The sequence below is a fragment of the Actinospineispora acaciae DSM 45401 genome, from assembly GCF_000620785.1.
Lineage (GTDB): Bacteria > Actinomycetota > Actinomycetes > Mycobacteriales > Pseudonocardiaceae > Pseudonocardia > Pseudonocardia acaciae.
Map to the genome: position 1 here is coordinate 1 of NZ_JIAI01000002.1, position 57,671 is coordinate 57,671.

The following is a 57,671-nucleotide window of genomic DNA, read 5'->3' on the forward strand; positions in this document are numbered from 1 at the left end:
TCGACTGGAAGGACACCGCGCTGCTGCGCACCTTCATCTCGGACCGGGGCAAGATCCGCTCCCGCCGCGTCACCGGCCTGAGCCCGCGCCAGCAGCGCCAGGTCGCGGCCGCGATCCGCACCGCCCGCGAGATGGCCCTGCTGCCCTACCCGAACGCCGCCCGGAACTAGGGCGTGTCCCGTGGATCATTCAGCCGGCTGCGCGGCGCCCAGATCGCGCCTCGCGGCGTTCTCGTCGCCGCCGATACAACAGCGGTATCGGCGGCTCCTCGGCCTTGCGAGCCACAATCTGGATCACCGCTCGCTCGGCATAGATCCACGGAAAACGCCCTAGGCCTGAGCGATGGCCAAGCGAAGCAAGATCGTGCGCAACGAACGGCGCCGCCGCACGGTCGCCAGGTACGCGGCCCGGCGCGAGCGGCTCACCGCGATCATCGCCAGCCCGAGGACCACGCCCGAGGAGCGGGACGCGGCGCGGCGGGAGCTGAGCCGCCAGCCGCGCGATGCCAGCGCCACCCGGGTGCGCAACCGGGACGCGGTGGACGGGCGGCCGAGGGGGTACCTGCGCGCGTTCGGGGTCTCCCGGGTGCGGATGCGCGAGCTGGCGCACGGCGGCCACCTGCCCGGGGTGCGCAAGGCGAGCTGGTAGATGACCGGCCAGGAGACCAGCGGCGCGATGTTCTACCAGCGCGTCGCGCCGTACGTCGCCGCGTTGCTGCCCGCCGCGTGGCACGCGCTCGCGCCGGCGGTGGCCGAGGCCCTCCGGGAGGTGCCGGCCGGCCCGGACGCGCCGGTGGTGGACATCGGGGCCGGCACCGGGATCGGCACCGAGCTGATCGCCCGCACCCTGCCCGGCGCGGACGTGCTGGCCATCGAGCCCGACCCGGCCATGCGCACCGCGCTGCTGGCCAGGGTGGCCGCCGACCCGGACCTGCGCCGGCGCACCACGGTCGAGGGCGAGCCGATCGAGACCGCGCGGTTGCCCGACCGCATCGCGGCGGTGCTCGCCGCGAACGTGCTCGGCCACCTCGACGCGCCGCGCCGGGCACGGCTCTGGGCGGTGTTGGCCGAGCGGCTGGTGCCCGGCGGGGTCGCGGTGGTCACCGTGGTCCCGCCGGACAGCCCGCGCGAGGTGCCCGAGATGCCGATGAGCGAGCTACGGATCGGGCGGGACCTGCTGGTCGGCAGCGCCGGCGCACAACCCGCCGGGCCCGACTCGGTGCGCTGGACCATGACCTACCGCGGCTACCGGGACGGGCGGTTGGTCGACGAGGTCAGCCACCAGAGCCAGTGGTGGGTGCTCGGCCCGGACGAGCTCGCCGCCGAGGTCGCCGCGCACGGGCTCGCCGGTCGGCCGGGCGCGGCCGGCACCGGGCTGTTCCTGATCCGCCCCTGAAACGTCTCCGGGCCAGTTCGCCGCCCGACACAACCTGAACGGTGCCTCGGCTGTCGTCATGGCTGTCGAAGGCTGGTCCCCTCGTCGACGCCACGGCGAGGGGGGCGTTGAGGGGGCGAGGGCACTGATCGGCGAGCTTCGGGCGTCCGACCCGGTTTCGTTGGGCCCGTTCCGGTTGCTCGGGCGGCTGGGCGACGGCGGGATGGGGCAGGTGTTCCTGGGCCGCGACGAGCCGGGGCGGTGGGTCGCGGTGAAGGTGATCCACGACGCGCACCTGGGGGTCGCGGAGTTCCGGCGGCGGTTCGCCAGGGAGATCCGGATCGCCGGCCAGGTCCGGGCGCCGTGGACTGTCGCGCTGGTCGCGGCCGACGCGGATGCGCGGCGGCCGTGGCTGGCCACCGAGTACGTGCCGGGGCCGTCGCTGCATCGGGCGGTGGCCAAGGCGGGGTCGTTGGCGGAGGCGGCGGCGGGGGTGCTGGCGAGCCGGCTGGCCGACGCGATGGCGGCGCTGCACTCCACCGGGTTGGTGCACCGCGACCTGAAGCCGTCGAACGTGATGCTGGCGCCGGACGGGCCCCGGTTGCTGGACTTCGGCATCGCCCGCGCGCTGGACGCGACCCGGATCACCCGCACCGGGCTGGCGGTCGGGACGCCGGCGTTCATGTCGCCCGAGCAGGCTCGCGGTGCGGACGGCGGTCCGGCCTCGGACGTGTTCTCGCTGGCCGCCGTGCTCGTGTTCGCCGCGACCGGGTGCGGGCCGTTCGGGCAGGCGACCAACCCGGTGGCGATGCTGATGCGGGTCAGCGAGGACGCACCGGACCTGGCCGGGGTGCCCGACCGGTTGCGCGCGGAGCTGGCGCCGTGCCTGGCCAAGGAACCCGCCGAACGGCCCACCGCGCGCCAGCTGGCGGACACGCTCGCGCACTGGGCGGAGCCGCCGTCCGGAGCGCCCGGGGCCTGGCCGCCGCCGGTGGTGTCCGAGCTGACCCAGCCGCCGACCTGGCCGCGGCGCCCGACACTGCCCGTGCCGCACGCCGGCGCCCGTACCCCACTCCCGGCCCGGTCCTGGCCGGCGGCGTTCGGCATGCCCGCCGGCCTGACCCCGTCCAACACCGCGCTGCGCACCCCGAGCGGGCTGTTCCGCCGCGGCCGCCGCCCCGGGCGGGCCTTGCTCGCGCTACTGGCGCTGCCCGTGGTGGCGCTGCTGGCGCTCGCGGCGGTGTTCCTGGTTCCGTGGCCGGGCGCGGGCGGCCCGGCCGCCGCCGCGCACCAACCGGCTCCGGCGGTCCCGCTGCGCCCGGTCCAGCTCGGCGCGCCGATCGCGATCGGGAACGGCGGCAGCGCGTACCGGCCGGCGATCTCGCCCGACGGCGGCCGGCTGTTCGTCAACGGCAAGGACGGCATCGCGGTGGTCGACGTGCGCGCCCGGACGGCGGTGCGGACGATCAGGCCGGCCACCGGGCTGGTGGGCGGGCAGCTGTTCTGTTCGCCGGACGGCAGGTGGCTCTACCTGGTGGAGTTCGACCAGATCGAGGTCATCGACCTCACCGTGAGGAGGCCGACCGCGAGCATCCCGCTGCCGCGCGGCCTGCACTCGCATGCCGACCTCAGCAGGGACGGGCGGCGGCTGGTCCTGCTGCACAAGCAGGGGGACGACACCACGGAGACGATCATCGTGGTGGACACCGAGACCCGGTCCGTGCGCACCGTCCCGACGCGGGGGTTGACCTTCGGCGGGGGAGTCGTGCTCACCGCGGATGGCCGCCGCGCCTACGCCCACCAGCTGCTCGGGCCGATGGTGCAGGTGGACCTGGACACCGGCCGAAGCGTCCAGAACCCGTTCCTGCCACAGGTCGAGAACGCCGCGCTGTCCGGCGACGGGCGGGAGCTCTACGCGGTGTCGTTCGGCGGGCTGATCACCGCGCTGGACGCCGCCACCGGGGACCTGATCCGGCGGGTGACGATGCCGAGCAGCTGCTGCCAGTTCGTCGCCGCCCCCGGGGGACAGGTGCTCACGACCGTCGAGACGAGGCTCCAGGTGGTCGACCCCGGTACCGGGAAGGTGCTGGCCACGGCCGAGACCGGCCGGTCGGTCAACGAGCTGGTGGTCTCGCCGGACGGCCGCCGGGTCTACCTGAACGACGTGAACACCATGGTCGAGATCGCCATGTCGGAGCGATGAGGCGGGAGGGGCGACATGCGGACGCTGTGGGAGGACGACCCGGCCGAGCTGGGCGGCTACCGGATAGTGGGCCGGCTGGGCACCGGCGGCATGGGGCAGGTGTACCTGGGGCGGGACCGGGGTGGCCGGTGCGCGGCGGTGAAGGTGGTGCACCCCGGCCTGGCCGACGATCCCGCGTTCCGGGCGCGGTTCGCGCGCGAGGTGGCCACCGCCCGGGCCATCGACGCCCCGTGGACGGCGGCCGTGCTCGGGGCCGACCCGGGCGCCGCGCGGCCGTGGCTGGCCACCGAGTACGTGCCGGGGCCGTCGCTGGAGCAGGCGGTGGCCGGCTCCGGTCCGCTGCCGGCGCCGGCGGTGCGGGTGCTGGCCGCCCGGATGGCCGAGGCGCTGGCCGGCCTGCACGCCGCCGGGGTGGTGCACCGTGACGTCAAGCCGTCGAACGTGATCCTGGCCGAGGACGGCCCACGCCTGATCGACTTCGGCATCTCGACCGCGACGGACGCGACCGACGCGACCCGGATCACCCACACCGGGGCGATGTTGGGCACCCCCGCCTACATGTCGCCCGAGCAGGCCAGCGATGAGCCGGTCGGGGCCGCGTCCGACCTGTTCTCGCTGGCGAGCGTGCTCGTCTTCGCCGCGACCGGGCGGGGTCCGTTCGGCGAGGCGAGCAACCCGGTGGCGCTGCTGCTGCGCATCGCCCGGGACGAGCCGAGGCTGGCCGGCGTCCCCGACGAGCTGCGGCCGGCGCTGCAACGGTGCCTGGCCAAGGACCCGGCGGCGCGCCCGGCCGCGGCCGACCTCGCCGCCGGGCTCGCACCGGAGCCCGGGCGGAGTGCCGCCTGGTTCCCGCCCGGCGTGGTGACCCCGACCGCCCGCATCGACCCGGCCGCCGACTCGACCTGGGTCGTCCCGACCCTGGTGGTCGCGCGTCGGACGGCGGGCGGCAACCGGAAGCTGTGGCTCGGGCTCGCCGGCGCCCTCACACTGGTCACCGCGCTGGCCGTCACGATGGGGGTCACCGGCCCGACCGGCCCCACCGGCCCGGCCGGCACCCCGGCGCGCTACACCACGGCCGCCGAGATCAGCAACGCGGTGGACGCCCAGCTCGAGCGCGACCGCACGGTCAAGGCCAGCTCGACCCGCGAGATCCACCCGACGCGCGGCGAGATGCGCTGGACCAGCGAGGCGCACATCCGCGTCGACTCCGGCACCACGTCCCTTCACCGCACCATGCACCTGCGCCAGGTCACCCACCCCGAGGGCGGTGGGAACGACGTCGTGTCGGACTGGGACTCGGCCATGATCGTGCTGCCCGGCCGTGCCTGGCTCACCAAGTCGACCAGGGCGCCCCAGCAGCCGACCGCCGTGAGCTGGGACGCGCTGGACCTCACCGGCAACGACCCCGCCAGGTCGGTCGAGCTGGCCGTGGTGCGAGCGGCGGCCGACGAGGGCAACCCGCTGCGGCCCAACGTCGCGGCGGCGACGCTGGTCGACTCCGCCGACGAGCAGCTCGACGGCGTGCCCACCAGGCGCTACACGCTGCGGCTGGACCGGGACGCCACGCTACAGCTCAAGGCCGACCCGAACTGGCGGCCGTCCGGCCCGCTGCCACCGCCCGACCCGGCGAGCACCATCACCAACATCGTCTGGCTGGACGCCGCGAACCGCCTGGTGAGGTTCCGGGCCGAGCACCCGTCGCCCGCCCCGCGACAGGAGCCCAACACGCACGAGACCCGATACCGCGAATGGGGCCAGCCGGTCCGGATCGAACCGCCGCCGCCGAACCAGATCACGACGGGCTGAACACCGCGGCGCTCATCCGTCGGCCCCGGAGAGGAAGCCCAGCAGGGCGCTCACGGTGGCGTCCGGGGCGTCCTCGGGGAGGAAGTGACCGGCGTCCGGGATCATGCGGTGCCGGGCGGTGGGGATCGCGGCGGCCAACCGGACGGCGGTGTCCGGGGGCAGCCAACCGTCCCGCTCGCCCCACAGCACCAGGGTCGGGGCGGTCACCTCGCCGAGCCTGGCCGCGATGTCGCGGGTGTCGCCGGGGTCGACGGCGCGGGCCTGGTCGACCCAGCGACGCTGCCCGGCGGCGCCGGTCCACGGGGCGAGGTAGGCATCCGCGTCGGCCGTGGCCATCGGGCGGCGGGTGGCGGTGCGCAGCCGAGGCGCGATGATGTCGGCGAACACGTGCTCCGGCATCGTGCGGTACGCCTCGGGCCACTCGCGCAGGTGCGAGGTGAACGGCGTGAGCCAGGGATCCAGGACGGCGGCGTCCAGCAGCGCGAGCCGGTCGACCGGTACCCCGTGCACCAGGTGGGCGCGCAGCACGACGGCGCCACCGATGTCGTGCCCGACCAGGACCGGAGGGCGCGCGCCGGGAGCGTCCAGGCCCCAGTGCTCGACCAGCTCGGCCAGGGTGCGGGCCTGCCTGTCGATCGAGGGGGCCACACCGGGGCCGGGGCGGGAGCCGCCGTACCCGAGCAGGTCCCAGACGTGCACCGTGTACTGGCCGGCCAGCGCGGGGGCCACCGCCCGCCACAGGTATGACCAGGCCGGAGAACCGTGCACCAGCACCACCGGCGGCCCGTCGCCGAGTACCCCGGCCGCCACCTCGCCGCCGGACACCCGAACCCGGTCGGACAGCCGCCACCCCTCGGTACCGATCCGCGCGTTCACCGTCCCCGACCTCCAAACGTAATGGCTACAAGCATAGTTTTCACCTTACCTGAGCGGCAGTGGCAACCCCGGAGGTTGACCTCAACATTTGTTGAGCTTCTAGGGTTCGGGCATGACGATTCGGCTCGGTGCTCAGCTTCCGGTGAACGCCTCGAGGGGCGACGGCGTGATCCCCGACATCGCGGTGGCGGCCCGGCATGCCGAGGACGTCGGGCTCGACGCGGTGTGGGCCGGTGACCATCTGACCACCGGCACGCCCATGCTGGACAGCACGGTGGCGCTGTCCGTGGCCGCCTCGGCCACCGAGCGGATCAACATCGGGTACGCCGTGATGCTGCTCGCCCTGCGACAACCGGCCTGGGCCGCCAAGCAGATCGGGTCACTGCAGTACGTCTCGGGCAACGCCCAGTACGACCTGATTGCCCAGGCCCGCGCGCTCCTGGTGGGCTGAGCTTCAGGGCTTGCGGCCCACCGCGCCCATGCTGACCACGTCGATGTTCTGGCCGTTGCCCACCTTCGCGGGGTTCGGGCGCCACTGGTTGAGCCGCACCACCCCGGGGTCGACCAGTTCCAGGCCGTCGAAGAGCTGCCCGATCTGCTCGGGGGTGCGCGCGTAGTAGCCCCATGCGGCACCGGCTTCGGCGTTGAAGTCGTCGAGCGCCTGCCGGTAGACCGGATCGGTGTTGATGGCCTCGTAGTGGGCCAGGTAGCTGCCGGACGGGACCGCGTCCATGTACGACCTCACGATCGCGAGCGCCTCGTCGTAGTCCTCGACGTGCCCGAGCGAGCCCATGAACATCACGCCGATCGGCTCGTCGAAGTTCAGGGCACCTCGGGCCATGCCGATGACCCGGTCGATGTCGCGGAAGTCGGAATCGACATAAGTGGTGACACCCACGTTGGTGGTGTTGGTCAGCAGTGCCCGGGCATGCGCCAGAACGACCGGGTCGTTGTCGACGTAGACGATCCTCGCTTCCGGGGTGACCTCCTGGGCGACCTCGTGCGTGTTCTGGTCGGTCGGGAAACCGGTGCCGATGTCGAGGAACTGCCGAACGCCGGACTCGGCCATGTAGCGAACCGACCGGATGATGAACTGCCGGGCGTGCCTGGCCCAGGTCGTGATGCCCGGGAACACCGCAATGACCGCGTCACCCGCCGCCTGGTCGGCCGGGTAGTTGTCCTTTCCGCCCATCCAGTAGTTCCAGATTCGCGCCGAGTTTGGCCTGTCGAAATCGATGTCCGCGGGCCGGCCCTGCGATTCCACGTCGCCCATCAAACGGTCCTTTCCGGAAGATGAGGGATTAGTCTGGCTGCGGGGCAAATGCTACTGTGCGGGCGGCTCGCTGTTGACAGAGTCAACACATCAGCGTTCGGCTCGCTCCAGCGCCCTGGCCAGGGTGGCGAGCTTGTCCAGCGCGGTGTCGAGCACCTCGCGCTCGTGCTCGGTCAGGCAGACCAGGAACGCCTCGTTGCGCTCGTTCGCGGCCTCGATCAGTCGTTTGTACAGCGCCTGGCCCCGGCGGGTGAGGGTGAGCTCGGTGGTGCGGCCGGCGCCGAACTCGCGCAGGATCAGCCCGCGCACGGTCAGCTTGGCCACCACCCTGCTCATCTGCGCCTTGTCCAGCGCGGCCAGCCTGGCCAGCTTGTTCAGCGTCTGCGGGGAGTTGGCGCCCAGCAGCGCGATGGTCCGCCACTCGCCGAGGCTGACGTCGAACTCCCGCCGGTAGCGCAGCGCGGCGCTGCGCGACATGGCGTTCGAGACCCGGCTCAGCCGGTAGGAGAGCAGGCCCTGGATCGTGGTGCGCGGCCCGGTCCCGGCGCCGTCGCTGCGAGCCCCGTCCCCTCGGGCACCACCGGTTGGTGCAGCTGGCTCGGTCATGTCGCCCCGCCTCATCCCGCCGACTCTATGGGGTCGCCGCAGGTCGGATTACGCAACGCGGGTCCCCTTCCGTCTCGACGACTGTTCGTCCTGGTCACTCGCGGATCCGCCGGCTCGGGCGGGCAGGTGGCCCGTCCTCGCCGCCGGGGTGTGCACAACCCTCGGGTGTGCTGCCGACCGCCCCCAACCTCGGCGGCAACGCGGCGCATCGACAAACTTAGACCAAGGTGTTGACAATGCAACACTCGAAGGTTGAGTCTGTCCACGCCCGCCCCCCGGGTGGCGCAAGCGGGTGCCGCCCGCCTGGGTCAGCCACTACGACGAGCCGCGAAACGAAGGTGTTCGATGTCCTCTGATCCGTCCGCGACCCTGCTGATCGACGGCGAGTGGCGAACCGGTGCCTCGACGTTCGAGGTTGCCGATCCGGCAACCACCGAGCTGATCGGTCACGCCGCGGACGCGACGACCGCCGACGCCCGTGCCGCGCTGGACGCCGCGTGCGCCGCCTTCCCGGCCTGGCGCGGCACCGACGCCGAGACCCGGGGCGGCTACCTGCGCGCCGCCGCGACCGCGATCCGGGCCGAGCGCGAGACCCTGGCCGCGCTGCTCACCAGCGAGAACGGCAAGCCGCTCGCGGAGTCGCGGGGCGAGGTGCTCGGCGCGGCCCGGATGCTGGAGTGGAGCGCGGAGGAGGGCCGCCGGGCCTACGGCAAGGTGACCCCGCCGGCCGCGAACGGCCCCGGCCTGACGCTGATGACCCCGGTCGGCCCGACGCTGGCGATCACGCCGTGGAACTTCCCGGCCAGCATGCTGGTGCGCAAGATCGGGCTCGCGCTGGCCGCCGGCACCACGCTGATCGTCAAGCCCGCCGAGCAGACCCCGCTCATCGCCGCCGCCCTGGTCCGGCTGATCAACGACGCGGGCCTGCCGGCCGGCGTGCTGCAGAACCTGACCTCCTCGCGCCCGGCCGAGCTGGTCGGCGAGCTGCTCGCGGACCCCCGCCTCCGCAAGATCAGCTTCACCGGCTCCACCGAGGTGGGCCTTGGCCTGCTGCGCTCCACCGGCGAGCGGCTGCGCCGGGTGTCGCTGGAGATGGGCGGGCACTCGCCGGCCATCGTGTTCGCCGACGCCGACCTTGACGCGGCCGCCGCCGCCATCACCGCCGCGAAGTTCACCAACGCCGGCCAGAGCTGCACCGCGATCAACCGGCTGTTCGTGCACCGCGACGTGCGCGAGGACCTGGTGGCGCGCCTGGAGGAGAAGGCGGCGGCGCTCCGCGTGGGCCACGGCGCCGAGGACGGCACGAACATCGGCCCGCTGATCGACCAGGCCGGGCTGGAGAAGGTGGAGCGCCACGTCAAGGACGCGGTGGCCAAGGGCGCTCGGGTGCTGTGCGGCGGCAAGCGGTGGACGCCGGAGCGCGCGGAGCTGAAGGGCGCGTTCTACGAGCCCACGATCCTGGCCGACGTCGACCACGGCATGGCGATCAGCCAGGAGGAGACCTTCGGCCCGGTGCTGCCGGTCTTCACCTTCGAGGACGACGACGCCGTGGTGGACCAGGCCAACGCGACCGCGTACGGGCTGGCGGCCTACGTGTTCGGCTCGGACTTCCGGCGGCTGTGGCGCACCCTGGACCGGCTGGAGTTCGGCGTGATCGGGGTGAACGAGCCGGCGCCGGTGCGGCCGGAGCTGCCGTTCGGCGGCATGAAGAACAGCGGACAGGAACGCGAGGGCGGCAGCGAGGGCATCGAGGGCTACCTCGAGCACAAGGCCGTCGCTTTCAAGCTGTAGAGCCCGCGCAGAGCAGGGAGTGAGTACGTGAGCAACGTGGCCGCGAAGGAGCTCGCCGAGCTCGACCTCGCGCACCTGATCCATCCGCACACCACCATCGGCAAGCCGATGCAGCCGATGGTCATCGACCGCGCGCAGGGCGCGCACCTGTGGGACGTCGAGGGCAGGCGGTACATCGACGGCACCTGCGGGCTGTGGCAGTGCGCGGTGGGGCACGGCCGCGCCGAGCTGGCCGAGGTGGCCGCCAGGCAGATCGGCACGCTGGAGTTCTACTCCTCGTTCGGCGACTACTCGAACGAGCCGGCGATCCGGCTGGGGCGGCGCCTCATCCAGCTGGCCCCGGACGGGATCCGGCGGGTGTTCTTCACCAACGGCGGCTCGGAGGGCACCGAGACGGCGATCAAGCTGGCCCGGCTGGCCCAGCACCACGCCGGCCACCCGGACCGCCGCGTCATCCTGGCCCGCGCCGGCGGCTACCACGGCATGGGCGGCGCCTCGCTGGCGGTGACCGGCATCGAGAAGCTGCGCGCCAACTTCGGGCCGCTGCTGCCCGGGGTGGAGTTCCTCGGCAAGCCGCACGGCATCGTGCACGGCGAGGGCGCCACCGACCAGTTGGTGGCGGAGCTGGAGCGGCGGATCGAGGAGATCGGCGCGGACCGGATCGCGGCGTTCGTCGGTGAGCCGGTGCTCGGCGTGGGCGGCATGGTCCCGCCGCCGCAGGGCTACTGGCCTCGCGTGCGGGAGGTGCTCCGTCGCCACGGCATCCTGCTGATCGTCGACGAGACGGTCACCGCGTTCGGCCGCACCGGCCACTGGTTCGCCTCGGACCACTACGGCATCGACCCGGACCTGATCGTGACCGCCAAGGGCATCTCCAGCGGCTACATCCCGATGGGCGCGGTGCTGGTCGGCGAGCGGGTCCTGCAACTGGCCGACGGTGCGGAGTTCCTGCACGGCTTCACCTACAACGGCCACCCGGTGGGAGCCGCCGTCGCGCTGGCCAATCTGGACATCCTGGAGCGCGAGAACCTGCTCGAACGCGCCACCGAGGCCGGCGAACGGCTGCTGGCCGCGCTCAAGCCGCTGGAGGACCTGCCGCACGTGCTCGAAGTGCGCGGGATCGGGCTGATGCTCGGCGTGGAGCTGACCGGCGTGGAGGCGATGCCCGTCCAGGACGGGGCGCGGGCCGACGGCGTGATCGTGCGCGCGTCCGGCAGCAACATCGTGCTCTCGCCACCGCTCGTGATCACCGACGAGGACATCGACGTCCTGGCCGACGTGCTCGCTAAGCACGTCACGGCCGTCGGGTCGAAGTAGAGGAGAACGACCAATGCGCAAGAGGCGGCTCATTGCGGCGGTGGCGGTCGCGGCGGCGGCGTCGCTGCTCGCGGCGTGCGGCGGCGGCTCCGGGAGCCCGGACGGCCCGATCACGTTCGTGTCCACCGGCGGCGACTTCCAGGACGCCCAGATCAAGGCCTGGCAGCAGCCGTTCACCGCGGCCAACGGCACCCAGTTCGTCAACACCGGCCCGCCCGACCAGGCCAAGCTCAAGACCATGGTCGAGTCCGGCACCTCGGACTGGGACGTGCTCGACCAGGACCCCAGCTTCGCCAACCTGTACGGCCCCAAGTACCTGGAGAAGATCGACTTCAACATCGTCGACAAGAGCGTCTACCCGCCGAACACGGTCAGCGAGTACGGCGTCCCGGCGTACTTCTACGGCACGTTCATGCTCTACAACACCAACGCGTACGCGAACAACCCGCCGACCTCGGTGAAGGACTTCTTCGACCTGCAACGCTTCCCCGGCAAGCGCATCGTGCCGGCGATCCGGAACATGAACGTGACGAACGTGCTGGAGTTCGCGCTGCTGGCCGACGGGGTGCCGCCGGACAAGCTCTACCCGATCGACGTGGACCGCGCGCTGAAGAAGCTGGACACCATCAAGCCGCAGCTCACCTTCGCCACCAACTACGGGCAGATCCAGCAGGCCATGGACGGCCAGCAGGCGAGCATGGTGCTGTCCCTGACCGCCCGCGCCGCGCTGGCCATCAAGAACCGCGCGCCGTACAAGGTGATCTGGGAGCACGCCTTCGTCAACTGGGACGATCTGGTGGTGGTCAAGGGCACGCCGCGCAAGGAGGCGGCGATGAAGTTCATCCAGTTCGTGTCCCAGCCCGCCCAACAGCAGGCGTTCAGCACCTCGGCCACCATGTTCCCGGGCAATCCGAAGGTGTCGGTGAAGTATCCGGACCCGTCCCAGGAGGCGGTGAACGTCTTCGCGCCCGAGCACAAGGCCGGGCTGATCTACACCAACGTGGACTGGTGGGCGAAGAACCTCGATGACGTGGTGGCCAAGACCACCGCGTGGTCCATCGGATGACCGCCGTCACGGACGCCCCTCCTCCGGCGCGCGCGGACGCGCCGGCGGAGGGCGTGCCGGCCAGGCGCCGGCTCGGCGGCGCCGGGTACCTGCTGCTGCCGGCCGCCGCGTTCCTGCTGGTCATCTTCTTCGTGCCGCTGGTGCAGATCGCCTGGCGGAGCTTCTCCGACCCGAGCGTGGGGCTGCAGAACTATCACGCCCTGCTGGTCGACGGCGTGTCGATGACGGTGCTGGGCCGGACCCTGGTGACCGCCGCCGTGGTGGCCGCGGTGACCCTGGTGCTGGTCTACCCGTACGCCTACGCGATGACCAGGGTGTCGCCGAGGGTCCGGGGGCTGCTGGTGCTGCTGGCGCTGCTGCCGTTCTGGACCAGCCTGATGGCGCGCAACTTCGCCTGGTACGTGCTGGAGCAGCGGGGCGGGCTGATCGAGCAGATCCTGCACGCGGTCGGCATCCGCGACGCCGTGCTGCTCGGCTCCACGACCGGCGTCACGGTGGCGATGGTGCAGGTGATGATGCCGTTCATGGCGCTGCCGCTGTACACCTCGCTGTCCGGGATCGACCGGAGGCTGATGGACGCGGCGGTGAGCTGCGGCGCGCCCTGGTGGACGGCATTCCGGAGCGTGTACCTGCCGCTGTCGCTGCCGGGCGTGGTGTCCGGCTTCTCGCTGGTGTTCATCATGTCGCTCGGGTTCTACGTGACCCCGGCGCTGCTCGGCTCGCCCCGGCAGGCGCTGGCCTCCCAGCTCATCGAGACCAAGGTGACCACGCTGCTCGACTTCGGCGGCGGCGGCGCGCTGGGCATCGTGCTGCTGGCCGTCACGCTGATTATCCTCGCGGCGGTCTGGCGGCTGGGCCGGGGCACGTCCACGCTCGAACAGGCGGGTGCGCGGTGAGTCGGGCCAAGGAACACGCCTTGAGCTGGCCGCTGCGGGCCTGGGTGGCGGTGGTCGCGCTGCTGCTGCTGGCGCCCACGGTGATCGTCATCCCGATGAGCTTCAGCGACTCGGCGACGTTCAAGTTTCCGCCCGAGGGGTTCTCGTTGCGGTGGTACGAGCGGTTCTTCAGCTCGCCGGCCTGGCTGGCGAGCGTGGGCAACTCGTTGAAGGTCGCGGTGCTGGTGGCCGTGGTGGCCACCGCGCTCGGCACGGCGGCCGCGCTCGGCCTGGACCGCACCAGGTTCCGGGGCCGGGGCGCGATGCGCGGCGCGCTGCTCTCGCCGATGATCGTGCCCATCATCGTGGTGGCCATCGCCGTCTACGCGGCGTTCCTGCGCTGGCACCTGGTCGGCTCGCTGGCCGGGTTCGTGCTCGCGCACACCGCGCTGGCCGTCCCGTTCGTGGTGGTCACGGTCACCACGAACCTGGCCGGCTACGACCGGACCGTGGAGACCGCGTCGGCCAGCCTGGGCGCTGGGCCGCTGACCACGCTGCGCAGCGTCACGTTGCCGCTGCTCCTGCCGGGGATCCTGTCCGGCTTCGTGTTCGCCTTCGTCACCTCCTTCGACGAGGTGGTGATCGCGTTGTTCCTGCAGTCACCCACGTTCCGGACGCTTCCGGTGCAGATGTACGAGAGCGTCAGCCTGCAGACCGACCCGACGATCTCGGCGGCCGCGAGCCTGGTGGTCGTCGTGACGACGGGCGTGCTGCTGCTGATCCAGTTGCGAGGCAGTCGATCACCACACGGGGAACGCCGATGACAGCATTCATGAGCGCCGAGGCCCGCGACGCCGCGCGGCCCGCCTCGGCGGACGACGCCGCCGGCACCGGCCGGATCGAGATCAGCGGCGTGACCAAGACCTACCCGCGCGCCGGGCGCGACGCGGTGCGCGACGTCTCGCTGAGCATCGGCGCCGGCGAGTTCATGACGTTCCTGGGCCCCAGCGGCTCGGGCAAGACCACGATGCTGTCCATCATCGCCGGGTTCATCACGCCGACGGCGGGCTCGATCGCCATCGACGGCGCCGACGTCGGGCGGGTCAAGCCGCACCGGCGGAACCTGGGCGTGGTGTTCCAGCAGTACGCCCTGTTCCCGCACATGACGGTGCGGGAGAACGTGGCGTACCCGCTGCGGCAGCGCAAGCTGGCCAAGGCCGAGATCGACCGCCGGGTGAACGAGGTGCTGGAGCTGGTGCGGCTGCCCGCGCTGGCCGAGCGCAAGCCGGCGCAGCTCTCCGGCGGCGAGCAGCAGCGGGTGGCGCTGGCCAGGGCCGTGGTGTACACGCCGCGCGCGCTGCTGCTGGACGAGCCGCTCGGGGCGCTGGACAAGAAGCTGCGCGACTCGCTGCAGCGCGAGATCGCCCGGATGCACCGCGAGCTGGCGATGACGTTCATCTTCGTCACGCACGACCAGGAGGAGGCGCTCGCGCTGTCCGACCGCGTCGCGGTGTTCAACGAGGGCGGCCTGGAGCAGGTCGGCACGCCCACCGAGCTGTACGACCACCCGTGCAGCCGGTTCGTCGCGGAGTTCCTGGGGGAGTCGAACATCTTCTCCGGCACCGTCGACGGTGGCCGGCTGAGCTGCGACGACGGGGTGACGATCAGGCTCACCGACGAGCAGGCCCGCGAGCCGGGGCAGGCCAGCGTGGTGATCCGGCCGGAGCGGGTGGAGCTGCTCGCCTCGGACGACGACCCGGCGCCGGACGGGCGCTGCCGGGCGCGGGCGACGATCACCGACATCCTCTATGTCGGCAACCGTTACCGGATCGGGCTGCGGTTCGCGGACGGGACCGTCGGCAGCGCGATGCGGGTGGTCGGGTCGGCGTTGCCGGCGATGCCGGGGGAGACGGTCGACGTGGCCTGGAGCCCGGAGCATCAGGCTCTCGTAACGAGATGACGAGCTGACGAGCTAGGGAGGCCCATTCAGTGGTCCGGCCAGCGACGGACTATCGGCGCATCACCGAGGGTCCGCCTTCGGTGGATGCCGACCAGGCGCGGGAGATCGCGCGGCGGGTTCATGGCATCGAGGCGGTGACGCTCTCCCGGCTTCCCGGGGAGACGGACGCGAACTACCGGATCTCGGGTCCGGACGGGGCGCAGTACGTCCTGAAGGTCGCCTCGGCGGCGGAGCGCGGCCGCATCGAGGTGCAGGACGAGGTGCTGCGGCACGTCGAGCGCACCGACCCGGAGCTGCCGGTGCCCCGGGTGGTGGGCACGGCGGACTGGGACCTCGGCGGTGAGCCGGTGGTGGTCCGGCTGCTGACCTGGGTGCCGGGCGAACCGCTCATCTCCGTGTCCGAGCGCTCCGACGAGCTGTACACCGACATCGGTGCCGTCGCGGGCCGGCTGGCCGCCGCGATGGCCACCGCTCCGTCCGTAGGCGTGCCGGAGTCGCACTACTGGGACCTGCGGCGCACGGACGCCGCGTTGGAGCAGTGCGAGCCGTTCGTGACCGACCCGGAGCTGATCGGCCGGGCCCGCGAGCTGCTGGCCGCCCACCCGGTGCGGTGGGAGGCGCTGCCGGAGGCGCTGGTCCACCACGACGTGAACACGCTCAACGTCGTCGTGGGCGAGCGCGGCAGGCCCCGCCGGACCACCGGCATCCTCGACTTCGGCGACATGCTGCACACCGCCCGGGTCGCCGACCTGGCCATCCTGCTGGCCGCGCTCACCCGTACCACCGACCGCCCGCTGCGGGTCGCGGCCCTGCTGACCGCCGCGTACCACGGCTCGGTGGGGTTGACCGAGGACGAGGTGGACGCCCTGTACCCGCTGCTGGTCGGCCGGGTCGCGGTGGTGGCCGCGACCACCGCCCGGCTCGCACAGGAAGGCAGCCACGGCGACCCCCGCCACCGCACCCCGGACACCACCCGCCAGCTCGCCCGGCTGCTGGACCTGCCGGCCGAGCTCGCCACCGCGACGCTGCGCGAGGCCTGCGGCTTCGAGCCGTATCCGCCTGGCGACCGGGTGCTGTCCTGGCTGGACGCGAACCGCGCGGCGATCCAGCCGGTGATCAGGGCGGACCTGGCCTTGATCCAGCTCGACGCGGCCAGCGAGGTGTACGACGAGGCCGACCCGCGCGACGAGGCGGAGCTGCTCGCGGCGGTGCGGACGGCCGTCGAGGCGCGGCGGCCGGACGTCGCGGTCGCGCGCTACGCCGAGCCCCGGTTCCTCGGCCCGGCCCGCCGTTCAACCGGCGCCGACGAGGCGGCCTCGGTCTCCCTGGGCGTCACGCTGTTCGCGGCGCCCGGCACGGCGGTGTGCGCGCCGCTGGACGGCGTCGTCGAGCCCTCCGGCGGAGATGGTCGGGTCGTACTGGCGCACGAGACCGCGGACGGCACCAGGTTCTGGACCTCCCTGCGCGGCGTGGCGGCCACCGTGCCGCCGGACAGCCGGGTCGCCGCCGGCCAGCAGGTCGGACATGTGGTCGGCCGCGAGCTCGTGGCGCAGCTCGCCGCCGTGTCCCCGACCGCCATCCCCACGCACGCCCGGCGCTCGGAGTTCGACGTCTGGAGCCGGCTGGTGCCGGACTCCTCGGTACTGCTCGGCGCGGACTCCGGGATCACGGCCTGGACGCCGGTGCTGCCCACGGCACTGGCCGGCCGCCACCAGCACCTGCCCCGGACCCACCCGACGTACTTCAGCACCCCGATCAACATGGTCCGGGCAAGAGACTGCCTGTTCTTCGACGAGGACGGGCGCGGCTACCTGGACGCGCTGAACAACGTCACCCTGCTCGGCCACGGCCACCCCCGCCTCGTCGAGGCCGCGGCTCGCCAGCTGCGGCGGCTCAACACCAACAGCCGGTTCGTCTACGACGTGCTCACCGACTACGCCGAGCGCCTGACCGCCACCCTGCCCGACGGCCTGGACGTCGTGTACTTCCTCAACTCCGGCAGCGAGGCGAACGACCTGGCGCTGCGGATGTCGCGCTACGTCACCGGCCGCCACGACATCGCCGTGATCGAGCACGCCTACCACGGCTACACCTCGCTGGTCTCCGACGTCAGCCCGGCCCGCTACAAGCGCTACGGCAAGCCGGACTGGGTGCACCCGACCGCCGTCCCGGACCGCTACCGGGGCGAGTTCGGCTACCGCGACCCGGACAGCGGCTCCAAGTACGCCGCCCGCGCCGCCGAGGTGTTCTCCGAGCTGGACACGGCCGGCCGGCCCGCCGCCGCATTCATCTACGAGTCGCTGCTGGCCGGCGGCGGCCAGGTCGTGCTGCCGCCGGGCTACCTGCGCGGCGTGCACCGGGCGGCCCGCGAGCGGGGCATCCTCACGATCGCCGACGAGGTGCAGGTCGGGTTCGGGCGCCTCGGCGAGGCGTTCTGGGGATTCCAGACGCAGGGCGAGGACATCCGGCCGGACTTCGTGACCATGGGCAAGGCGATGGGCAACGGGTTCCCGGTGTCCGCGATGGTCACCACCCGGGAGATCTCCGAGCGCTTCGACGCGACCGGCCGGTTCTTCTCCACCTACGGCGGCAATCCGGCGGCCTGCGCGGTCGGGCTGGAGCTGCTGAAGGTGCTGGAGGAGGAGGGCCTGCAGGAGAACGCCCTGACCGTCGGCCAGTACCTGCGCGACCGGCTCGGCGAGCTGGCCGAGCGCCACCAGCTCATCGGTGACGTGCGCGGGCAGGGCTTCTACAGCGGCGTCGAGTTCGTCAAGGACAGGGAGACCAAGGAGCCGGCGTCGGCGGAGACGCTGCTGGTCTGCGAGCGGCTCAAGGACGAGGGCGTGCTGGTCTACCCGACCGGTCCGGACTGGAACATCCTCAAGCTCAAGCCGCCGCTGACGTTCACCGAGACGCACGCCGACACGTTCGTCGAGACCCTGGACCGCGTCCTGGAAAGGAGCTGGTGATGGCCTCGGTGTTGGCCACAGCCGACCTGGTGCTGAGATCCGGTCGCATCGTGACGCTGGACCCCGCCAGCCCGAACGCGACGGCGGTCGCGGTGCGGGGCGAGCGGATCGTCGCCGTCGGCTCGGACGAGGATGTCGCGCCGCTCATCGGGACGGACACTCACGTGGTCGACCTGGCCGGCCGGACGGTGATCCCCGGCATCAACGACGCACACGTGCACCTGTCCGCGTACGCACTCCTGCAGCCGCCGTTCACCCTCGACATCCGGGGCGTGACCAGCCTCGACGAGCTGACCTCCGCGCTGCGCGCCGCCTCGCCGGGCCCCGGCGCGGGGGACTGGCTGGTCGGCGCGACCTGGCGGGAGGGCAACATCGCCGAGCTGGCCGACGGCTCGCTGCCCCCGCACCGCTCGCAGCTCGACGCGGCCACCGGCGACCGCCCCGCCCTGCTGCACCACGCCTCGCTGCACGGCGTCTGGGTGAATACCGAGGCACTGCGCCGCGCCGGCATCGACCGCGACACCCCCGACCCGCACGGCGGCGTGATCGTCCGCGACGAGCACGGCGAACCGACCGGCCTGCTCTACGACGCCGCCATGAGCCGGGTGCTGGCGGTCGTCCCCCAGCCCGACCGCCCGACCCGCCTCGACGCCATCGAGGCGGCCATGACCAGCCTGAACCGCCTCGGCGTCACCAGCGTCACCGACCCCGCCGTGTCCCCGGAGCTGCTGCGCGACTACACCGAGCTGCACCGCCAGGGCCGGATGAGCCTGCGCACCAGCGTGCTGCTGCACTGGGGCTGGCCCGAGCCGTGCTCACTGTCCACCATGCAGTCCGCCCTGTGGTGGTCCGGCGCCGCCACCGGCCTCGGCGACGACTGGCTGCGCATCGGCGGCGCCAAGCTGTTCGCCGACGGCGCCCCCAGCCACGGCACCGCCTGGCTGTACGAGCCGTACCCGGACGGCGGCCACGGCTCGCTCACCGTGGTCGGCGAGGACGACGACGCCCGCGTGGCCGAGCTGGCCGCCGTGGTCGACCTGGCCCACCGCAACGGCCTGGACCTGCAGATCCACGTCACCGGCGACCGCACCGCCGACGCGGCCATCGACGCACTGATCGCCGCCCAGAAGGCCACCCCCCGCCCCACCGCCCGCCACGCCCTGATCCACGGCACCCTGCTCACCGACGAGGCGCTGGCCCGGCTGGCCGAGCACGACATCGCCGTCGTGACGAACTCGCTGCTCAAGGCCACCGCCGCGAGCGGCATGACCCCGATGATCGGTGAGCACCGCTGGGCGCGCACCTTCCCGGCCGGCTCGATGCTGGCCGCCGGCGTGCGGGTGGTGGACAGCTCGGACGCGCCCTGCACGGTGCCCGACTGGCGGGGCGGCGTGGCCACGTTCGTCGGCGCCGTCCCCGCCGCCCGCGTCGCCGACAAGGAACTGGTCACCACGCTCCAGGCGCTGCACATGTGGACCACCGCGCCCGCCCACCTGGAGGGCGCCGAGTCGTCCAAGGGCGCGCTGGCACCGGGCTACCTGGCCGACCTCGCCGTGCTCGGCGCCGACCCGCTGAGCACACCGCACGACAGGCTCACCGACATCCCGGTCGAGATGACCATCGTGGGTGGAAAGACCGTGTTCGACAACGAGGAGGGTTATTCATAAGTCCGGCTAGCGACGGCGGGCCGGAGGTTCGCCCGAGCGCCGGACCCGCGCCGCTCCGCGTGACCTGGGCGATTGACGTAACGGCGCGCGGACCGCCGAAGGCGGTCTAGATGAATAACCCGACTGTCAACGAGAAGCAGGGGATCATGAACGAGGACAAGCTCGCGGAGTTCGGCCTGGTCTGGGAACGCAAGGACCTCGACGCCACGGTCGACTTCTTCACCGACGACGCCCGCTACCTGGCCGTGGTCGGCCCGGAGCCCGGCCGGACGATCGTGGGCAAGGACGCCATCCGCACCCAGATCCGGGCCATCTTCGACAACCCGGCGATCGCGCCGCTCAAGCCCGGCCCGGTCTACGTCTTCGACAACGGCACACGCGGCGTCGCGGAGTGGACCCTCACGGTCACCGAAGGCGACGGCGTGACCCGCTCCTACCGTGGCATCGACCTGTTCGAGTTCGCCGGTGACCGGATCAGCGTCAAGGACTCGTTCCGCAAGATCTACGCGCCCTGACGGATGTTCAGCTCGGGGAAGTGCTTCGCGAGCTGGTCCGGGCGCTGCGGTGCCCAGAAGGTGGCGAGGATCGCGACCAGCAGGCCGACCTCCAGGAACAGGAACGCGGCGGTGAACGAGATCCGGTCGGCCAGGAAGCCCATCACGAACGGGGCGACCGCGCCGGCGATCTGACCGCCCATGTTGATCAGCCCGGCGGCCGAGCCCACCACCTCGCGGGGCAGCAGCCGCAGTGGCAGCCCGAAGGTCGGCATGAACGTGGTGTACAGGATGAGCAGGGTGATCGACTGGTAGAAGATGAACATCCCGGTCGAGCCGGCGAACGTCATCAGCAGCAAAAAGACGGCCGACACGACGAACACCGGCACCAGCAGCAGCCGGTGGCGGCCGTGGAACACCCGGTCGTAGAGCAGGCCGCCGCAGACCGTCCCGACCGTGCCGCACAGGAACGGGATCGAGGCGAGCAGCCCGGAGGCGGTGGTCGAGACGCCCCTGGCGGTCTGCAGGTACGCCGGCACCCAGCTGGTCAGCCCCCAGGCGACCAGGTCGAACCCGCCGAACAGCAGCGCGAACCGCCACAGCACGCCCCGGCGCAACAACGCTGACACCGACAGCCCGGCCGTCGGGGCGGCGGCGTCGCGGTCGCGCACGACGTCCTCCGGCAGCGGGCGCGGCAGCCAGAACCACAGCGCCGCGGCCACCACCACGCCCGCGACGGCCATCGAGTAGAACGAGTTGCGCCAGCCCACCGCCGCGATGACCGGCGCGGCGATCAACGGCGCCAGCGCGGCCCCGAACGGGTTCGAGCCGAGGATGATCCCGTTCGCGGTCATCCTGGTCTTCGGTGAGGTCCGCTCGGTGGTGGCCTTCATCGCGGCGCCCGGGAAGATCCCCTCGGTCACGCCGAACAGCACCCGGACGATCAGCAGCATGCCGAACGAGGTGACCAGCCCGGACAGCCCGGTGAACACCGACCAGGCGATCATCGCGACGAACATCGTGCGCCGGGCGCCGATCTTGTCGGCCATCAGCCCGCCGGGGAACTGGAACAGCGCATAGGTGACGAAGAACGCGGTCAGCAGCAGCCCCTGCTGGGTGTGGTCGAGCCCGAACTCCTTGCCGATGCTCGGCAGCGCGGTGGCGATCACCAGCCGGTCGACGTAGTCCACCATCCACGCCACGAACAGAATCGTCACGGTGACCGCCGTGACCCGCCCGGGGCTGAGAGTCGGCCGGTCGCTCTGCGCGGCGGTGGACATTGCGGCCTCCTCAGGGCGGGCCGATTGGGTGGGTTGTCGGAGTCAGTCGGCGGGCGTCAGGCGTCGGCCCCGGCGCGGGCCGAGGTAGGTGGTGCCGTCGACGACCCGCTCGCCGGCCTGCATCACCCAGCCGATCCCGAGCGGCGGGTGCACCGGGTCGCGGTAGTCGCACGGGTGGTCGACGGTCTGCGGGTCGAACGCCACCAGGTCGGCGACCTGGCCGGGCCGCACCAAGCCGCGCTCGGGGATCCGGAACACGCGCGCCGGCAGCGACGTCATCCGCCGGACCGCCTCGCCCAGCGGCAGCACCTCCTGGGCGCGGACGTACTCGCCGAGCACCCGGGGGAAGGTGCCGAACACCCTCGGGTGCGGCTTGCCGCCCGAGCCCGGCGGCAGCCCGTCGGTGCCGATCATCGTGTCGGCGTCGGCCAGCGCGGCGCGCACGTCGTCCTCGTGCATCGCGAACAGCACCATTCTGGCCCGCAGCCGCTCCTCGCGCAGCACCCGGACCAGCACGTCCAGCGGCGGCTCGTCCAGCGCGCGGGCCAGCTCGCCGATCGTGCTGCCCTCGTAGCGGTGGCTGCCGGTGGTGGTGATCAGCACCCCGTCCCAGCCGGCCGCCCGCTGGTGGCTGTCCCAGCCCGGCAGCCCGTGCTCCATCATCACGGCCAGTTGCCGCAGCTGCTCCTCCGAGCCCAGCCGCCCCAGCACCGCCTCGTCGCCGCCGGCCAGGAACGGCGGCGGCAGCAGCGCGGTGAGCATGGTGGACCCCGCCGTGTACGGGTAGACGTCCTTGGTGATCTGCAGTCCGTCCGACGCCCCGGCATGGATGGCCGCGAGGGCGGTCGGCATGTTGCCCCAGTTGTGCCGGCCGGTCCACTTCAGGTGCGAGATGTGCGCCGGGCAGCCGGCCTCGGTGCCGATGCGGACGGTCTCGGCGATCGAGGACAACAGCGAGTCGCCCTCGCCGCGCATGTGGGTCGCGTACAGCCGGGTCGGACCCAGGCGCCGCGCCAGCTCGACGATCTCCTCGGTGTGGCTGTACACCGCCGGCGGGTAGACCAGCCCGCTGGACAGCCCGAACGCCCCGTTCTCCAGGGCCTCGTCGAGCAGCGCGCCCATCGCGGCCAGGCCCTCGGCGTCCGGGGTCACGTCGTCCATGCCCAGCGCCGCGATGCGCAGCGTGCCGTGCCCGACCAGCGGGGCGTAGTTCGTGACGTACCCGAACGAGTCGCTGATCGCGGTGAACTCCGCCCAGGTGCGCCAGCCGAACTCCACCGGCGGGAACACCCGCTGCACGAACGTGGTCAGCTCGGTCACCGTCTCGGCGCTGGTCGGGGCGAGCGAGAACCCGCAGTTGCCGACCACCTCGGTGGTGATGCCCTGCAGGATCTTGTCGGTGTCGTCCTCGGGCAGCAGCGCGGCGTTGTCGGCGTGGGAGTGCACGTCCACGAACCCCGGCGTGACCACCAGCCCGCCCGCGTCGATCGTCTCGCTGTCCCCGGGCGGGATCGCTCCCGGCCGGTCGACGGCGGCGATCCGGTCGCCCCTGACGAGCACGTCGGCCGGAGCCGGATCGGCGCCGCTGCCGTCGGCGACCACGCCGCCGCGAATGAGCTTGTCGCGCTGGGTGCCTGATGCCTGGGCCATTCACACCTGCCGGACCGATTGACGTCGATGTCTCGAGCACCGTAACTCAGGCCACACGAGTCGGCCCGTTGACGAATTACCGCGCCAGCGAGTCGAAGACCGGCCAGTCGAGGTATTCCTTGGGTTCGGGGGCGCGGTAGGCGCTGGCCTTGCTGGTGGTGATTCCGTAGCGGTGGCAGGCCTCCGCGAGGGTGACCGCGCAGGCGCAGCCGTCCAGGACGGGGACGTTCAGTTCGGCGCGCAGCTGGCGGTCCAGCGGACCCATGCCGGCGCAGCCGAGCACGATGGCCTCGGCGCCGTCCTCGGTGATCGCGAGCCGGCCCTGTTCGGTCAGCCGGCGCAGGGCCTCGTCCCAGTCCTCCTCGATCTCGAGCACGCCGAGGCCGGTGGTGCGGACCGACGCGCAGCGCGGCGCCATGCCGGCGACCTGCACCATGTCGGTGAGCATCGGCTTGATGCGGTCCACCACGCTGATGATGGAGAACCGGTGCGCCACCAGGCAGGCCATGTGCATGGCGGCCTCGGCGATGCCGATCACCGGGGCGTCCACCAGTTCGCGGGCGGCCGCCAGGCCGGGGTCGCCGGCGCAGGCGATCACGTAGGCGTCGTAGCCGGTGCGCCGTTCGACCATCAGCTCCAGGGTGGCCACGGCGGCGGTGGCCTCCTCGAGGTGGCCCTCGATGGAGCGCGGGCCCCGGCGCGGCTGGACGGTGACGATCTCGGTGTCGGGGCCGGCGACCGCGCGGGCGGCCTCGTCGATCGCCTTGGTCATGCTTTCGGTGGTATTCGGGTTGATCATTAGTATGCGCATGCCGAAAGGTAGCCAGATGGCGCGGGCATCGCGCTGGTGGATTCGCACAAGTGGCCGCCGGGCGCATTGTCGAACAGGACAGGAAAACGTCCCGCCATGAGTTGATAACTTCCCGAGATGGCAACGTTGCTGTTCTCCGGCGGGACGGTGGTGACCGCGGACGGCTCGTACCGGGCCGATGTCCGGGTCGCCGACGGGCGCATCGACTCCATCAGTACCGGCGAGATCGGTGCCGGCGGGGCGCCGGCGGACGAGCGGGTGGACTGCACCGGCAAGCTGCTGCTGCCCGGCGGCGTCGACGTCCACACCCACCTGGATTCCCGGATGATGGGCACCGTCACCGCCGACGACTTCGGCACCGGCACCCGGGCGGCGGCCTGCGGCGGGACGACCACGATCGTCGACTTCGCCCTGCAGGTGGCCGGCGAGCGCCTCGGCGACACGGTCACCCGCTACCACGAGCGCGCGGACGGCAGGGCCGCGGTCGACTACGGCTTCCACATCGCGGTGACCGACCTCTACGACGGCGCCCTGAACGACCTGCCCGGCATCGTCGACGGCGGCGTGACCAGCGTGAAGGTCTTCATGGCCTACCGGGGCTCGCTGATGGTGGACGACGGCGAGCTGTTCGACATCCTGCGCACCTCCGGGCGGCTGGGCGCGCGGGTGTGCGTGCACGCGGAGAACGGCGACGTCATCGACCGAATGGCCGCCGACCTGGTCGCCCAGGGCAAGGTCGGGCCGAAGTACCACGAGCTGTCCCGCCCGGCCGCGACCGAGGTGGAGGCCGTGCACCGGGCCATCCGCATCTCCCGGATGGCCGACGCCCCGATCTACTTCGTGCACCTGTCCACCGCCGACTCCGCGGCCGCCGTCGCGGCGGCCCGCGCCGAGGAGTGGCCGGTCTCGGCGGAGACCTGCACGCACTACCTCACGCTCGGACCGGAGCTGTACGACGGCCCGGGCTTCGAGGCCGCGAAGTACGTGCTCACCCCGCCGCTGCGGGAGCGGGCGCACCGCGACGCGCTGTGGAAGAACCTGCGCACCGGCGGCCTCGGCGTGGTCAGCTCGGACCACTGCCCGTTCTGCTTCTCCGAGCAGAAGGAGCTGGGCCGCGACGACTTCCGCAAGATCCCCAACGGTGGCCCGGGGGTCGAGCACCGGATGAGCGTGGTGTACGGGCTGGGCGTGCACGAGGGCAAGCTCGGCATCGAGCGGTTCGTCGACGTCACCGCGACCACGCCGGCCAAGTCGTTCGGCCTGTTCCCGCGCAAGGGGACGATCATGGTGGGCGGCGACGCCGACCTGGTCGTCCTGGACCCGGCCGGCAGCACCACGATCTCGGCCCGCACCCAGAACCAGAACGTGGACTACGCGCTGTGGGAGGGCCACACCGTGCCGGGCCGGATCGAGCGGGTCTACTCCCGGGGCGAGCTGGTGGCCAAGGACGGCGCGTTCGTCGGCCGCGCCGGCCACGGCCGCTTCCAGGCGCGGGCCACCGTGTAGTCACGCCGCCAATAGCATGGGCCGATGGACCTCGGCGGGAAGCATGTCGTGATCACCGGTGGCTCGGGCGGCATCGGTGCCGCGCTCGGGCACTCGTTCGCCGGGGCCGGGGCTCGCGTCACGCTGGTGGCGCGCGGCGAGGAGGCACTGCGGCCGGTCGCCGAGGAGGTCGGAGCGACCGCGGTGGCCGCCGACGTGCGCGAACCCGAGGAGCTGATGCGCCGCGTCGAACAGGTGGCGCCCGTCGACGTCCTGGTGAACAACGCCGGGCTGGCCGAGCCGGGCGCGTTCGGCGACCTGACGACTACGTCCCTGCGGACCATCTACGCGGTGAACGCCACGGCGCCCGCCGAGCTTGCCCTGCTCGCGCTGCCCGGGATGCTCCAGCGCCGCCTCGGCCGGATCGTGTTCGTCTCGTCGCTGGCCGCGCACGCCGCGGTGGCGGGCCTGGCCGCGTACTCGGCGACCAAGGCGTCGGTCGGCCGGCTCGCCGAAGGGCTGCACCGCGAGCTGCGTGGCACGGGCGTCGGCGTGACACTCGCCGAGCTCGGCACCGTCGACGCCGGGATGTACCGCGACCTGGGCTCCTACCCGCCTACCGTGCGGGCGTTCGATCGCCTGTTGGCCACCCGTACGCTGCGCCTGCTGACCGCCGAGGAGGTGGCCACCGCCGTCACCACCGCCTGCCGGGAGGACCGGCACCTGGTCGTGCTGCCCCGGCGCGCGCGGGCCCAGGCCGCGCTCGTCCACCTCCCGCAACGGCTGGCCAACCTCGTCACCTGACGGGCCGGCGGGCTACTTCCGAGTGAGATCGAGGATCAGCGCATCGTAGTGCGGAGAATCCGGGAACGGCTTGATCTTGCCCATCTGCCACCATCCCCACTTGTCGTATGCTTGCCGTGCTGTCCTGTTGTCCGACCGCACTGTAAGGGAAGCTCGTTGTTCCGGCCGTTTGTACAGAAGTTCATCGTGCAGCCGATGAGCGATGCCGTGGCCTTGCCAGTCGGGGTGAGTCATAAGCTCGGTGAGGCCAAACGTGCGGGTGCCGTCTTCTCGGATTAGTTCAGGATCTACAGGGGTCGTGAGACCAGCCCACCAGCGCGCGTTCTCGGGGAGTGCATATCCGAGGGCGAGGCCGACCGGCTCGTCATCTATGCGAGCTAGTACGCACTCGAATCTGGGGGATTTGGCGTAAGCTCGTACCCGTTCCATGAACGATCAGCACTGTAGAACGGGTCGTCAATTACGTCGGCATGACTTTTCTCGTAGATGCTGACAATCGCCTCCTCTTCCTCGGTGATGACCTCGGGGCCATAGTGCGTCAAGGATAGACGATCCGCCATGATGGTTTGCCCTTATGTAGGAATGCGTGCACGTCTCGTACCGCGGGTGTACGCTGGACGTCTCCGGCAGAGTGCGACACCGGACCGCTACGCGAGCGCGGCCACAACAGGCCGCCATTCGAACTCGTTCTTTGCGGGCTTCACTCGAATAACTTCATTTGGGAGCACCTTCACCCCCCATCCGTCGAGTATCTCCAGGCTCCGCTCAAACGCGGGATGCGCGGCGAGGCTTGGCTTTGCATAGGGAGCCACGACGATTGGGAGCTTTAGGCCAATGGCTTCGTTGAGAATTCCCAAGGCGAAGGTATCGCTGATCCCGGCTGTCCACTTGTTTATTGTGTTGAATGTGGCCGGTGCCACGGCGACGGAATTTGCCAGAGGTAGCGAATCTGGATCACTAGGGCGCTTGTACTCGTGACGAACGGGGTATCCGGTTTGATCGGCGAGTGCCGCGGCTTCGAGCCAGTCGAAGGCGCGTGGTGTAGCAATTACGCAAACCGTCCATCCCTGTTCCTGTAGGAGCCTGACGAGATCGCCCACCGCTTGAGCGGGCGGTGCGGCGCAAGCCACAAGATAGACCACCCGCCGTGCTGGTCGCGTGTCGGCCATTAGATGACTCCGGCTCTGGTTGCAAGGGCGCGAAGGCCGGGAGTGGTGCTTGTGCGTTCACGGGCCAGCAATGTCGTCAACAATGTCCGTGCGGTGACATTTCTGGCGACGGCTTGCTTCGCAACGCGTTCGGCCTCTAGAAGGTGGAGTACGGTGAGGCCGTCGTCGCCCTGTCGGGCCGACGCCCAGCCCAGTTCTAGATGGACCTGTGAGCGCCGACCACGCAGCACGGCCGGCAGGGTATCGGTGTCAATGCGCTCACCAAGCTTCAGGGCCGTTCGTGAGTCTCCGAGAGCGACTAGTACCGCTAGCTCGTGGATAGCGATATTTGTTGGTCCGAAGGCCGTCCAGAGCCGGTTACCGTCCCGGCCGAGCTGTTCGGCAAGCCGTGCCGCATCGCGCAACTTGGTTACAGCTTTCTGTCTTTCGCCGCAGCGAGCGGCAATGATCGCCAACAGCAGTAGAAGTGCGCCCTGTGTCGATATTATATCTTCAGGGTTCGACGGAGTTGAACTTGCTAGGCTGGCAATGTGTTCCACCGTTTCGGTGGCGGTTTGTTCGGCGTCGGCCAGGTGGCCAGCCTGTAGTAGTGCGCAAGAAATCTGATAGTTCGCGAGGCCGAACAGGTCCAGTCTGTCGGCGTCTGAGGCTAGCCGCAGGCACCGATCGGCTGAGATCCAGGACAAGCTATTGTCGCCCACTTTTGTGGCCAACTTGGCGGCAGCTAAGTAGGCGGCAGCCTTGACGGGAAGCGGCACGGTCACTGTAGATGTTTCGATCCGCCCTATAGTCAGCGACAGTAGTTGGGCCGCTGCGTCGTAATCCGCTCGCTGATACAGTCGATGGGTCTGCCGAGTAAGGGCTTCGAGCTGAGGCAGCGTTGGTGGCTTCCTAGACGGTTCAGGCGGGGGTTGATGACCCAGGATTGCTCGACGTAGTTCTTCCATCCGTGGCACGTCGACCAGATTTGAGTTGTCAGATGCTGTCTTTGTGATGGCGGAACTAGACCTGCCACGGAGCTCGGCGGCCTTGGCTCGGACGCCGGATAGGCGCTGTTCGCGTTCTCGGTTCTCGTGTTCATTCTTCGCGGCTTCTAGCTCGAAATAGGCCGCCAAGATGGCTCCGCCGGCATCACAGGCGGCGTCTACAGTCTGCCAGAAACGTTCATCTGCCCGGGCTCGCCCTTTTTCGATATGCACGATGGTGGTGCGGTCGCAGAGGGCGATCTTGGCGAGCTGGCCTTGGGTGAGTTCAGCGGCAAGCCGGAAGGTCGCGAGCTGTGTGCCAAGCGACCTACGCAGCTCGGCGACGGCTTCCGGCTCCCTGGCCATGTCGTGGTCCTTCACCTGATCAGTGTTGTCTGGCGCCAGGCTCGGCGTGACCGCTGGTGGCGGTCGGTGTGGCAACCGCGCACACAGGGTATCGCACAGCGGTGACTTGATGTTTTGGTGATCTTTCAAGCTACCCCATAAGCGCCGACCACGAGAGTGCACTGATACCAATGTCTGAGTCCCACACCCCACGGCCGTGCGGCCTTCGTCACGCGGCGGTGTCATGACTGAACCGCCCGTTTCGTCGGAGAGGCTGGTCTTCGCTTTGTTGCCGGATATCACCGACCGCCACGTGCACGCCGTGTACGACCCCGCCGACGTGCTTCCCCTGTCATTGTGTGGCCTGAATATCCTCCCCGACCTCTACCTCCCTACCGTGGTCATCCTCTGTGGCCGCTGCATGGCCTTGCGCCCGGACAATGCCACGCTTTACCCCGCGACGAGCGAGCGGCGGGCTTACGCCCAGCCGGCGGCGACCTGGCCGGCCGCGTTGGGGCGGTGGTGGCGCGGCTGGCGCTACGACGGACGCGTCCGCCGAGCCCTAGTGGTCGAGCAGAGGCGTCATGGCTGAGGAAACGGATCTGTACGCGGTGCACGCCGTGCGTGCGGACGAGATCTGTGCGACCGAGGTGATCTGGAGCGCGAGTGAGGATGCCGAGTGGTACGCGCGGGAGCTGTCTACCGACCCAGGCGTGTTGGCCGGGGCGGTGACCCGGTTCGTGTTGAACACACCTGGCGAGCGGCACCCGGAGGCGCTGTTCGTCAAGCGTCGGCGCCAGGAGGTGCCGCACCTGTCTGACGACCGGCGGATCGCCGCGGGCGGGTGGATCAGCCACCGCACACTCTGGACGAAAAGGAACGGAACAATCTGGAAGGTGAACACCGATCCCTAGGAAGTTGCCCGACCACCTGTGCCGAGCAAGCCAACCACTGAAGCGACCACCTTGGCGCGAACTTCGACCCGCGGTCACCGCCGGCGCTGCTGCGCGCCTGCCTGGTCGACGAGGTCCGTCGAGCACGTGGGTTCTGGTTATCCTGGCTGTCCGGCTGTCCCCCGGAAGGGTGGTGCGTCGATGTGGACGAGCCCGGTGCCACGGCGCGACGACGCTGTGCGCCACCCCGGACCGCCTGCGCCGCCGCACGACGGGGGAGTGCCGCTGCGCCGGCTGGTGGACACGCTCGGCGCGGACCTGACCGAGCTCGTGATCGAGATCCCCGAGGACACGGCGCCGGTCTGCGACGTGGTGCTGCACGACGCGCAGGGCGACGACGGGATCGAGCCGGGCGACCTGGTGCTCGCGGCCGGGGTCGGCGCGGGCGAGCGGGAGCTGCTGGAGGTGCTGGACCGGGCCGCCGCCGGTGGGGCCGCGGCGGTGGCGGTGAAGCGGCGGCTGCTGACGGGGGCGGCGCTGCGCCTGCTGGGTGAGCGCTCGGCCGTCGCGGTGGTCGCGGTGCCGGACGAGGCGAACTGGGCGCACGTGGTCCGGCTGGTCCGCAACGTGCTGGCGAGCAGCGCGAACGGCGCCAACGGGGCGAACGGTGCGGGCGGCGCGAACGGTTCGGGCGGGTTGTCCTCCGGGCCGGGCGACCTGTTCATGCTGGCCGACGGGCTGGCCTCGATGGTCGGCGGGAACGTGCTGATCGAGGACCCGTCGCTGCGGGTGCTGGCGTACTCGCGTTCGGACCAGGACGTGGACCGGGCGCGGCGGCTGGCGATCCTGCAGCGGCGCTGCCCGGAGGAGTTCCTGGCGGTGTTCCGGCGGGAGGGGGTGCTGGACGCGATCCGGGCCAGCGACGAGGTGGTGCGCGTCGAGGCGGTTCCGGACATCGGCCTTGGCGCGCGGTTGGTCTGCGGGGTGCGGGTGGACAACGAGCTGCTGGGCAGCCTGTGGGTCACGTTCCCGAGCGGGCCGGCGGACCCGGCGGTGGAGGCGCAGCTCTCGGCGGCGTCGCGGATCTCCGCGCTGCACCTGGCCCGGCATCGCGCGCACGAGCTGGGCATCGACATCCAGCGCGACCGTGCCCTGCGCGACCTGCTCGAAGGCCGCGCCACGGTGGACAGCGTGGCGGACACCCTCGGGCTGGAGCGGACCAAGGGCGCCGCCGTGCTCTGCTGCGTGCCACTCGGGACGGCCGGCGACCGAGGCGCCCAGGCGCTGCGCGACGTGCTGACCAAGCGCTGCCTTGCGCACCGCTGGCAGGTGCTGACCAGCTGTCACGGCGCGCGGCTCGACGCGGTGTTCGGCGGGCTCGACCCCGGCCCGAGCACCGAGAAGCACCTGGCCCGGCTCGCGCGCAGCGTGGCCGCCGACGCCGAGAAGCGGCGGCTGCGGTGCGTGATCGCGGTGGGGTCGGTGGTTCCGGCCGGCGAGGTCGAGACGTCGTTCGCCCAGGCGCGCTCGGTGCTGGGCGCGCTGCAAAGGGCGCCGCACAAGGGGCCTGTCGCGCGGGCCGGCGACGTCTGGGCGCACCTGGCCCTGGAGGCCGTGCTGCGCCGCTCCGCCGACGAGCTCGCGGCCCACGACGCCGCGCTGCGCGAGCTGACCGAGCGCGACCGCCGCCACCACACCGACTACGTGCACACCCTGCGCACCTACCTGGACACCATGGGCGACAGCACGTCCGCCGCGCACCGGCTGGGGATCCACCCGAACACGCTGCGCTACCGGCTGCGCCGGCTGGCGGAGTTCACCGACATCGACCTCGGCGACCCGGTGGAGCGGCTGGTGATGGCGCTGCAACTGCACCGGCTTGTGCCGGCCGACAAGTCCAACGACCCGAGTTCGCGCCATTCGACAACGAACGGTGACACGCCCGCGACCTAGTCTCCCTGGCAACGCCGGAGGGTTGTTCACGCTCCTGGCGCGAGGGCGGGCCGGAGGCTCGTCCGAGTGGCTGGATCAGGCGGTTTGATCGCCGGAGGCGATTCGTGAACAACCGTCCGAAGTGGACGCGGCCCAGGGAGGTTCACGTGGGTTACATCATCGGGGTCGACATCGGCGGCACGTTCACCGACTTCATCCTGTACGACTCGGACTCCGGCGCGGTGAAAGTGCACAAGGTCGCCAGCTCCGCGGAGCCGTCCGAGAGCCTGGTGGCCGGCGTCCTGGAGCTGTGCGACCGAACCGGGATCCGGCCCGCCGACATCGACTCCCTGATGCACGGCACGACCGTCGCCACCAACGCGATCCTGGAACACGACGGCGCCCGTACCGCGCTGATCACCACCAAGGGATTCCGCGACGTCCTGCACATCGGCCGCCACCAGCGGCCGCAGCACTACTCGATCATGCAGGACATCCCGTGGCAGAGCCGCCCGCTGGCCAGGCGCCGCCACCGCAAGGTGGTCACCGAGCGGGTCAACGCCCCCGGCGGCGAGATCGAGATCCCGCTGGACGAGGACGAGCTGCGCGCGGTGATCGCCGAGCTGCGCGCGGACGACGTCGAGGCGGTGGCCGTCGGGTTCGTCAACTCCTACCTCAACCCCGCCCACGAGCGCCGCGCCCTGGAGATCCTCGCCGAGGAGCTGCCCGGCGTGTTCGTCACCGCGTCCAGCGAGCTGTTCCCGCAGTTCCGGGAGTTCGAGCGGTTCACGACCACGGCGATCAACGCGTTCGTCGGGCCGAAGGTCGCGGAGTACCTGCGCCGGCTGGAGTTCGCGCTGGACCGCCACGGCATCGACAACAAGCTGCACATCATGATGTCCAACGGCGGGGTGGCCACCGTGACCGCCGCCGCCCGCACGCCGGCCACGCTGCTGATGTCCGGCCCGGCCGCCGGGGTGCTCGGCGGCACCTGGGTCGGCCGCCGGGCGGGGCGCCAGCGGCTGATCACCTTCGACATGGGCGGGACCAGCGCGGACATCGGCATCGCCACCGAGCGCGGCACCGTGGAGGCGCCCGCGCGGGACACCGCGGTCGGCGGGTACCCGCTGCTGGTGCCGATGCTGGACCTGCACACCATCGGCGCCGGCGGCGGCAGCGTCGCCTACGTCGACGAGGGCGGGGCGTTCCACGTGGGTCCGCGCAGCGCGGGCTCGGTGCCGGGGCCGGCCTGCTACGGCCGGGGCGGCACCGAGCCGACGGTCACCGACGCGCACGTGGTGCTCGGGCGCATCGACCCGGACCGGTTCCTGGCCGGCGAGATGCGGCTGGACGGTGAGAACGCGCGCACGGCGATCGAGGGCCTGGGCCGCGAGCTGGGGCTGAGCGCCACCGAGGCCGCCGAGGGCGTGATCACGGTGGCCAACAACAACATGGCCGGCGCGGTGCGGGAACGGACCGTGCAGCGCGGGCTGGACCCCCGCGACTTCGCGCTGGTGGCCTTCGGCGGCGCCGGCCCGCTGCACGCCGCCGAGATCGCCGAGCTGCTGGACATCCCGGAGGTGCTGGTCCCGCCGTACCCGGGGATCACCTCGGCGATGGGGCTGCTCACCACCGACCTGCGCTACGACCTGATGCGCACGGTGTTCATGCTGCACACCGAGTTCGACCACGCGCGGGTGAACGCGGACTTCGCCGAGCACGAGGCCTGGCTGCGCCGGCGGCTGGCCGAGGACGGGGTGGCCGACGCCGACATCGCGGTCGGGCGCGCGCTGGACTGCCGCTACGTCGGGCAGGGGTACGAGCTGCGGGTGGACATCCCCACCGAGACGCTGGATGACGGCGTGCTGACCGAGGCGGTGAAGGGCTTCCACGCGATCCACGAGCGGGAGTACGGGCACTGCTTCCCCGGCGAGGCCGTGGAGATCGTCAACCTGCGCAGCACCGCCACCGGCAAGGCCCCCCGCATGCACCGGCTGCCCCCGCCCGCCTCGTCCGGTGCCTCGGAGGCGCTGCTGGGCAGCGGCTACGGGCTGTTCCGGGTGGACGGACGCCTGCGCGAGATGCCCGTGCTCTACATCGACCGCTGGAAGCTGCCGGCCGACGAACCCGTCACCGGCCCGGCCGTGATCTTCCAGCGGGACACCACGACCCTGGTCCCGCCCGGCTGGCAGGCGCGGCACGGCGACGAGGGCACCCTGTTCCTGACCAGGAGGTCCCCGCGATGACGCCTTCCACCAGGGTGGATCCGATCACCGCGTCCGTGGTCGCCGGCACGCTGGAGAGCATCGCCGACGAGATGGCGCACAAGCTGACCCGGATGTCGTACTCCAGCATCATCCGCGAGTCCGAGGACTTCGGGTGCGCGCTGCTGGACGCGGACACCCAGCAGCTCGCGGAGTCGAGGCTGAGCACGCCGCTGCAGGCCGGACCGATCCCCGGCTACGTGCGCGGGGTGCTGCGCCGGTTCGACGAGATCGGCGGGCGGTTCGAGCCCGGCGACGTGGTGATGCACAACCACACCTACTACGGCGCCTCGCACGGCCCCGACGTGGGCTTCATCGTTCCCGTCTTCCTCGGCTCCGGCGACGACACCGAGCTGATCGGCTACTCCGTGACCACCGCGCACCACCTGGACATCGGCGCGCTCTCGCCCGGCTCCTGCGGCATCGTGGACGCCCCGGACGCCTACGCCGAGGGCCTGCAGTTCAACGCGATCAAGGTCTACGAGCGCGGCCAGCGCCAGGAGTGGGTGTGGCGGCTGCTGCGCGACAACATCCGCGCGGCCGATCTGGTGGTCGGGGATATGGAGGCGCAGATCGCGGCGGCCCGGATCGGCGCGGACCGGATGCTGGAGCTGGTCGGCAGGTTCGGGCGGGACACCCTGCTGGACGCCTCGGCGGACCTGCTCGACTACTCCGAGCGGATGCTGCGCAACAAGATCGCAGAGCTGCCGGACGGCACCTACCGCGCCGAGGGCACCGTGGACGGCTTCCTCGACCACCCCGACCCGCGCTACCGCGACCTGAAGATCAGCGTGGCGCTCACCGTCGCCGGGGACGAGATCACCGTGGACCTGGCTGGCACCGACGAGCAGATCGACCTGCCGCTGAACATGCCGTTCGTCGGGACCGTGGACATCGCGATCTACGTCGTGGTCCGCTCCATCCTGCTGGACAGCGCGCGGACAGGGCACGTCCCGGCCAACTCCGGGCTGTACCGGCCGATCACCATCACCGCGCCGGAGGGGACGCTGGTCAACCCGCGCTACCCGGCGCCGGTGATCGCCAGGTTCTGCCCGGGCAACGTGCTGGCCGCCACCGTCATGCAGGCGCTGTCCGAGGTGGTCCCGACGCAGGTCAGCGCCGGGATCGGGAACCTGAAGGTGGTGGCGTACAGCGGCCTGCGCCCGAGCGGGGACTACTGGGTGTACATGGACATCACCGAGGGCAGCTACGGCGGCCGGTACCGCAAGGACGGGCTGGACGCGGTGGACACCCTGTACGCGAACACCCGCAACAACCCCATCGAGGACATCGAGGCGCACTATCCGCTCCGGGTGGGCCGCTACGAGCTGTCCGAGATGAGCGCGGGTCCCGGCGTGTGGCGGGGCGGGTACGGCTCGGTGCGCGACATCGAGTTCCGTGAGGCCGGCGGGTTCTCCATGGAGGGCGACGGCAACACGGTGGCGCCGGCCGGGCTGTTCGGCGGTCGGGTGGGTACGACCGGGCAGGCGGTGCTCAACCCGGGCGCCTCGGCAACGGGACTGCCGTCCATGTCGCCGTACCGCAAGGCGCGCGCGGGCGACGTGCTGCGTACCGTGAGCCCGTCCGGCGGCGGCTACGGCGACCCGCTGGAGCGTGACCCGTCGGCGGTGCTCGACGACGTGCTGGACGGGCTGGTCACGATGGAGGCGGCCCGGGACGACTACGGCGTGGTGATCGGCCCGGATTTCACGGTGGACCTGGACGGAACCGAACGGCTGCGGAGGGGTGCATAGAGATGGAGTATCCGGTCGACGCGGCGCGGCTGGAGGGCGACCTGCGCACGCTGGCGGGTTTCAGCGCGCCGAGCACCCTGGGCGGGGTGACCCGGCGGGCCTGGTCGGAGGAGTTCTTCGCGGCCCAGGCCTGGCTGATCGAGCGGTTCGAAGAGGCCGGGCTTGCCGTGCACGTCGACGCGGTGAACAACATCTGGGGGCGGTGGGAGGAGGGCTCGCTGCCGGCGGTGGTGGCCGGCTCGCACATCGACTCCGTCCCCTCCGGCGGCGCGTACGACGGCTGCCTGGGCGTGCTGGGCGCGCTGGAGGCGATCCGGGCGCTGCGCGCGGCGGGCCACCGGCCGTCCCGGCAGCTGTGGGTGGTGGCCTGGATGGAGGAGGAGGGCAGCAACTTCGGCACCGCGCTGCTGGGCAGCCGCGCCTTCGTCGGCGACCTCGACCTCGACGACGCGGCCGCTCGCCGCGACCTGACCGGCCGTACCCTCGCCGAGGCCGTCGCGGCGCGGGGCCACGACTGGTCCGAGCTGGCCGACCTGCCCTCCGGCGTCGACGACATCGGCTCGTACCTCGAACTGCACATCGAGCAGGGCCCGATCCTGGAGGCGGCCGGACTCCCGGTCGGCGTGGTCACCGACATCGTGTGCTTCCGCGCCGGCACCGTGACCTTCACCGGGGTGTCCAACCACGCCGGCACCACGCCCATGGAGGGCCGCCGCGACGCCGCGGTCGGTGCCGCCCGCGCCATAGTGGCCGCCCGTGACCTCGCCGTCCGCCACGGCATCCGGGCCACCACCGGCCGCCTCTCCGCGACCCCCGGCGGCTCCAACGTGATCCCCGGCGCCGCCGCGTTCAGCCTCGACACCCGCCACCGCGACAAGCCCCCGCTGGACGCCTACCTGGCCGAGCTCAAGGACCAGTTCCGGATCATCGCCGACGACGAGGGCCTGACCTGGGACTACTCCGAGTCCTACGACATCGACCCGGTCCCGCTGGACCCCGACCTGCAGAAGCTGTTCGGCTCGTTCTGCGAGGCGTCGTCGATCCCGTACCAGCCGATGGTCAGCGGCGCCGGCCACGACGCGATGGCGCTCGCGCCCCGGGTCCCGGCCGGCATGCTGTTCGTGCCCAGCCGCGCCGGCGTCAGCCACGCCCCGTCCGAGTACACCTCGCCCGAACACTGCGCCCTCGGCGCCGACCTGCTCGCCCGGGCCATGGCCCGCCTGAGCGAGTAGTCGTCGGGGAGCTAGTGTCGTTTACACGACACTAGGGAACCTGGAGCTCCCGGTCCGAGGTCATGTCGCTCAGGCCCTTGGTGAGGTTCTTGCCGATGCCGTCGTCGCCCCCGATGTGCACGCCGTCGAGTTCGAGGGCCGAGCTGACGCCGGTGCCGGCGATCAGGCCGGCGGTGGCGACCGCCAGGACGGTGATCACACGGCGGAGCTTGCGAGCGGTCATGGTTGGTTCCCCCAGCACGCTGTGACTCTGGTTACGAACGGTGCGAGCGTGACGATATAACAGCGGGTGGGTGTGCGGTGACCGGGGGTGCTCAGTGGAGCACGGTGAGCAGGCCCTCGACGCCGCGCTGGAACGCGGCGCCGACGCTGTCGACGCCGTCGAGGGCCGTACCGGTCATGGCGCCGTCGCGCATCATGACGAAGTGCCGCGCCGCGTGCCGTGGGTCGGGTCGCCGTGGTGAGTCGCCGAAGACCTGGGTGAACAGCTCGGCGAGCGTGCGCATGTACCAGGCTCGGTGGTCCAGGATCAGCTGGCGCACCGGGTCGTCGGGGTCGGGGTACTCGGCGGCGGCGTTGAGGAAGGCGCACCCTCGGAACTCCGGTCGCGCCAGGCTGTCGGTGACGGCGGCGCCGATCGCGCGCACCGCCTCGGCCGGCGAGGGCGCGGTCTCGACGGCCGCGTGCACCTCGGCGCGGATCTGGGCGTCGACGCCGCGAAGGTAGGCGAGCACGAGGTCTTCCTTCGAGGGGAAGTGTCGGTAGAACGTCGCCCGCGTGGCCGGCGCCTCGGCCAGGATCCGTTCGACCCCGACCGCCCGGATCCCCTCGAGGTAGAACAGCCCGCTGGCCGTGGCCAGCAGCCGCTCCCGCGCCTCGGACCGCCCGCGCCGCCCCGGGTCGCCGTTCGGGCTGCCGTTCGGGCCGGCGGGCGCGGAGCGGGTCGGTGTCACCATGGGCCGAGAGTAGCAGAAAGAACGATCGGTCTTGCATTTCCTGGCGCGGCATGCCAGGCTCGTCGCTGTTCGCAGAGAGAATGTTCTTTCTGCCTAGAGGCTTGGGAAAGGGACCGTCATGACCACGACCACCGCCCCGACCGGGACAGGTGTCGCGCCGATCCTTCGACGGCTGTACGTCGTCCGCTTCGGGTTCGCCCTCGCCTGGGCGGTCCTGCTGTTCGCGACCGCGTCGAGCATCGGCCCGGCGTCGGCCGCCCTGCTCGTGCTGTACCCGGCGTTCGACGTGGCCGCCGCCGTCGTCGACGCCCGCTCCTCACGGGCCGGCGGGTCCGCCGCGGGCCTCTACGTCAACATCGTGATCAGTGCGCTCGCCGCCGTCGCACTGGCCGTCGCCCTCACCTCCGGCATCCCTGCCGTCCTGCGAGTCTGGGGCGTTTGGGCCGTCCTGGCCGGGATCGTCCAGCTCGTCGTGGCCGTCCGGCGTCGCCGCCTCGGCGGGCAGTGGGCGATGATCGCCAGCGGGTCCATCTCCGTGCTGGCCGGCGCGTCGTTCGTCCTCATGGCCGCGACCGCGGCGTCCCTGACCAACGTGGCCGGCTACGCCCTGTTCGGCGGCGTCTTCTTCCTCGTCTCCGCGCTGCGCCTGCGCCGGTAGCCGTCGACCTGGGTCACTCGGTGAAGTCGGGGTAGGTCTGCGGGCAGAGCTCGTCGAGGCGGCGGCCGGCCCAGTCGGCGTCGGGCCAGCGTTCCCAGACCGAGGCGGCGGAGCGCTGCAGGCGGGCCAGTACGTCGCGTTCGGAGATGCCGCGCACGGTGCCGTCTTGCATGACCCACCGGCCGTCGACCATGACCGAGGCCAGGTCCTCGGCCTGGGCGGCGTAGACCAGGGTGCGGATGGGGTCGCGCACGGGGGTCATGAACAGCGAGTCGGTGTGCCAGAACAGCAGGTCGGCCTTGGCGTCGGGGGCGATCCGGCCGAGGTCGTCGCGGCCCAGGGCGGTGGCGGCGCGCAGGGTCGCGGAGTCGAAGACGTCGCGGGCGGTGGAAGCCTCGGCGTTGCGGCCGGTGACCTTGCCGAGCACCGCCGTCCAGCGCAGCGACTCGATCATGGACTGGGGCGCGGTGTCGGTGCCGAGGCAGACGTTCACGCCCCGGCGCAGGTACTCCGGGTAGGTCTCCAGGACGATGCCCCGGCGGCCGAAGCACCAGGCGTTGTAGGCCACCGAGGTGCCCGAGTTGGCGAGCAGGGCCAGGTCGTCGCCGGGGTAGTTGGCGTAGCTGCTGCCGGCGACCACGATGGCGTGGCCGAGGATGGTGCGCGGGCCGAGGAAGCCGATCGACTCCAGCCATTCGATGGGCGTCTTGCCGTGCCGCTGGTTCATCTCGATGAACTCGACGATGCTCTGCGAGGCGTGCAGCGACAGCGGCGCGCCCAGCGAGTCCGACGCCTCCTTGCTGGCGCGCAGCAGCTCCTCGGTGCAGGTGTCGACCTGGGCGGGGGCCAGGCAGCCCCGGATGCGGCCGTCGGCGCGGCCGTCTAGGGACTCGACGGTCTTGATGGCGCGTTGCAGCCCGGCCCGGCCGGCCTCCTCGTCCCAGGTGTAGGTCACCCTGGTGCCGTCGGTGGTGCGCCACGCGCCGGAGCGGTACATGTCGCCGATGTAGGCGCGGATCCCGGTCCGCTCCACCGCGTCGGCGACGTACTCCGAGGCGCCGTCCATGGCGAAGACGGTGGTGCAGCCGGTGCGGACCAGTTCGAGCATGGAGTAGTCGACGCACGCCTCGACGTCCTCGGGGCGCATGCTCTTCACGATGGTCGGCAGCACCTCGATGAGCCCGGTCTGCCAGAACACCCGCCGCCCGATGTCCTCCTGCAGCGACTTGTCGATCGGCGACTCCGCGATGTGGGCGTGGGTGCTGATCAGGCCGGGGGTGATGATCCGGTCGGGGCAGTCGACGACCTCGTCGGCGGGGCCGTCGTACGAAGGGCCGACGTGCGTGACCCGGTCGTTGGTGACGACCACGCAGCCGTCGCGCAGGATGCGGTGGCCGCCACCTTGGTAGGCGACGATGTACGGGGCCTTGTACACGGTGGTCGTCATTTAGTCCCTATCGGTTGTCTCAGCATCCGGCCCAGCGCCGCGACGCCAACGATGTTGACCACGGCCAGCCCGACGAGTATCGCGGCGGCCGGCAGTGGGCTGCCGCCCGAGCCGGCGATGAGCCCGAGCGTGACGATCGGCAGCGTGCCGCTGAACACCAGCGAGGTGAGCTGGTAGACCAGGGACAGCCCGGTGTAGCGGGTCTGCGCCGGGAACGCCTCGCTGAGCAGCGCCGGGATGGTGACCCAGGCCGCCGAGCTGGCCGTCTGGGTCACGCTGAGCATGAGCGTGATCAACAGCGCGCTGTGCGTGTTGGCCACGTAGAAGTGCGGCACCGCGATGACGATGGTGAGCGCCAGGCCGACGTACATCACCAGCCGCTTGCCGAACCGGTCGGCGAGCAGCGCCATGATCGGGAACGACACGAAGCTGGTGGCCGCCGCGATCAACTGGGCGTCCAGCACCGTCTGCGTCGGGACCTTGGCCTGGTCCACGGCGTAGCTCAGGAACAGCGTGCCGGTGATGTAGAAGCCGGTGATGCCCACCAGCACGGCCGCGATCCCGGCCAGGATCACCCGCCAGGAGGTGCGGACGGTGACCGCGACCGGGCTGGTGACCAGCGTGTTCTCCCTGACCGCCCGGAGGAACACCGGTGACTCCTCCAGGCGCAGCCGGATGACCAGCCCCACCACGACCAGCACCGCCGAGAACAGGAACGGCACCCGCCACGCCCACTCCAGCAGCGTGCCGCCGCCCATCAGGGTGGCCAGCGAGAACATCGCCGTGCTGAGCACCGTGCCGCCGGGCGAGCCGAGCTGGGTGAACGAGCCGTAGAACGTCCTGCGGTGCTCCGGCGCGTGCTCGACGGTGATCAGCGCCGCGCCGCCCCACTCGCCGCCGACGGCGAACCCCTGCACCAGCCGCAGCACCACCAGCAGCACCGGCGAGAGCATCCCGGCCGTCTCGTAGGTGGGCAGCACGCCGATCAGGAACGTCGCGGTGCCCATGATCAGCAGGGTGGTGACCAGCGCCGTCTTGCGGCCCACCCGGTCGCCGAAGTGCCCGAACACGATCCCGCCGAGCGGGCGTGAGACGAACCCCACGGCGAAGGTGGCGAACGCGGCCATCGTGCCGAAGAACGGGTTCTGCTGTACGGGAAAGAACAGCTTGCCGAACACCAGCGCCGAGGCCGTCGCGTAGGCGTAGTAGTCGTAGTACTCGATGCTGGTGCCGATGAGCGCGGCGGCCGCCGCCTTGCGTGCCGTCGGACTGGCCACCGGCGGATCCCTCCGTCGTCGAGGCTTAATCAGCGGTGGCCGACAACGCTAGGCGAACCAACGGGCGGCAACTTTGACACTTCGCACAACCCGCCGCCCATCCGTTTGTCGCACCCGCCAGGCGGCCCACGCTGAGAAAAACCTGAGGAGTGAGCTGAGGCAATCATGAGAACGCGGCGGCCATCGGCCTGGCCGCGCGGCGCCCGGATGCTGTCTGATAGCGCGCGGAGCCGGCCGTACGAGGTGAGGCGGCACGTGAGCTGGGGGTGAAGTCAGGTGACCGAGACCGAGGTCCGGTCGGCGCCCCCGCAGCGGACGCCGGCCGCCCGCGAGGCGAAACGGGACCGCCGTTCGACGCTCATCATCGCGGCGGCGGTGATCGGCACCGGGATCGCCTCGGTGCTCGGGGCGCTGTTCGGCCCGGCGGCGGCGTTCGGGACGGTCGGCGCGCTGTTCGCGGTGCTGCTGGCGACCGTGTCGGGGCTGTACCCGAGCTTCGCCACCTACGCCTACCTGGCCACCCTGCCGTTCCTGGCCGGGATCGGCCGGGACGTGCTGCTGCCGCTGGTGCGCCCGAACGAGGGCCTGCTGGTCGTGGTGATGGGCGGCGCGGTCATCGGCGCGTACCTGCGGCTGCTGCGCGGCGACGAGGTTCGGCCGCGGTTCTACCCGCCGGTGGACCTGCCGCTGGCGGTGTTCCTGCTGATGGCCACGGCCTGGCCGCTGGCCTCGCTGACGTTGCGCGGGCTGGTCCCGACCGGCGAGGAGTACGCCTCGCTGCTGCCGATGACCAAGCTGGTCGGGATCTACTTCCTGGTCCGCTACACGATCACCACCGAGCAGCGGATCCTGCGCGCGATCCGGCTCATCGTGTGGCCGGGCGCGGGCGTGGCGCTGATCGCCGTGCTGCAGACGCTGAAGTTCGGGCCGGTGCTGGCGCTGCTGAGCACCCTGTGGGCGGGCTCGGACAGCAGCGCCGCCGCGCCGAAGGAGGCCCTGGGCGAACGCGGCAGCGCCACCCTGGGCTCGCCGATCGCCACCGGCGACTTCGTGATCATCAGCCTGATCCTGGTGCTGTGCTGCGGCACCCGGGGCCTGCTCGGGCGCCGCGAGCGGCTGATCCTCGCGGTGATCCTCGGCACCGGCGTGCTGGCCGCCGGGCAGTTCTCCACCTGGATCGCCGCCGCGGTCAGCTTCGCGCTGCTGGCCTGGCGGTTCCCCGAGCTGCGCCGCCAGTCCCGCAAGTTCGCCCCGCTGGCCCTGGTCGCGTTCGTCATCGGCGCACCGGCGTTCCTGGGCCGGCTCGGCGGCATCGGGGAGTACAGCACGGGTTCGGCCCTGTCCTGGCTGCCCGAGCCCGAACAGGGCCGCCTGGACAACCTGCTGCACATGTACCTGCCGCACTTCGACTGGCTGACCACCCTGATCGGCGTCTCGCCGAACTGGGTGCTCCAAGCCCCCGAACGATGGCGCAAGGTCATCTACCTGGAATCCGGCGTGCTCTGGTTCGTCTGGGTCGGCGGCATACCCCTGCTGCTCGCCTTCGGCTGGCTGTCGCTGCGGATCCTGCGCTCGCTCAAACCCGTACTCGGACACCCCGGCCCGTTCGGCGCCACCGCCTCCTGCCTGGACATCGTCTGGCGCTTCCTGCTGGTCCTCACCATCATCGACCCACACCTGCAGCAGCGCGGCGGCGGCGACCTCATCTTCACCCTGCTCGCCATCGTGGTCACCGGCCTCGACCAGCGCGGCATCACCTACGAGGGGTTCCTCCCGCCGCGACCACAACCCGGCGCGGTGCCGGCGGCCTGAGCGAGGCCGGTGCCGCACGGCGGTGACCAGCGCCGCCAGGGTGAGCAGGGCCGCGGCGGCCGCGAGCACGAGGTCGAGCGCGTTGCGCGCCGCGGCGCCCGCGCCGTGGCCGACGCAGGCCAGCGTGGTCGCCCACACCGCCGAGGAGCACAGCTGCGCGACGGTGAACCGGCGGTGGGACAGGCCGGTGCCGCCCACCGCGCGCGGCACCAGCACCCGCCCCGAGGACAGCCACTGGCCGGCGGCGACGGCCAGCGTCGGGCGTCGGCCCAGCAGCTCGCGCAGGTGGAACCAGGCCGCCGGGGTCAGGCGCGCCAGCCGCCGACCTGACCGCGACGGCACCCGGCCCCGGCGGAACCCGAGCTGGGCGCCGGCGACGGTGCCCAGGGTCGCCGCCAGGATGACCACCGGCAACGGCGCTAGTCCCCGCTGGGCGGCCGCGCCGGCGGCCATCGTGATGGCGGTGCCCGGCATGGCGAGCCCGAGCAGCAGCCCCGACTCGGCGGTCAGGACCAGCGCGAGCACGACGGGCAGCAGCGGGGGGCAGGCGTGCGGCAGCAGCTCAGCCACGGCGGGCGTGCCGGCACAGGTAGAGGCGCGCGGGCGGGACGTTCGCCCACGTCGTGGCGCTCGGGATGACCGTCTCGAAGGTGTCGTCCAGCGCGGCGCGCACCGCGCGGGCACGCGGCATCAGCCGGGTCGGGCGGTAGGCGATGGTGACGAAGGTGCCGCCCGGCAGCAGCACCGACGCGATCTGGTCGAGGATGCGCGCCCGGGTCGGCGGCGGGAAGAAGCTCCAGGGCAGCGAGCTGAGCACCACGTGGGCGCCGTCGATCCCGTTGTCGCGCAGCAGGTCGGCCAGGTCGGCGGCGTCACCGACCAGCCGGCGTGCCCAGGGCGCCCGGTGGGCGAGCGCCGCCAGCATGACCGGGTCCCGGTCGACGGCGATGTGGACGGCGTCGCACCCGAGCCGTAGGCCGATCTCACGGCTGATCGCGCCGGTGCCCGCGCCCAGCTCGACGACACAGGCGCCCGGGGCGGACGGGACCATGCTCGCCATCCGGCGCGACAGGCAGCGGGAGGTCGGGACGAGCGCGCCCATCGTGGACTGCTCGCGCAGCGCCTTGCGCGCGAAGGCCAGGGCCGCCCGGGCGCGGGTGGCGGGCGGGGCGAACTCGATGGTCATCAGGGCGCCTTCCGTCGGTGTCGGATCGTCACCAACGAGCCTGTGCGGGGGAGCGGGCGCCGGACAGTGAGCCCGTACCACGGTTGCCGGGGAGTTTTCTCCCCGTACCGGTGGCCATATCTCCATGACGCGGGGCGGATCCCGGCGCGACGATGTGACACGGTCGAGACAGGGGGAGCACGGTGGGTTGGCGCGGGTTGTCGGGTGTGGCGCGGGGGTGCTGTGTCGCGGTCGTGACCGGTGCGTTGCTGGTCATGGTGGTGCTCGGGGTGTTGCTGGTCCCGCTGTTCGGCCTCGGGGTGCCGGTGCTCGGCCAGGTGCTCGGCGCGGTGGCCGGGTGGGCGTCGCGGCAGCGGCGCTGGGCGGGGATCCCGGAGCCGCCGCGCGAGGGGGCGCGGCTGCGTCGGCTCGTCGCCAGCCCGACGACCTGGCGCGAGCTGGCCTGGCTGGGGTGGCAGACGGTGGCCGGGTTCGGGTTCGCGCTGGTGCTGTTCGTGCTCGGCTACGCCGCGTGGGTGTTCGTGGGGACGCTGGACGGGCTGCCGGTGCTGGCCCCGCTGGCGGCGCTGTGCCTGGCCGTCGGCTGGTTCGTCGCCACGCCGATGAGCGCGGCGCACCTGGCGGTGTCGCGCCGGCTGCTGGCCCCGGACCGGCGCGGCGACCGGATCGGCGAGCTCACCCGCAGCCGCGCCGTCGCGATGGACAGCCACGCCGACCAGCTCCGCCGCATCGAGCGGGACCTGCACGACGGGATCCAGGCCCACCTGGTGTCGCTGGGCATGTCGATCGGCCTCGCCCGCTCCCTGCTGGCCAGCGACCCGGCACGGGCCGAGGAACTGCTCGGCGACGCCGGGCAGGCGACCGAGCAGACCCTCGCCGAGCTGCGCACGCTGGTCAGGGGCATCCATCCGCCCGTGCTGGCCGAGCGGGGGCTCGCCGGCGCCGTGGAGGCGGTCGCGCTGCGTAGCGGCGTTCCCGTCGAGACCCGCCTGGAGCTGCCGGGTGGCTTCTCGCCCTCGGTGGAGGGCGCCGTGTACTTCGCCACCGCCGAGGCGCTCACCAACGTCAGCAAGCACGCCGGCGCCCAGCGCGCCGAGGTGGCGATGACCTGGCGGGACGGGCTGCTGCGGGTGTGCGTCACCGACGACGGGACCGGCGGCGCCGACACCGGGTCCGGGACCGGCCTGCGCGGTATTCGCGAGCGCCTGGCCGCCTTCGACGGCACACTCACCGTGACCAGCCCGGCGGGCGGTCCGACCGAGATCAGGATGGAGCTGCCGTGCGTGCCGTCGTCGCCGAGGACCTCGCCCTCCTGCGCGACGGGATCGTCCGCATCCTCGGCGCCCACGGCATCGACGTCGTCGACGCGGTCGCCAGCGGACCGCTGCTCGCCGATGCCCTGACCCGACACCGGCCGGACGTGGCGATCGTCGACGTGCGGCTGCCGCCGTCCTTCACCGACGAGGGCCTGCGGGTGGCCATCGAGACCCGCCGCGCCCAGCCGGGGCTGCCGGTCCTGATCCTGTCCCAGCACGTCGAGCAGCTCTACGCCAGGGAGCTGCTCGCCGACGGCAGCGGCGCCATCGGCTACCTGCTCAAGGACCGGGTCATGCAGGTCGGGCAGTTCCTCGACGCGGTGCGCCGGGTAGCGGAGGGCGGCACCGTGATGGACCCCGAGGTGATCGCGCAGCTGCTGACCTCCCGCCGGCGCGACGACCCGATCGACCGGCTCACCGAGCGGGAACGAGAGGTGCTCGCGCTGATGGCGGAGGGCCGCACCAACGCCGGTATCGCCGCCCGGCTGTCGGTGACCGTGAAGGCGGTCAACAAGAACATCAACAGCATCTTCGACAAGCTCGAACTGGCCGCCAACACCGACGACAACCGCAGGGTCCTCGCCGTCCTGCGCCACCTGGACCAGCGCGACGCCCGCACGGCGTAGCTCGGTGCGGCCGGGGCGTGGCCGGTCAGGCACCGGGGCCGGCGTCGGCGAGCGCGCGCACGGCGACGGTGGTCAGCTCGCGCAGCCGGGGCAGCGGCAGCCGCGAGGCGGGGCCGGCGACCCCGAGGGCGGCGCGGGTGTGGCCGGCCTCGGTGATCGGCACGGCCACGCAGCAGAACTCCCGCTGGGCGTCCTCCAGGTCGATCGCGTAGCCGTCCTCGCGGGCCGTGTCGACATGCGCGCGCCACCTGGCCCAGCCCGCCGGGTCCTCGCGGGCCAGCCGCGCCGAGGTGGCCGGGCGGAACGCCAGCAGGATGTGGCCGATCGCGGTGCCCAGCAGCGGGTCGCGGGTGCCCAGCGGCGCGGTCAGCTTGAGCGGCCGGGGCGACTCGATGGCGTCGAGGTAGACGTAGTCGCGGCGGGCCGGCACGGCGAGGTAACAGGTCTCGCCGCTGGTGGCGGCGATCGCCTCCAGAGCGGGCCGGTACCGGGTGCGCAGCGCGTCGTCGTCGGCCGCTCCCCGGCCCAGCTCGGCGAGCCGGTCGGTGAGCACGTAGCGGCCCCCGCTGGTCGGCTGGGCCACGTAGTCGAGCGACTCCAGGGTGGCCAGCAGGTTGTGCGTGGTGCTCCGGTTCAGGCCGGCGGCGGCGGCGATGTCGCTGAGCCGGGCGCCGTCCGGCGTCGCCCCCACGATCTCCAGCAGCGCGAACGCGCGGGCCACCGACTGCACGCGCCGGGGACCGTCCGTCTCTGATTCCACGATGCTGGATTTTAGCTGACGTCAAGGATCGCGGTTTGCTGATGTCGAATCCAGTGTTAACCTCGGTCGCTGAATCCCACGATGAGACCTTCAAGTCGTCATTCACCACACACAATCCAGTAATGCTGAATTCCGAGGAGGATTCATGCAGTTGGCGCTCGCCGCCCTTGCCCTGATCGCGTTCGGCATGGGCATCGCCGAGTTCGTGATCATGGGGCTGCTGCCGAACGTGGCGGCCGACCTGGGGGTGTCGATCCCCGACGCCGGGCTGCTGGTCACCGCCTACGCCGTCGGCATCGCGGTCGGGGCGCCGCTGCTCACCGCGAGCCTGGCGCGGCTGCCCAGGAAGCCGACGCTGCTGGTGCTGACCGGGACGTTCCTGGCCGGCAGCCTGTTCTCCGCGCTGGCCCCCGGCTACGGCGCCCTGCTCGCCGGGCGGGTGGTCACGGCGTTCGCGCACGGCGCCTTCTTCGCCATCGCCTCCGTCGTCGCCGCCGACCTGGTCGCGCCGAACCGGAAGGCCAGGGCCATCGCCACCGTGATGGCCGGGCACTCGGTGGCCAACGTGCTCGGGGTGCCGCTGGGCACGCTGGTCGGGCAGGCGTTCGGCTGGCGGGCCACGTTCTGGACGGTCGCGGGCATCGCCGCGGTCTCGGTCGCCGTCTGCGCCGCGCTGGTCCCGAACATCCGCCCCCGGCGCCGGGTCGCCCTGCGCGCCGAGCTGGGGGTGCTGCGCAGCCGCCAGGTGCTGCTCGCGCTGGCCCTGTCGGTGCTCGCGAACGGCGGGCTGTTCGCGTTCTTCACCTACATCGCCCCGCTGGCCATCACGGTCGCCGGCTTCACCGAGGCGGCGGTGTCCTGGCTGCTGGTGCTGTTCGGCCTCGGCGTCGTGGTCGGCAACGTGCTCGCCGGCATGGCCGCCGACCGGTGGCCGATGCCCACCGTCTACGTGCTGCTGGGCGTCCTCACGGTGGTGCTGGCCGCCGCGTCCGTCACCAGCCACAGCAAGCTGGCGCTCGCGGTCACCATGCCGATCTTCGGTGCCGCCGCGTTCGGGCTGACCACTCCGCTGCAGATGCGCGTGGTCTCCAAGGCCTCCGCGGTCAACCCGGCCGCCCCGACGGTGGCCAGCGCGGTGAACATCGCCGCGTTCAACGTCGCCAACGCCGGCGGTGCCGCGCTCGGCGGGGCGCTCATCGCGGCCGGGCTCGGCTACCCGATGCTCGGCCCGGCGGCGGCCGCCGTGTGCGTCCTCGGCCTGCTGCTCGCGCTGTACTGTGGACGCCTCGACCGGGCCGACCTGGCCTCCGCGCGCAGGGCGTCCGGCAGCGTTGTGTGACGTCAGGCGTCAGACCGGGACGGCCGGATTTCCCCCGATCGGGGTGTAACGACCCCCGCTCGTCGATCGACTTTTCCAGTGAGTGACACTCTTTAGCGCTTGCCGATTGAGGGGTGGGGATGGGCCGGCGCGTGGAGCGTTATAGACGCTTTCATAGCACGTCGAGCCCGTCGATGTCGGTGGGAGAGAGGCGGCGTTGGATGCCGTCCTGGCCCGCGCCATCGACCAGGGCGATCGCCGTGGCTTCGCTAGCCCTGTTCGCCGTCATCGCCACGCTCGCGGCGTTCGTCGGGGGCTTCGACGCGCCGGGCCTGGAGCCGGCGGCCTGGCGGTTCGTCACCTGCACGTCCGGCTCGCTCGCGCTGGGCCTGCTCGGCCTGGCCACCTTCGGCGGCATCGCGCTGCGCGGCGGGCTGTCCGACGAGGTGGCCAGGCGCTTCGGCGGCAAGGCCCGGCTGAACAAGGCGCACATGGTGATCGCGGTGTTCGGCGTGGTGCTCACCCTGGTCCACGTGACGTCGGCGTGCGCGGTGGCCGAGCTGGGCATCGGCTGGCTGCAGCTGTTCGTGCCGTTCACCAGGGTCGGCGGGCCGCTGGCCCAGGGCCTCGGGGTGTTCGCCGAGTACCTGCTGCTCGCGGTGCTCATCACCTCCGCGCTGCGGCGGCGGCTGCCGTGGAAGTGGTGGCAGCGGGTGCACATGCTCGCGGTGCCGCTGTTCGGGCTGGCCGTCGCGCACACCGTGCTCGCGGAGTCCTGGGCGACCCCGATGTTCACCCCGGCCGCCATGTCGGCGTCCGCGCTGCTGCTGACCGTGCCGGTGCTGCACTGGCGGGCCCGCCGCTCGCTGCCCCGGCCGGTCGCGGCGGCCCCGACGCCGGCCCAGCGCGCCAGCACCCGCCAGCTCTCGCTGCTGATCTCCCAGATGACCTGGGAGGCCGAGGGGATCATGTCGCTGCGGCTGGTCGCGCCGAACGGCGTCGCGCTGCCGCCGTGGTCGCCGGGGGCGCACATCGAGGTGGCGCTGCCGTCAGGGCGGGTGCGCAACTACTCGCTCTACGGCGACCCCAGGGACCGCTACTGCTACCGGATCGCGGTGCTCCGCCAGGACGCCGGCCAGGGCGGCTCGCAGGAGATGCACGAGCTGCTCCGCGTCGGGCGCAAGCTCCCGGTCGGCCTGCCGCGCAACGCGTTCCCGCTGCGCCCGGCCCCGTCGTACCTGTTCCTCGCCGGCGGCATCGGGATCACCGCGATGTTGCCGATGGCCCGCGCGATCGCCGGCCGGGGCATCCCGTGGCGGCTGATCTACTCCGGGCGGTCCCGGCAGCGGATGGCGCTGATCGACGCGGTGCTGGACGTCGACAGGGACCGGGTGCGGATCCTGCCCGAGGACGAGCGCGGCCGGCCCGACCTGGCCACGCTGATCAAGGTCCAGCTGCCCGGCACCGCCGTCTACTGCTGCGGCCCGCCCTCGATGGTGGAGCGGGTGACCGAGCTGGTCGGCGACCGCCCGGACCTGAGCCTGCACGTGGAGCGGTTCAGCCCGGCCCTGGTGGACGGCGAGCCGTTCCACGTCGACCTGCGCCGCTCCGGCTGCAGCGTCAAGGTCGGCGGCCAGCAGTCCGTGCTCGACGCCGTACGCCACGTCGTGCCCAAGGTGGCCGGCGGCTGCGAGCAGGGCATCTGCGGGCGCTGCAAGGCCACCGTCATCTCCGGCGTCCCCGACCACCGCGACAGCCTGCTCAGCGCCGAGGAGCGCGAGGGCGGCCAGATGCTGCTGTGCGTGTCCCGCGCCCGCTCCGAGCGCCTCACCCTCGACCTCTAGGCGCCCCCACGGCCCTCAGCACGGGCACAGCGAGACCGGCCGCCGCGCCGGCCGCTCCGGGACGACCCGGCGGGTCCGGCGGCGCCAGAACGGGCGGTCGGCCCAGCGGCCCTCGGCGGCATAGCGCCGGCGCCGGGCACGCAGGTGCTCGTGGAACAGGTCCCGCTCCGAGCGGGCGTAGTCGTCCAGCCCGTCCTCGGTGCCGAGCAGCGCGCCGTGTACGGCGTCGGCGGCGGTGACCGCGCTGTTCAACGCGTGGTGCAGCCCCATCCCGGCCAGCGGGTCGAAGGTCGCCGCCGCGTCCCCGATCGCCGCCCAGCCGCACCCGGCGACCCGGTTGAGCACCGAGCCCGAGGTGACCGCGAGCCTCGGCCTGGCGCCCCGGCCGGCCGCGCGCACCCGCGCGGCGGTGTGCGGGGCGCCCCGCAGCTCGGCGTCCAGCGCCAGCGGGCGGGGCAGCAGGTCGGGGTCGGTGAAGTAGTTCAGGTAGAGCCGGCCGGCGTCGGCCAGGGTGGACCACCAGCCCGTCTCGGTGGCCTCGACCAGCGTGCTCACCGCCGGGCTGTCCACCCGCATCCAGGTCGTCACCGCTACCTGGTGGTCGACGGTCAGCCGGGACGCGCCGAACGCCCTGGCCCCGAGCGCGGCCCGCCCCGACGCGTCGAGCAGGAAGCCCGCCGTGACCTCCTCCTGACCGCCGTCCAGCTCGAACGACACCGCCGCCGGCGCGCCGCCCCGGCCGACCCGCGCCCGCCCCGGGTACAGCCGCGCGCCGAACCGCACGGCCAGGTCGAGCAGGGCGTCGGTGAGCCGGCCGACGTCGACGTGCCACGGCGGCCCCCACGGGCCGGCCAGCGGGTCGCGGCGGTGCGGCCACGGCGTGCCCCACACCGACCAGGAGCTGTGGCACGGCCTGCCCAGCCGCTCCACCAGCTCCCACAGGCCCGCGCCGGCCAGCACCGACCGGGCCTCGGCCGCCAGCGTCTCGCCGCGCGCCACCGCGCCCGGCCGGGGGCCGACCACGGCGACCCGCCACCCCCGGCGGGCGAGGCATGCCGCGGCCGTGGCGCCCGACGGTCCGGCGCCCACGATCACAACATCAGCCTGATGGCACTGCACGGGAGGTCCCACCAATCTGCCCAGGGAGTCGGTCACCTTGTCTGAGGAGGCGGCAGGCCCGGCCCGGAATACCCGTATCGCCGACCGCCACCCGAACGGTCGCCGCCGCCCGAACCCGCGTATCTACAGTCGCCTCAGACGCATCCAACGACCGTCCGAAGACTCGGGAGGTCACTATGCGTCACACCATCGTTCCGTTCCGAACGCACGCCCGGAACCACCACCACGCCCGAGGGCCGTGCCCGGTGCCGCCCTCGCCGCAGGTGCTTGCCCGGCTGTACGCCCAGTACCAGGTGCTGCGGCGGGAGCGGCGGCTGCCCAGCTCGATGAGCTTCGAGCAGTACTACCGGCTCTGGCACGCCCAGCACCGGGGCGAGAACCTGGTCGGCCTGGACGACGGCGCCGTGCGGCAGGGCGCCAGCACCGACAAGCAGCTCATCGACCGGCCCGACAAGCAGCTCAAGGGCGTTGTCCGGACGATCGTGCTGCTGGTCGACTTTCCGGACCGCCCGCACGGCCCGGAACGCGGCCCGGGATTCTACGACCAAATGCTCTTCAGCGCCGACGGGGTATTCCCGACCGGAAGCATGCGGGAGTTCTATCGCTCGGTGAGCGGGTTCGACCCCAAGGCCGGGTCGGGAATCGATGTCCAGGGCGCCGTGCACGGCTGGTACCGGATGCCGCAGCCGTTGAGCTACTACGCGGGCGGGAACTCCGGAATGAGCGACAACTTCCCGCGCAACGCCCAGGGAATGGCCCGCGACGCGGTGAACGCCGCGCTCGCGGACGGAGTCGACTTCGCGCCGTACGACGTGCTCGGCGAGAAGATGGTCACCGCGCTGTTCGTCGTTCACGCCGGCCGAGGCGCCGAGTCGACGGGCTCGGCCGACGATATCTGGAGCCACAAGTGGGTGGTGCCGGGCGGCGTCCAGGTTGGACAGGATCTTGAGGTGAGCACGTACCTGACGGTTCCGGAGGATTGCAACATGGGCGTGTGCGCCCATGAGTGGGGCCACCTCGCGGCGCGCTGGGCCGACTACTACGACACCGGCCGGCTCGAGCAGACCCGGTCCAACGGCCTCGGCAACTACTGCCTGATGGCCGCCGGGTCGTGGGGCAACGGCGGCCTGACCCCGACATTCCCGAACGGAATGCTGCGGATGTTCCACGGCTGGACCGTCCCCACGCTGGTCTCGAAGACCACCAAGGACATCGAGATGAAGCCGGCCGCCGAGGGCGGTGCGATGCTTTTCGTGCAGAACAAGAAGACGATGAGCGATACGCAGTACATCGTCGTCGAATACCGGCGCCGGCGCGCGCAGGACGCGTTCCTACCGGACGAGGGAATCGCCATCTACGTCATCGACGAGGCGATCGACAACGTGAACGACGAAGAGCGACTGGCGATCAAGCTGTTGCAGGCCGACGGCCGCGACGACCTCGCCAAGATCTTCGGCCAGGGCAACCGGGGCGACTCGAACGACCTCTACCCGTACGAGCGGAACAAGAAAGCCGGAAAGCTTACCAAGCCGCCGCTGGCGTTGCCCGACGGGACCTGGTCGGGGGTCACCATCTCGGTCAGCGGTAACCCCGGCGCGGACCGAATGAACGTCGACATCAGCCTGGAGGACGTCGCGTGATCATGTAGATGAATTGTTACGATTCGGGCCCGTTGGTCTATTCAGGGTCTGGTCGGCCCCGGGACGGGTGGGTAGCCTCGCACAAATGGGTGACGACGGAGGCGCCAACCCGTTCCGTGGGCGAGATCGAGAGCTCGCGGAACTGGTTGCCGCATTCCGGTCGGCCGAGTCCGAGCGAATGGCGGTCGTGCTCGTCAGCGGCGACGCGGGCGTCGGCAAGACGCGGCTGGTGAGCGAGCTCGCCACCATCGCCGAGGGCGAGGGCGCGACGGTGCTGACCGGGCGCGCGATCGACATCGCCGAGGCGCCGCCGTTCTGGCCGGTGGTCTCGGCGATCCGGGCAGCCGTGCGGTCCGGGCGCGGCGGTGCCGGCGTCGGGCTGCTGGAGCGCTGGCTGGCCGGGCTCGGCGCCACCCGCCGCGCGGACGACCCCGAGCGCCGGCAGCCCGTGAGGCTGCTCGAACGGTTACACAGGGTGATCGTGGACCTGGCCGAGGTGGGTCCGGTGGTGCTGGTCCTCGAGGACCTGCAGTGGGCCGACCGTTCGACCCGCGACCTGCTCGTCTACCTGGTGGCCAACCTCAGCGTGGAGCCGGTGCTCATCGTGAGCACCTACCGGGCCGACGCGCCGGACCTGGCGCCCGGACTGGCCGGCCTGCTCACCGAGCTGCGCCGGCACCGCAAGGTGTCCGGCCTGGAGGTCCGGCCGCTGACCAGGGCGTCGATGGCCGAGCTGGTCGCGGACTGGGCGCCGGACCGGCCGGGGCTGGAGCCGCTGGTGTGGCAGCGCTCGGCCGGCAACGTGTTCATCGCCGAGGAGACGGTGCGCGCGGTGCTGGGCGGCGACGCCCTCGGCCTGCCCGCCACGCTGCGGGAGCTGGTGCTCAGCCGGGTCGCGCTGCTCTCGCCGGCCGCCCAGCAGGTGGTGCGGGCGGTGGCGACCAGCGCCGGGCCGCTGCCGCACGCGCTGCTGGAGGCCGTGCTGGAGCGCCCGGCCGCCGAGCTGCTGGAGGCGCTGCGCGAGGCGGTGGCGTTCGGCATGGTGGTGGTCGACAGCGGCGGCGACGGCTACCGGCTGCGCCACGGCCTGATGACCGAGGTCGTGGTGGCCGACCTGCTGCCCGGCGAGCGCATCGACCTGCACCGCCGCTACGCCGAGGCGCTGTCCGAGGGCCAGGACCCGGACCTGCCGGGCCGGCTGCACGCCCGGCTGGCGCACCACTGGTACGAGGCCGGCGACCCGGAGCGCGCGCTGGGCGCCGCGGTGGCCGCCGCCCGCGCCTCGGAGCGCATCCGGGGCTACGCCGAGGCCTACCGGCACTGGCTGCGCGCGGCCGAGCTCACCGCCCGGGTGCCACAGCGGGGGCACCTGGTCCGCCGCCCGGAGTGCCTGAACCTGGCCGCTCAGGCCGCCGAGCTGGCCGGCGACCACGACGAGGCCATCGCGCTGCTCGACCAGCTGCTCACCGACCCGGACACGGCGGGCGGGTTGACCTCGGCCCTGCTCACCGCGCGCAAGGGCGGCGCGCTGGCGGCGGCCGGCCGGGCCCGCGACGCCGGCCACGCCTACCGCGCCGCCGCCGCGCTGCTGCCGGCCACCGGCGCCGAGGCCGAGCGGGCGCAGGTGCTCGCCGGGTACAGCGCCGCGCTGCTGCAGTCGGTGGACTTCGTCGGCGCGCAGGCCGTCGCCGCCGAGGCGCTGTCGCTGGCCAGGGCCGCGAGCGCCGCCACGGTGGAGGCGAAGGTGCTGGCCACGCTGGGCTTCAGCCGGGCATACCTGGAGGACACCGAGGCCGGTTCCGCCGCGCTGGAGGAGGCGCTCGCGGTCGCCGAACGGACCGGCGAGCCGGCGGCCATCGGCGAGGCGTTCCTGCGCAAGGCCGAGCTGCTGGCCGGCCCGCTCAACCAGATGGTCGAGGGGGTGGAGTGCGCCCGGCAGGGGGTGGAGCGGATGCGCGGGCTCGGGCTGGCGCGCACCGCCGGGGTGGCGCTGCTCGCGCACGCCGCGAACGGCCTGTTCCGCCTCGGGCAGTGGGACCAGGCGCGGCAGGCGGTCGCCGAGGCGTGGGCGCTGACCCCGAGCGGCGCCGGGGCGGTGGAGGTCAGGCTGGCCAGGGTCCGCCTCGACCTGGGCCGGGGCGACCTGGACGCCGCCGCCGACGACCTGGACGCCGTCGAGCTGCTGGCCCGCTCGACCGCCGGGCCCCGGCACCGGATCCCGCTGATCGTGCTGCGTGCCGGGCTGGAGATGTGGCGCGGGCGCCCGGCCGCCGCGCTGGAGTACGTGGAGGAGGGTCTGCTGGTGGCCGAGGCCGGCGCCGACGACATCTGGTCGGTCGCGCCGCTGGTCTGGCACGGCACCCGGGCCTGGGCGGAGATGACCCGGCTGGGCCTGCCGCAGCCGTCGGCGGCCCAGCGGGGGTGGCTGCGCGAGCACTGCGCCGAGCTGGAGAAGCGGTGCGCGGCCGCGGTCCCGGCGATCCGCTCGGTGGTCGAGGCGTTCACCGCGATGTGCGCGGCGGAGACGGCCAGGGCGCAGGACCGGCCGGACCCGGCGGCCTGGCGGCGGGCCACCGAGCTGTGGGAACGCCACCAGCAGCCGTATCCGGCCGCCTACTCCCGGCTGCGCGGCGCCGAGGCGGTGCTGAGCCGGCGCTCGCGCTCCTCGGCCGCCGCCGAGGACCTGCTGCGCGCCGAGCGGACCGCGCGGGCGCTGGGCGCGAACCCGCTGCTGACCGAGATCGTCGACCTGGCCAAGCGGGCCAGGGTCTCGCTGGACGGCGCCGCCCCGCCCGCCGAACGGGCGGCCACCCCGGCGCCCGAGGACGCGCTGGCCACGCTCACCGCCCGCGAGCTGGAGGTGCTCACCGAGGTGGCCTCCGGGCGCACCAACCGGGAGATCGCCCGCCGGCTGTTCATCAGCGAGAAGACGGTGGGGGTGCACGTCGGGCGGATCTTCACCAAGATCGGCGTGCACAGCCGGGTGCAGGCCTCCGCCGTGCTGCACCGCTCACACGCCGCATCCGACTCGCGTCCGCGCTGACGGCTGCCCGGCCGGCAGGGTCTCGATCAGCATCCGCAGCTGGCGCAGCGCCCTGGCCCTGGTCGGCCCGATGCTCCCGACCGGGATGCCGGTGCGGCGGGACAGTTCGGCGTAGGCGGGCGGGTTCTCCTCGAACAGCGCGGACAGCAGCAGGTGGGAGCGCTTCGGCAGCCGGTGCATGAGCTGGCGCAGCCGGTGCGCGGTGTCCGCGTCGACCACCTGTTGCTCGGTGTCGCAGCCGGCGTCGGGGCGCTCGGCCTGGACGCTGGCGTCGATCGGGTCCACCCGGCGGCGGTCGCGCATGATGCGCAGGCACTCCCGGCTCGCCGTGGTGGTCAGCCAGCCGCCGAGGGCCTCGGGCTCGCGGATCTGGCGGTGGTGCTCGATCATGAGCAGCCAGGTCCGCTGGGCCGCGTCCCGGGAGTCGGCGTCCTGCAGCCGGTAGTTCCTGATCACCGCCGCGACCATGGGCTCGAAGCGGCGCACCAGCTGCTCCCAGGCCTGCGCGGCGCCCTCGCCGGCGGCGCACAGCAGCTCGGTGGTGGTCGGCTGGGGCTGGGTGTCGAGGGTGGTCATCGCGGGTCTCCCGGTGTTTCTTCGGAGGGTGACCAGCATCGGGGAGGACCGCCGCCGGTGGCGTCAGGCGAATTACCTACACAAGCCGGCGGGCACACCCTATTTCCGTGAGAGAGGGAGCAAACTCACGTATCCGGAGCGCCGTCAGGTGACTCTCACTTGCGAGTGCCCAGGGAAACGACCCCAGCCCGGGAGGACGACCGTGACCGGTCCCGCCGACAACCAGAAAGTGATCGACCTGCTCGCCGATCCGCTCCCCGTGACGGTGCCGGAGGTGGTGAGCAGGCTGGACGCGCTGCAGGACATCGCCGACGACTGGCCGCGCAAGCAGTGGGACGGCCTGGCCTGCTTCAACTACCTGTACGGGATCATCACCAAGGAGGTGCTGGAACGCCTCGACGGGGGCGCCACGTTCCAGGATCCGGAGTTCCTGGCCCGCCTCGACGTGGAGTTCGCCAAGCGCTACTTCGTCGCGATACGGGCCGACGCCGCCGGCGCGCCCACGCCCCGGTCGTGGAAGGTGCTGCTGGACAGCCGCAGCGACGACATCGACCCGATGCGGTTCGCGGTCGCCGGGGTGAACGCGCACGTGAACCTCGACCTGGCGTTTGCGCTGGTCAACACGCTCGAAGGGCTGTCGAGGGAGTTCGGCGCCACCGAGCGGCACGACTACGACATCATCAACGACGTGTTCGCCGAGCACATGAGCTCGCTGCGCCAGCACTTCGAGGACCGGCTCGAGCAGGTGCTGGACAAGGTGCTCTTCGACGACCTGCTCGACGACGCGGGCGACCTGACGGTGGTGCTGGCCCGCGACGCCGCCTGGCGGCGCGCCGTGCAGCTGTGGGGGCTGCGCGGGACCCCGGCGTTCCAGCGCGAGAGCGACGCCATCGACTGGCGCGCGAGCATGATCGGACGTGGGATCCTCACGTTCGGCGTGCTGTGATGAGCCGACCGTGATGGGCGCCACATCGATCGGCGGCTGCCGGCACTGGGAGATCGAGTTCGACAGGGACGGCGCGCTGATCGCGGACGGTGGGCTGGTCGCGGACGTGGAGTCGGGCGCGGTCACCGACCTGGTGGTGTTCTGCCACGGCTGGAACACCTCGGTGGCGAGCGCGCGCGGTCTCGGTCACGCGATGTTCGAGCTGATCGCCGAGCGGATGGACCCGGCGCGGCGCGCGAGCACCGGGCTGGTCACGCTGCTGTGGCCCTCGCTGCTGTTCCCCGAG

General features: G+C 72.1%; 50 protein-coding genes and 1 pseudogene (1 of these 51 running past the window's edge). 33 read left to right on the forward strand and 18 right to left on the reverse strand.

Translation table 11 applies throughout. From position 1 onward, the window contains the following. From rpsR to N912_RS65100, 5 genes are all read left to right on the forward strand, one after another. On the forward strand, positions 1-170 hold a 170-nt coding region (gene rpsR, locus N912_RS0109585; RefSeq protein WP_028922260.1), incomplete at its 5' end, for a 30S ribosomal protein S18. 172 nt (positions 171-342) lie between these two features. Next, the gene (gene rpsN / locus N912_RS0109590; RefSeq protein ID WP_028922261.1) at positions 343-648 is read left to right on the forward strand and encodes a 30S ribosomal protein S14; all 306 of its coding nucleotides are present in this window, start codon (positions 343-345) and stop codon (positions 646-648) included. Beyond that, positions 649-1,395 carry a class I SAM-dependent methyltransferase gene (locus N912_RS0109595; RefSeq protein ID WP_028922262.1) on the forward strand — a complete coding sequence of 249 codons (747 nt, stop codon included), beginning with the start codon at positions 649-651 and terminating at the stop codon, positions 1,393-1,395. Positions 1,396-1,555: 160 nt separating this feature from the next. Continuing rightward, entirely contained in the window at positions 1,556-3,577 is a 2,022-nt protein-coding gene (locus N912_RS60115) for a WD40 repeat domain-containing serine/threonine protein kinase (RefSeq protein ID WP_051579975.1), read from the forward strand. A 15-nt stretch (positions 3,578-3,592) separates the two neighbouring features. After that, on the forward strand, positions 3,593-5,383 hold the full coding sequence (locus N912_RS65100) for a serine/threonine-protein kinase (RefSeq protein WP_051579976.1): 1,791 nt from the start codon (positions 3,593-3,595) through the stop codon (positions 5,381-5,383). 12 nt (positions 5,384-5,395) lie between these two features. Here the strand turns inward: N912_RS65100 and N912_RS0109610 are convergent, their stop codons facing one another. After that, complete coding sequence (locus tag N912_RS0109610) at positions 5,396-6,259, reverse strand: alpha/beta fold hydrolase (protein WP_028922263.1); 864 nt, start codon at positions 6,257-6,259, stop codon at positions 5,396-5,398. A gap of 112 nt (positions 6,260-6,371) precedes the next feature. Here N912_RS0109610 and N912_RS0109615 point away from each other — a divergent pair, with 112 nt between their 5' ends. Continuing rightward, complete coding sequence (locus tag N912_RS0109615; protein WP_028922264.1) at positions 6,372-6,710, forward strand: LLM class flavin-dependent oxidoreductase; 339 nt, start codon at positions 6,372-6,374, stop codon at positions 6,708-6,710. Between the two features lie 3 nt (positions 6,711-6,713). On the opposite strand, the gene N912_RS0109620 is transcribed toward N912_RS0109615, so the two are convergent. After that, entirely contained in the window at positions 6,714-7,580 is an 867-nt protein-coding gene (locus N912_RS0109620; protein ID WP_245645228.1) for an SAM-dependent methyltransferase, read from the reverse strand. Positions 7,581-7,622: 42 nt separating this feature from the next. Continuing rightward, positions 7,623-8,138, reverse strand: a complete 516-nt coding sequence (locus N912_RS50725) for a MarR family winged helix-turn-helix transcriptional regulator (protein ID WP_156993355.1) — start codon at positions 8,136-8,138, stop codon at positions 7,623-7,625. Between the two features lie 345 nt (positions 8,139-8,483). On the opposite strand from N912_RS50725, the gene N912_RS0109630 reads away from it, so the two are divergent. From N912_RS0109630 to N912_RS0109670, 9 genes are all read left to right on the forward strand, one after another. Continuing rightward, positions 8,484-9,929, forward strand: coding sequence for an NAD-dependent succinate-semialdehyde dehydrogenase (locus N912_RS0109630; protein ID WP_028922266.1), 1,446 nt, complete (start codon positions 8,484-8,486; stop codon positions 9,927-9,929). Between the two features lie 27 nt (positions 9,930-9,956). Next, positions 9,957-11,246, forward strand: coding sequence for an aminotransferase family protein (locus N912_RS0109635; protein WP_028922267.1), 1,290 nt, complete (start codon positions 9,957-9,959; stop codon positions 11,244-11,246). A gap of 13 nt (positions 11,247-11,259) precedes the next feature. Beyond that, entirely contained in the window at positions 11,260-12,312 is a 1,053-nt protein-coding gene (locus N912_RS50730; RefSeq protein WP_051579978.1) for an extracellular solute-binding protein, read from the forward strand. Beyond that, a complete protein-coding gene (locus N912_RS65105; RefSeq protein ID WP_064745230.1) occupies positions 12,309-13,208 on the forward strand; it encodes an ABC transporter permease in 900 nt (299 codons plus the stop codon). Before N912_RS50730 ends, N912_RS65105 begins: the two co-directional genes overlap by 4 nt. A gap of 20 nt (positions 13,209-13,228) precedes the next feature. Continuing rightward, positions 13,229-14,011: an ABC transporter permease gene (locus N912_RS65110; protein WP_245645229.1), complete on the forward strand. Its 783-nt coding sequence runs from the start codon at positions 13,229-13,231 to the stop codon at positions 14,009-14,011. Continuing rightward, positions 14,008-15,147: an ABC transporter ATP-binding protein gene (locus tag N912_RS50745; RefSeq protein ID WP_245645230.1), complete on the forward strand. Its 1,140-nt coding sequence runs from the start codon at positions 14,008-14,010 to the stop codon at positions 15,145-15,147. Before N912_RS65110 ends, N912_RS50745 begins: the two co-directional genes overlap by 4 nt. Before the next feature lie 80 nt (positions 15,148-15,227). After that, positions 15,228-18,116, forward strand: a complete 2,889-nt coding sequence (locus N912_RS50750; RefSeq protein WP_051579979.1) for an aminotransferase class III-fold pyridoxal phosphate-dependent enzyme — start codon at positions 15,228-15,230, stop codon at positions 18,114-18,116. Beyond that, positions 18,116-19,783: an amidohydrolase gene (locus N912_RS0109665; protein WP_028922268.1), complete on the forward strand. Its 1,668-nt coding sequence runs from the start codon at positions 18,116-18,118 to the stop codon at positions 19,781-19,783. The genes N912_RS50750 and N912_RS0109665 overlap by 1 nt, the downstream gene beginning before the upstream one ends. A 110-nt stretch (positions 19,784-19,893) precedes the next feature. Continuing rightward, positions 19,894-20,298 (forward strand): nuclear transport factor 2 family protein, encoded by a 405-nt coding sequence (locus tag N912_RS0109670; protein WP_084210767.1) that lies wholly within the window; start codon positions 19,894-19,896, stop codon positions 20,296-20,298. Here the strand turns inward: N912_RS0109670 and N912_RS50755 are convergent. The 3 genes from N912_RS50755 to N912_RS0109685 all read right to left on the reverse strand — a co-directional run bounded on the left by N912_RS50755 (position 20,286) and on the right by N912_RS0109685 (position 24,018). Next, the gene (locus N912_RS50755) at positions 20,286-21,557 is read right to left on the reverse strand and encodes an MFS transporter (RefSeq protein ID WP_051579980.1); all 1,272 of its coding nucleotides are present in this window, start codon (positions 21,555-21,557) and stop codon (positions 20,286-20,288) included. The two genes, N912_RS0109670 and N912_RS50755, sit on opposite strands and share 13 nt — an antisense overlap. 42 nt (positions 21,558-21,599) lie before the next feature. Further along, entirely contained in the window at positions 21,600-23,207 is a 1,608-nt protein-coding gene (locus N912_RS0109680; RefSeq protein WP_037064089.1) for an N-acyl-D-amino-acid deacylase family protein, read from the reverse strand. A 76-nt stretch (positions 23,208-23,283) separates the two neighbouring features. Further along, positions 23,284-24,018, reverse strand: a complete 735-nt coding sequence (locus N912_RS0109685) for an aspartate/glutamate racemase family protein (RefSeq protein WP_028922271.1) — start codon at positions 24,016-24,018, stop codon at positions 23,284-23,286. A gap of 117 nt (positions 24,019-24,135) precedes the next feature. Between N912_RS0109685 and hydA the strand changes: the two genes are divergently transcribed. Together hydA and N912_RS50760 are read left to right on the forward strand one after the other, a co-directional pair. Next, on the forward strand, positions 24,136-25,524 hold the full coding sequence (gene hydA / locus N912_RS0109690; protein ID WP_028922272.1) for a dihydropyrimidinase: 1,389 nt from the start codon (positions 24,136-24,138) through the stop codon (positions 25,522-25,524). A 24-nt stretch (positions 25,525-25,548) separates the two neighbouring features. Further along, a complete protein-coding gene (locus N912_RS50760) occupies positions 25,549-26,307 on the forward strand; it encodes an SDR family NAD(P)-dependent oxidoreductase (RefSeq protein ID WP_051579981.1) in 759 nt (252 codons plus the stop codon). Between the two features lie 12 nt (positions 26,308-26,319). Here the strand turns inward: N912_RS50760 and N912_RS66965 are convergent, their stop codons facing one another. From N912_RS66965 to N912_RS63375, 3 genes are all read right to left on the reverse strand, one after another. Then, positions 26,320-26,736, reverse strand: coding sequence for a GNAT family N-acetyltransferase (locus N912_RS66965; protein ID WP_084210768.1), 417 nt, complete (start codon positions 26,734-26,736; stop codon positions 26,320-26,322). A gap of 218 nt (positions 26,737-26,954) precedes the next feature. Further along, positions 26,955-27,476, reverse strand: a complete 522-nt coding sequence (locus N912_RS61940; protein ID WP_084210769.1) for a flavoprotein — start codon at positions 27,474-27,476, stop codon at positions 26,955-26,957. After that, the gene (locus N912_RS63375) at positions 27,476-28,822 is read right to left on the reverse strand and encodes a helix-turn-helix domain-containing protein (protein ID WP_245645231.1); all 1,347 of its coding nucleotides are present in this window, start codon (positions 28,820-28,822) and stop codon (positions 27,476-27,478) included. The genes N912_RS61940 and N912_RS63375 overlap by 1 nt, the downstream gene beginning before the upstream one ends. Before the next feature lie 208 nt (positions 28,823-29,030). On the opposite strand from N912_RS63375, the gene N912_RS0109700 reads away from it, so the two are divergent. From N912_RS0109700 to N912_RS0109725, 6 genes are all read left to right on the forward strand, one after another. Further along, complete coding sequence (locus N912_RS0109700; RefSeq protein ID WP_028922273.1) at positions 29,031-29,378, forward strand: hypothetical protein; 348 nt, start codon at positions 29,031-29,033, stop codon at positions 29,376-29,378. A gap of 28 nt (positions 29,379-29,406) precedes the next feature. Continuing rightward, on the forward strand, positions 29,407-29,700 hold the full coding sequence (locus N912_RS0109705) for a hypothetical protein (RefSeq protein WP_156993357.1): 294 nt from the start codon (positions 29,407-29,409) through the stop codon (positions 29,698-29,700). Between the two features lie 180 nt (positions 29,701-29,880). Beyond that, complete coding sequence (locus tag N912_RS65115; RefSeq protein WP_084210770.1) at positions 29,881-31,632, forward strand: helix-turn-helix domain-containing protein; 1,752 nt, start codon at positions 29,881-29,883, stop codon at positions 31,630-31,632. A gap of 146 nt (positions 31,633-31,778) precedes the next feature. Further along, entirely contained in the window at positions 31,779-33,857 is a 2,079-nt protein-coding gene (locus tag N912_RS50765; protein ID WP_211261201.1) for a hydantoinase/oxoprolinase family protein, read from the forward strand. After that, positions 33,854-35,629 carry a hydantoinase B/oxoprolinase family protein gene (locus N912_RS0109720; RefSeq protein WP_037064093.1) on the forward strand — a complete coding sequence of 592 codons (1,776 nt, stop codon included), beginning with the start codon at positions 33,854-33,856 and terminating at the stop codon, positions 35,627-35,629. The genes N912_RS50765 and N912_RS0109720 overlap by 4 nt, the downstream gene beginning before the upstream one ends. A gap of 2 nt (positions 35,630-35,631) precedes the next feature. Beyond that, positions 35,632-36,861 carry a Zn-dependent hydrolase gene (locus N912_RS0109725; protein WP_028922277.1) on the forward strand — a complete coding sequence of 410 codons (1,230 nt, stop codon included), beginning with the start codon at positions 35,632-35,634 and terminating at the stop codon, positions 36,859-36,861. A 31-nt stretch (positions 36,862-36,892) separates the two neighbouring features. Here the strand turns inward: N912_RS0109725 and N912_RS0109730 are convergent, their stop codons facing one another. Both N912_RS0109730 and N912_RS0109735 read right to left on the reverse strand, forming a co-directional pair. Further along, positions 36,893-37,084, reverse strand: coding sequence for a hypothetical protein (locus tag N912_RS0109730; RefSeq protein ID WP_028922278.1), 192 nt, complete (start codon positions 37,082-37,084; stop codon positions 36,893-36,895). 91 nt (positions 37,085-37,175) lie between these two features. Further along, complete coding sequence (locus N912_RS0109735) at positions 37,176-37,817, reverse strand: TetR/AcrR family transcriptional regulator (protein ID WP_028922279.1); 642 nt, start codon at positions 37,815-37,817, stop codon at positions 37,176-37,178. Positions 37,818-37,935: 118 nt separating this feature from the next. Here N912_RS0109735 and N912_RS0109740 point away from each other — a divergent pair, with 118 nt between their 5' ends. Further along, positions 37,936-38,475 (forward strand): DUF308 domain-containing protein, encoded by a 540-nt coding sequence (locus N912_RS0109740; protein ID WP_028922280.1) that lies wholly within the window; start codon positions 37,936-37,938, stop codon positions 38,473-38,475. Between the two features lie 13 nt (positions 38,476-38,488). Here the strand turns inward: N912_RS0109740 and N912_RS0109745 are convergent, their stop codons facing one another. Beyond that, positions 38,489-39,922, reverse strand: coding sequence for an amidohydrolase family protein (locus N912_RS0109745; protein ID WP_028922281.1), 1,434 nt, complete (start codon positions 39,920-39,922; stop codon positions 38,489-38,491). Continuing rightward, a complete protein-coding gene (locus N912_RS50770) occupies positions 39,919-41,199 on the reverse strand; it encodes an MFS transporter (protein WP_245645232.1) in 1,281 nt (426 codons plus the stop codon). The genes N912_RS0109745 and N912_RS50770 overlap by 4 nt, the downstream gene beginning before the upstream one ends. Positions 41,200-41,475: 276 nt before the next feature. Here N912_RS50770 and N912_RS50775 point away from each other — a divergent pair, with 276 nt between their 5' ends. Next, positions 41,476-43,011 carry a hypothetical protein gene (locus tag N912_RS50775; RefSeq protein WP_051579983.1) on the forward strand — a complete coding sequence of 512 codons (1,536 nt, stop codon included), beginning with the start codon at positions 41,476-41,478 and terminating at the stop codon, positions 43,009-43,011. A 117-nt stretch (positions 43,012-43,128) separates the two neighbouring features. Here the strand turns inward: N912_RS50775 and N912_RS66970 are convergent. Next, positions 43,129-43,485 (reverse strand): annotated as a pseudogene (locus tag N912_RS66970) (DedA family protein); the annotation flags it as partial. An 88-nt stretch (positions 43,486-43,573) separates the two neighbouring features. Further along, on the reverse strand, positions 43,574-44,197 hold the full coding sequence (locus N912_RS0109760) for a class I SAM-dependent methyltransferase (RefSeq protein ID WP_037064096.1): 624 nt from the start codon (positions 44,195-44,197) through the stop codon (positions 43,574-43,576). A 206-nt stretch (positions 44,198-44,403) separates the two neighbouring features. Here N912_RS0109760 and N912_RS61950 point away from each other — a divergent pair, with 206 nt between their 5' ends. Next, positions 44,404-45,600: a sensor histidine kinase gene (locus N912_RS61950; protein ID WP_281176275.1), complete on the forward strand. Its 1,197-nt coding sequence runs from the start codon at positions 44,404-44,406 to the stop codon at positions 45,598-45,600. Beyond that, on the forward strand, positions 45,522-46,139 hold the full coding sequence (locus tag N912_RS65665) for a response regulator transcription factor (RefSeq protein WP_245645303.1): 618 nt from the start codon (positions 45,522-45,524) through the stop codon (positions 46,137-46,139). The genes N912_RS61950 and N912_RS65665 overlap by 79 nt, the downstream gene beginning before the upstream one ends. 25 nt (positions 46,140-46,164) lie before the next feature. Here the strand turns inward: N912_RS65665 and N912_RS0109775 are convergent, their stop codons facing one another. Beyond that, the gene (locus N912_RS0109775; protein WP_028922284.1) at positions 46,165-46,899 is read right to left on the reverse strand and encodes an IclR family transcriptional regulator; all 735 of its coding nucleotides are present in this window, start codon (positions 46,897-46,899) and stop codon (positions 46,165-46,167) included. Between the two features lie 145 nt (positions 46,900-47,044). On the opposite strand from N912_RS0109775, the gene N912_RS0109780 reads away from it, so the two are divergent. Continuing rightward, positions 47,045-48,238, forward strand: coding sequence for an MFS transporter (locus N912_RS0109780; RefSeq protein ID WP_028922285.1), 1,194 nt, complete (start codon positions 47,045-47,047; stop codon positions 48,236-48,238). A gap of 239 nt (positions 48,239-48,477) precedes the next feature. After that, positions 48,478-50,061 carry a 2Fe-2S iron-sulfur cluster-binding protein gene (locus N912_RS61955; RefSeq protein WP_169747854.1) on the forward strand — a complete coding sequence of 528 codons (1,584 nt, stop codon included), beginning with the start codon at positions 48,478-48,480 and terminating at the stop codon, positions 50,059-50,061. 15 nt (positions 50,062-50,076) lie between these two features. Here the strand turns inward: N912_RS61955 and N912_RS0109790 are convergent, their stop codons facing one another. Continuing rightward, positions 50,077-51,216: an NAD(P)/FAD-dependent oxidoreductase gene (locus N912_RS0109790; protein ID WP_342670842.1), complete on the reverse strand. Its 1,140-nt coding sequence runs from the start codon at positions 51,214-51,216 to the stop codon at positions 50,077-50,079. Positions 51,217-51,356: 140 nt separating this feature from the next. On the opposite strand from N912_RS0109790, the gene N912_RS0109795 reads away from it, so the two are divergent. After that, entirely contained in the window at positions 51,357-52,820 is a 1,464-nt protein-coding gene (locus N912_RS0109795; RefSeq protein WP_028922288.1) for a M6 family metalloprotease domain-containing protein, read from the forward strand. An 85-nt stretch (positions 52,821-52,905) separates the two neighbouring features. Then, on the forward strand, positions 52,906-55,863 hold the full coding sequence (locus N912_RS0109800) for a helix-turn-helix transcriptional regulator (protein WP_028922289.1): 2,958 nt from the start codon (positions 52,906-52,908) through the stop codon (positions 55,861-55,863). Here N912_RS0109800 and N912_RS50785 read toward each other — a convergent pair. Then, complete coding sequence (locus N912_RS50785; protein WP_051579986.1) at positions 55,831-56,439, reverse strand: RNA polymerase sigma factor; 609 nt, start codon at positions 56,437-56,439, stop codon at positions 55,831-55,833. The two genes, N912_RS0109800 and N912_RS50785, sit on opposite strands and share 33 nt — an antisense overlap. Positions 56,440-56,641: 202 nt before the next feature. Between N912_RS50785 and N912_RS0109810 the strand changes: the two genes are divergently transcribed. After that, positions 56,642-57,385, forward strand: coding sequence for a DUF5995 family protein (locus tag N912_RS0109810; protein ID WP_028922290.1), 744 nt, complete (start codon positions 56,642-56,644; stop codon positions 57,383-57,385). Positions 57,386-57,398: 13 nt separating this feature from the next. Continuing rightward, positions 57,399-57,671: the 5' end (the start) of an alpha/beta hydrolase gene (locus tag N912_RS0109815; protein ID WP_037064098.1), read on the forward strand. The gene runs 1,002 nt beyond the window's last position; only the first 273 of its 1,275 coding nucleotides appear in the window; it begins with the start codon at positions 57,399-57,401; its stop codon lies off the right edge, out of view.

What these genes read in the sequence shown, in the direction of transcription:
- rpsN (WP_028922261.1), top strand. Translation starts at nt 343, where the DNA reads ATGGCCAAGCGAAGCAAGATCGTGCGCAACGAACGGCGCCGCCGCACG.
- N912_RS0109595 (WP_028922262.1), top strand. Translation starts at nt 649, where the DNA reads ATGACCGGCCAGGAGACCAGCGGCGCGATGTTCTACCAGCGCGTCGCG.
- N912_RS65100 (WP_051579976.1), top strand. Translation starts at nt 3,593, where the DNA reads ATGCGGACGCTGTGGGAGGACGACCCGGCCGAGCTGGGCGGCTACCGG.
- N912_RS0109615 (WP_028922264.1), top strand. Translation starts at nt 6,372, where the DNA reads ATGACGATTCGGCTCGGTGCTCAGCTTCCGGTGAACGCCTCGAGGGGC.
- N912_RS50725 (WP_156993355.1), bottom strand. Translation starts at nt 8,138, where the DNA reads ATGACCGAGCCAGCTGCACCAACCGGTGGTGCCCGAGGGGACGGGGCT.
- N912_RS0109630 (WP_028922266.1), top strand. Translation starts at nt 8,484, where the DNA reads ATGTCCTCTGATCCGTCCGCGACCCTGCTGATCGACGGCGAGTGGCGA.
- N912_RS50730 (WP_051579978.1), top strand. Translation starts at nt 11,260, where the DNA reads ATGCGCAAGAGGCGGCTCATTGCGGCGGTGGCGGTCGCGGCGGCGGCG.
- N912_RS65105 (WP_064745230.1), top strand. Translation starts at nt 12,309, where the DNA reads ATGACCGCCGTCACGGACGCCCCTCCTCCGGCGCGCGCGGACGCGCCG.
- N912_RS50745 (WP_245645230.1), top strand. Translation starts at nt 14,008, where the DNA reads ATGACAGCATTCATGAGCGCCGAGGCCCGCGACGCCGCGCGGCCCGCC.
- N912_RS0109665 (WP_028922268.1), top strand. Translation starts at nt 18,116, where the DNA reads ATGGCCTCGGTGTTGGCCACAGCCGACCTGGTGCTGAGATCCGGTCGC.
- N912_RS0109670 (WP_084210767.1), top strand. Translation starts at nt 19,894, where the DNA reads ATGAATAACCCGACTGTCAACGAGAAGCAGGGGATCATGAACGAGGAC.
- N912_RS50755 (WP_051579980.1), bottom strand. Translation starts at nt 21,557, where the DNA reads ATGTCCACCGCCGCGCAGAGCGACCGGCCGACTCTCAGCCCCGGGCGG.
- N912_RS0109680 (WP_037064089.1), bottom strand. Translation starts at nt 23,207, where the DNA reads ATGGCCCAGGCATCAGGCACCCAGCGCGACAAGCTCATTCGCGGCGGC.
- N912_RS0109685 (WP_028922271.1), bottom strand. Translation starts at nt 24,018, where the DNA reads ATGCGCATACTAATGATCAACCCGAATACCACCGAAAGCATGACCAAG.
- hydA (WP_028922272.1), top strand. Translation starts at nt 24,136, where the DNA reads ATGGCAACGTTGCTGTTCTCCGGCGGGACGGTGGTGACCGCGGACGGC.
- N912_RS50760 (WP_051579981.1), top strand. Translation starts at nt 25,549, where the DNA reads ATGGACCTCGGCGGGAAGCATGTCGTGATCACCGGTGGCTCGGGCGGC.
- N912_RS66965 (WP_084210768.1), bottom strand. Translation starts at nt 26,736, where the DNA reads ATGGAACGGGTACGAGCTTACGCCAAATCCCCCAGATTCGAGTGCGTA.
- N912_RS61940 (WP_084210769.1), bottom strand. Translation starts at nt 27,476, where the DNA reads ATGGCCGACACGCGACCAGCACGGCGGGTGGTCTATCTTGTGGCTTGC.
- N912_RS0109700 (WP_028922273.1), top strand. Translation starts at nt 29,031, where the DNA reads ATGACTGAACCGCCCGTTTCGTCGGAGAGGCTGGTCTTCGCTTTGTTG.
- N912_RS65115 (WP_084210770.1), top strand. Translation starts at nt 29,881, where the DNA reads ATGTGGACGAGCCCGGTGCCACGGCGCGACGACGCTGTGCGCCACCCC.
- N912_RS0109720 (WP_037064093.1), top strand. Translation starts at nt 33,854, where the DNA reads ATGACGCCTTCCACCAGGGTGGATCCGATCACCGCGTCCGTGGTCGCC.
- N912_RS0109725 (WP_028922277.1), top strand. Translation starts at nt 35,632, where the DNA reads ATGGAGTATCCGGTCGACGCGGCGCGGCTGGAGGGCGACCTGCGCACG.
- N912_RS0109730 (WP_028922278.1), bottom strand. Translation starts at nt 37,084, where the DNA reads ATGACCGCTCGCAAGCTCCGCCGTGTGATCACCGTCCTGGCGGTCGCC.
- N912_RS0109735 (WP_028922279.1), bottom strand. Translation starts at nt 37,817, where the DNA reads ATGGTGACACCGACCCGCTCCGCGCCCGCCGGCCCGAACGGCAGCCCG.
- N912_RS0109740 (WP_028922280.1), top strand. Translation starts at nt 37,936, where the DNA reads ATGACCACGACCACCGCCCCGACCGGGACAGGTGTCGCGCCGATCCTT.
- N912_RS0109745 (WP_028922281.1), bottom strand. Translation starts at nt 39,922, where the DNA reads ATGACGACCACCGTGTACAAGGCCCCGTACATCGTCGCCTACCAAGGT.
- N912_RS0109760 (WP_037064096.1), bottom strand. Translation starts at nt 44,197, where the DNA reads ATGACCATCGAGTTCGCCCCGCCCGCCACCCGCGCCCGGGCGGCCCTG.
- N912_RS0109780 (WP_028922285.1), top strand. Translation starts at nt 47,045, where the DNA reads ATGCAGTTGGCGCTCGCCGCCCTTGCCCTGATCGCGTTCGGCATGGGC.
- N912_RS0109795 (WP_028922288.1), top strand. Translation starts at nt 51,357, where the DNA reads ATGCGTCACACCATCGTTCCGTTCCGAACGCACGCCCGGAACCACCAC.
- N912_RS0109800 (WP_028922289.1), top strand. Translation starts at nt 52,906, where the DNA reads ATGGGTGACGACGGAGGCGCCAACCCGTTCCGTGGGCGAGATCGAGAG.
- N912_RS50785 (WP_051579986.1), bottom strand. Translation starts at nt 56,439, where the DNA reads ATGACCACCCTCGACACCCAGCCCCAGCCGACCACCACCGAGCTGCTG.